Annotated in this window: 55 protein-coding genes and 3 pseudogenes (1 of these 58 cut by a window edge); 15 read left to right on the forward strand and 43 right to left on the reverse strand. The window is 39.7% G+C overall.

All coding sequences use genetic code 11. From position 1 onward, the window contains the following. Positions 1 to 3: the final stretch of a tyrosine-type recombinase/integrase gene (locus tag GWP43_RS09125; RefSeq protein ID WP_162663892.1), read on the forward strand. It extends 900 nt beyond the left edge of the window; 3 of the gene's 903 nt are visible here — the last part of the coding sequence; the start codon falls outside the window, past its left edge; its stop codon occupies positions 1 to 3. A 196-nt stretch (positions 4 to 199) separates the two neighbouring features. After that, a pseudogene (gene uraA / locus GWP43_RS09130) lies at positions 200 to 1454 on the forward strand (uracil permease). A gap of 132 nt (positions 1455 to 1586) precedes the next feature. On the opposite strand, the pseudogene rpsD reads toward uraA, so the two are convergent. After that, positions 1587 to 2202, reverse strand: a pseudogene (gene rpsD, locus GWP43_RS09135) (30S ribosomal protein S4). Positions 2203 to 2579: 377 nt separating this feature from the next. Here rpsD and GWP43_RS15635 point away from each other — a divergent pair. The 5 genes and pseudogenes from GWP43_RS15635 to GWP43_RS09160 all read left to right on the forward strand — a co-directional run. Continuing rightward, positions 2580 to 2648: pseudogene (locus tag GWP43_RS15635) on the forward strand (BrnA antitoxin family protein); the annotation flags it as partial. A 198-nt stretch (positions 2649 to 2846) separates the two neighbouring features. Then, positions 2847 to 6227: a type I restriction-modification system endonuclease gene (gene hsdR, locus GWP43_RS09145; protein WP_230977646.1), complete on the forward strand. Its 3381-nt coding sequence runs from the start codon at positions 2847 to 2849 to the stop codon at positions 6225 to 6227. 15 nt (positions 6228 to 6242) lie between these two features. Then, entirely contained in the window at positions 6243 to 7673 is a 1431-nt protein-coding gene (locus GWP43_RS09150) for a class I SAM-dependent DNA methyltransferase (RefSeq protein WP_162663893.1), read from the forward strand. Continuing rightward, a complete protein-coding gene (locus GWP43_RS09155; protein WP_162663894.1) occupies positions 7670 to 8485 on the forward strand; it encodes a Fic family protein in 816 nt (271 codons plus the stop codon). Before GWP43_RS09150 ends, GWP43_RS09155 begins: the two co-directional genes overlap by 4 nt. Before the next feature lie 27 nt (positions 8486 to 8512). Then, a complete protein-coding gene (locus tag GWP43_RS09160; protein WP_162663895.1) occupies positions 8513 to 10129 on the forward strand; it encodes a restriction endonuclease subunit S in 1617 nt (538 codons plus the stop codon). On the opposite strand, the gene GWP43_RS14945 is transcribed toward GWP43_RS09160, so the two are convergent. The 3 genes from GWP43_RS14945 to GWP43_RS09175 all read right to left on the reverse strand — a co-directional run bounded on the left by GWP43_RS14945 (position 10100) and on the right by GWP43_RS09175 (position 11263). Beyond that, positions 10100 to 10342 (reverse strand): restriction endonuclease subunit S, encoded by a 243-nt coding sequence (locus tag GWP43_RS14945; RefSeq protein ID WP_330997111.1) that lies wholly within the window; start codon positions 10340 to 10342, stop codon positions 10100 to 10102. The genes GWP43_RS09160 and GWP43_RS14945 overlap by 30 nt on opposite strands. Before the next feature lie 277 nt (positions 10343 to 10619). Beyond that, entirely contained in the window at positions 10620 to 11027 is a 408-nt protein-coding gene (locus GWP43_RS09170) for a type II toxin-antitoxin system VapC family toxin (RefSeq protein ID WP_230977647.1), read from the reverse strand. Next, a complete protein-coding gene (locus GWP43_RS09175) occupies positions 11024 to 11263 on the reverse strand; it encodes a DUF2281 domain-containing protein (protein ID WP_162663896.1) in 240 nt (79 codons plus the stop codon). Before GWP43_RS09175 ends, GWP43_RS09170 begins: the two co-directional genes overlap by 4 nt. A gap of 334 nt (positions 11264 to 11597) precedes the next feature. Here GWP43_RS09175 and GWP43_RS09180 point away from each other — a divergent pair, with 334 nt between their 5' ends. Further along, positions 11598 to 12407 carry a tyrosine-type recombinase/integrase gene (locus GWP43_RS09180; RefSeq protein WP_162663897.1) on the forward strand — a complete coding sequence of 270 codons (810 nt, stop codon included), beginning with the start codon at positions 11598 to 11600 and terminating at the stop codon, positions 12405 to 12407. A 125-nt stretch (positions 12408 to 12532) separates the two neighbouring features. On the opposite strand, the gene GWP43_RS09185 is transcribed toward GWP43_RS09180, so the two are convergent. From GWP43_RS09185 to GWP43_RS09200, 4 genes are all read right to left on the reverse strand, one after another. Further along, complete coding sequence (locus tag GWP43_RS09185; RefSeq protein ID WP_162663898.1) at positions 12533 to 13186, reverse strand: hypothetical protein; 654 nt, start codon at positions 13184 to 13186, stop codon at positions 12533 to 12535. A 65-nt stretch (positions 13187 to 13251) separates the two neighbouring features. Further along, entirely contained in the window at positions 13252 to 13512 is a 261-nt protein-coding gene (locus tag GWP43_RS09190) for a hypothetical protein (RefSeq protein ID WP_230977648.1), read from the reverse strand. A gap of 90 nt (positions 13513 to 13602) precedes the next feature. After that, positions 13603 to 13746 (reverse strand): hypothetical protein, encoded by a 144-nt coding sequence (locus tag GWP43_RS09195; RefSeq protein ID WP_162663899.1) that lies wholly within the window; start codon positions 13744 to 13746, stop codon positions 13603 to 13605. A gap of 374 nt (positions 13747 to 14120) precedes the next feature. Further along, entirely contained in the window at positions 14121 to 15428 is a 1308-nt protein-coding gene (locus tag GWP43_RS09200; protein ID WP_162663900.1) for a restriction endonuclease subunit S, read from the reverse strand. 744 nt (positions 15429 to 16172) lie between these two features. Here GWP43_RS09200 and GWP43_RS09205 point away from each other — a divergent pair. From GWP43_RS09205 to GWP43_RS09215, 3 genes are all read left to right on the forward strand, one after another. After that, a complete protein-coding gene (locus GWP43_RS09205) occupies positions 16173 to 17273 on the forward strand; it encodes a slipin family protein (RefSeq protein WP_162663901.1) in 1101 nt (366 codons plus the stop codon). Between the two features lie 10 nt (positions 17274 to 17283). Then, positions 17284 to 19797 carry an ATP-dependent helicase gene (locus GWP43_RS09210; protein ID WP_162663902.1) on the forward strand — a complete coding sequence of 838 codons (2514 nt, stop codon included), beginning with the start codon at positions 17284 to 17286 and terminating at the stop codon, positions 19795 to 19797. A 643-nt stretch (positions 19798 to 20440) separates the two neighbouring features. Continuing rightward, positions 20441 to 20623 (forward strand): MerR family transcriptional regulator, encoded by a 183-nt coding sequence (locus tag GWP43_RS09215; protein WP_162663903.1) that lies wholly within the window; start codon positions 20441 to 20443, stop codon positions 20621 to 20623. A gap of 73 nt (positions 20624 to 20696) precedes the next feature. On the opposite strand, the gene GWP43_RS09220 is transcribed toward GWP43_RS09215, so the two are convergent. From GWP43_RS09220 to nrdD, 17 genes are all read right to left on the reverse strand, one after another. Further along, positions 20697 to 21059, reverse strand: coding sequence for a hypothetical protein (locus tag GWP43_RS09220; RefSeq protein WP_162663904.1), 363 nt, complete (start codon positions 21057 to 21059; stop codon positions 20697 to 20699). Between the two features lie 162 nt (positions 21060 to 21221). Beyond that, positions 21222 to 21518, reverse strand: a complete 297-nt coding sequence (locus GWP43_RS09225) for a hypothetical protein (protein ID WP_162663905.1) — start codon at positions 21516 to 21518, stop codon at positions 21222 to 21224. Between the two features lie 27 nt (positions 21519 to 21545). Next, the gene (locus GWP43_RS09230; protein WP_162663906.1) at positions 21546 to 24752 is read right to left on the reverse strand and encodes a LamG domain-containing protein; all 3207 of its coding nucleotides are present in this window, start codon (positions 24750 to 24752) and stop codon (positions 21546 to 21548) included. 1 nt (position 24753) lies between these two features. Then, the gene (locus GWP43_RS09235; RefSeq protein WP_230977649.1) at positions 24754 to 26688 is read right to left on the reverse strand and encodes a phage tail family protein; all 1935 of its coding nucleotides are present in this window, start codon (positions 26686 to 26688) and stop codon (positions 24754 to 24756) included. 375 nt (positions 26689 to 27063) lie between these two features. After that, complete coding sequence (locus GWP43_RS09240) at positions 27064 to 27216, reverse strand: hypothetical protein (protein WP_162663908.1); 153 nt, start codon at positions 27214 to 27216, stop codon at positions 27064 to 27066. A 92-nt stretch (positions 27217 to 27308) separates the two neighbouring features. Further along, positions 27309 to 27632, reverse strand: a complete 324-nt coding sequence (locus GWP43_RS09245) for a hypothetical protein (RefSeq protein ID WP_162663909.1) — start codon at positions 27630 to 27632, stop codon at positions 27309 to 27311. Between the two features lie 10 nt (positions 27633 to 27642). Continuing rightward, positions 27643 to 28617, reverse strand: a complete 975-nt coding sequence (locus GWP43_RS09250) for a phage tail tube protein (RefSeq protein WP_162663910.1) — start codon at positions 28615 to 28617, stop codon at positions 27643 to 27645. A 29-nt stretch (positions 28618 to 28646) separates the two neighbouring features. Next, the gene (locus GWP43_RS09255; RefSeq protein WP_230977650.1) at positions 28647 to 29084 is read right to left on the reverse strand and encodes a hypothetical protein; all 438 of its coding nucleotides are present in this window, start codon (positions 29082 to 29084) and stop codon (positions 28647 to 28649) included. A 2-nt stretch (positions 29085 to 29086) separates the two neighbouring features. Further along, positions 29087 to 29551: an HK97 gp10 family phage protein gene (locus tag GWP43_RS09260; RefSeq protein WP_162663911.1), complete on the reverse strand. Its 465-nt coding sequence runs from the start codon at positions 29549 to 29551 to the stop codon at positions 29087 to 29089. Between the two features lie 6 nt (positions 29552 to 29557). Further along, entirely contained in the window at positions 29558 to 30067 is a 510-nt protein-coding gene (locus tag GWP43_RS09265) for a hypothetical protein (protein ID WP_162663912.1), read from the reverse strand. A 74-nt stretch (positions 30068 to 30141) separates the two neighbouring features. Then, on the reverse strand, positions 30142 to 31194 hold the full coding sequence (locus GWP43_RS09270; RefSeq protein WP_162663913.1) for a phage major capsid protein: 1053 nt from the start codon (positions 31192 to 31194) through the stop codon (positions 30142 to 30144). Between the two features lie 13 nt (positions 31195 to 31207). After that, the gene (locus tag GWP43_RS09275; protein WP_162663914.1) at positions 31208 to 31969 is read right to left on the reverse strand and encodes an HK97 family phage prohead protease; all 762 of its coding nucleotides are present in this window, start codon (positions 31967 to 31969) and stop codon (positions 31208 to 31210) included. A 73-nt stretch (positions 31970 to 32042) separates the two neighbouring features. After that, complete coding sequence (locus GWP43_RS14950; protein WP_230977651.1) at positions 32043 to 32282, reverse strand: phage portal protein; 240 nt, start codon at positions 32280 to 32282, stop codon at positions 32043 to 32045. Then, positions 32257 to 33210 (reverse strand): phage portal protein, encoded by a 954-nt coding sequence (locus tag GWP43_RS09280; RefSeq protein ID WP_230977652.1) that lies wholly within the window; start codon positions 33208 to 33210, stop codon positions 32257 to 32259. The genes GWP43_RS14950 and GWP43_RS09280 overlap by 26 nt, the downstream gene beginning before the upstream one ends. Positions 33211 to 33240: 30 nt before the next feature. After that, positions 33241 to 34704, reverse strand: coding sequence for a terminase large subunit (locus tag GWP43_RS09285; RefSeq protein WP_162664833.1), 1464 nt, complete (start codon positions 34702 to 34704; stop codon positions 33241 to 33243). A gap of 199 nt (positions 34705 to 34903) precedes the next feature. Then, a complete protein-coding gene (locus tag GWP43_RS09290) occupies positions 34904 to 35407 on the reverse strand; it encodes a P27 family phage terminase small subunit (protein ID WP_162663915.1) in 504 nt (167 codons plus the stop codon). Continuing rightward, positions 35407 to 35586, reverse strand: coding sequence for an anaerobic ribonucleoside-triphosphate reductase (gene nrdD, locus GWP43_RS09295; RefSeq protein WP_162663916.1), 180 nt, complete (start codon positions 35584 to 35586; stop codon positions 35407 to 35409). Before nrdD ends, GWP43_RS09290 begins: the two co-directional genes overlap by 1 nt. Positions 35587 to 36062: 476 nt before the next feature. Here nrdD and GWP43_RS09300 point away from each other — a divergent pair, with 476 nt between their 5' ends. Beyond that, positions 36063 to 36575 carry a hypothetical protein gene (locus GWP43_RS09300; RefSeq protein ID WP_162663917.1) on the forward strand — a complete coding sequence of 171 codons (513 nt, stop codon included), beginning with the start codon at positions 36063 to 36065 and terminating at the stop codon, positions 36573 to 36575. Positions 36576 to 36631: 56 nt separating this feature from the next. Here GWP43_RS09300 and GWP43_RS09305 read toward each other — a convergent pair whose 3' ends face one another. Genes GWP43_RS09305 through GWP43_RS09320 form a run of 4 tightly spaced genes read right to left on the reverse strand, consistent with a single transcriptional unit; the run spans position 36632 to position 38026 of the window. Continuing rightward, complete coding sequence (locus GWP43_RS09305) at positions 36632 to 36838, reverse strand: hypothetical protein (RefSeq protein WP_162663918.1); 207 nt, start codon at positions 36836 to 36838, stop codon at positions 36632 to 36634. Positions 36839 to 36853: 15 nt separating this feature from the next. Next, complete coding sequence (locus tag GWP43_RS09310) at positions 36854 to 37324, reverse strand: Holliday junction resolvase RecU (protein WP_162663919.1); 471 nt, start codon at positions 37322 to 37324, stop codon at positions 36854 to 36856. Next, positions 37321 to 37680, reverse strand: coding sequence for an HNH endonuclease (locus tag GWP43_RS09315; RefSeq protein ID WP_162663920.1), 360 nt, complete (start codon positions 37678 to 37680; stop codon positions 37321 to 37323). The genes GWP43_RS09310 and GWP43_RS09315 overlap by 4 nt, the downstream gene beginning before the upstream one ends. Next, a complete protein-coding gene (locus GWP43_RS09320) occupies positions 37643 to 38026 on the reverse strand; it encodes a hypothetical protein (protein ID WP_162663921.1) in 384 nt (127 codons plus the stop codon). The genes GWP43_RS09315 and GWP43_RS09320 overlap by 38 nt, the downstream gene beginning before the upstream one ends. An 876-nt stretch (positions 38027 to 38902) precedes the next feature. On the opposite strand from GWP43_RS09320, the gene GWP43_RS09325 reads away from it, so the two are divergent. Together GWP43_RS09325 and GWP43_RS09330 are read left to right on the forward strand one after the other, a co-directional pair. After that, entirely contained in the window at positions 38903 to 41311 is a 2409-nt protein-coding gene (locus tag GWP43_RS09325) for a primase-helicase family protein (RefSeq protein ID WP_162663922.1), read from the forward strand. A 29-nt stretch (positions 41312 to 41340) separates the two neighbouring features. Next, on the forward strand, positions 41341 to 41934 hold the full coding sequence (locus GWP43_RS09330) for a hypothetical protein (protein ID WP_162663923.1): 594 nt from the start codon (positions 41341 to 41343) through the stop codon (positions 41932 to 41934). 42 nt (positions 41935 to 41976) lie between these two features. Here GWP43_RS09330 and GWP43_RS09335 read toward each other — a convergent pair whose 3' ends face one another. The 8 genes from GWP43_RS09335 to GWP43_RS09370 all read right to left on the reverse strand — a co-directional run bounded on the left by GWP43_RS09335 (position 41977) and on the right by GWP43_RS09370 (position 51922). Further along, on the reverse strand, positions 41977 to 43770 hold the full coding sequence (locus GWP43_RS09335; protein WP_230977653.1) for a recombinase family protein: 1794 nt from the start codon (positions 43768 to 43770) through the stop codon (positions 41977 to 41979). Between the two features lie 416 nt (positions 43771 to 44186). Then, positions 44187 to 45149 carry a UDP-glucuronic acid decarboxylase family protein gene (locus GWP43_RS09340; RefSeq protein WP_203232400.1) on the reverse strand — a complete coding sequence of 321 codons (963 nt, stop codon included), beginning with the start codon at positions 45147 to 45149 and terminating at the stop codon, positions 44187 to 44189. Then, a complete protein-coding gene (locus tag GWP43_RS09345; protein WP_162663924.1) occupies positions 45124 to 48327 on the reverse strand; it encodes a radical SAM protein in 3204 nt (1067 codons plus the stop codon). Before GWP43_RS09345 ends, GWP43_RS09340 begins: the two co-directional genes overlap by 26 nt. Next, positions 48285 to 49073, reverse strand: coding sequence for a glycosyltransferase (locus GWP43_RS09350; RefSeq protein ID WP_162663925.1), 789 nt, complete (start codon positions 49071 to 49073; stop codon positions 48285 to 48287). Before GWP43_RS09350 ends, GWP43_RS09345 begins: the two co-directional genes overlap by 43 nt. Before the next feature lie 119 nt (positions 49074 to 49192). After that, a complete protein-coding gene (locus tag GWP43_RS09355) occupies positions 49193 to 49915 on the reverse strand; it encodes a glycosyltransferase family 2 protein (RefSeq protein ID WP_162663926.1) in 723 nt (240 codons plus the stop codon). Next, positions 49899 to 50585, reverse strand: coding sequence for a queuosine precursor transporter (locus GWP43_RS09360; protein ID WP_162663927.1), 687 nt, complete (start codon positions 50583 to 50585; stop codon positions 49899 to 49901). The genes GWP43_RS09355 and GWP43_RS09360 overlap by 17 nt, the downstream gene beginning before the upstream one ends. Then, positions 50578 to 51360, reverse strand: a complete 783-nt coding sequence (locus tag GWP43_RS09365; protein ID WP_162663928.1) for a Rossmann-fold NAD(P)-binding domain-containing protein — start codon at positions 51358 to 51360, stop codon at positions 50578 to 50580. Before GWP43_RS09365 ends, GWP43_RS09360 begins: the two co-directional genes overlap by 8 nt. Positions 51361 to 51637: 277 nt before the next feature. Next, positions 51638 to 51922 carry a hypothetical protein gene (locus GWP43_RS09370; RefSeq protein WP_230977654.1) on the reverse strand — a complete coding sequence of 95 codons (285 nt, stop codon included), beginning with the start codon at positions 51920 to 51922 and terminating at the stop codon, positions 51638 to 51640. Between the two features lie 12 nt (positions 51923 to 51934). On the opposite strand from GWP43_RS09370, the gene GWP43_RS09375 reads away from it, so the two are divergent. Beyond that, positions 51935 to 52411, forward strand: coding sequence for a pyridoxamine 5'-phosphate oxidase family protein (locus tag GWP43_RS09375; RefSeq protein WP_162663929.1), 477 nt, complete (start codon positions 51935 to 51937; stop codon positions 52409 to 52411). Positions 52412 to 52544: 133 nt separating this feature from the next. Here GWP43_RS09375 and GWP43_RS09380 read toward each other — a convergent pair whose 3' ends face one another. From GWP43_RS09380 to GWP43_RS09405, 6 genes are all read right to left on the reverse strand, one after another. After that, positions 52545 to 53813 (reverse strand): ABC transporter substrate-binding protein, encoded by a 1269-nt coding sequence (locus GWP43_RS09380; RefSeq protein ID WP_162663930.1) that lies wholly within the window; start codon positions 53811 to 53813, stop codon positions 52545 to 52547. Positions 53814 to 53952: 139 nt separating this feature from the next. Next, positions 53953 to 54537 (reverse strand): hypothetical protein, encoded by a 585-nt coding sequence (locus GWP43_RS09385; RefSeq protein WP_162663931.1) that lies wholly within the window; start codon positions 54535 to 54537, stop codon positions 53953 to 53955. Between the two features lie 180 nt (positions 54538 to 54717). Continuing rightward, positions 54718 to 55254, reverse strand: coding sequence for a GNAT family N-acetyltransferase (locus GWP43_RS09390; RefSeq protein ID WP_162663932.1), 537 nt, complete (start codon positions 55252 to 55254; stop codon positions 54718 to 54720). Between the two features lie 213 nt (positions 55255 to 55467). After that, complete coding sequence (locus GWP43_RS09395) at positions 55468 to 56262, reverse strand: hypothetical protein (protein WP_162663933.1); 795 nt, start codon at positions 56260 to 56262, stop codon at positions 55468 to 55470. A 4-nt stretch (positions 56263 to 56266) separates the two neighbouring features. Then, on the reverse strand, positions 56267 to 57214 hold the full coding sequence (locus GWP43_RS09400; protein ID WP_162663934.1) for a DMT family transporter: 948 nt from the start codon (positions 57212 to 57214) through the stop codon (positions 56267 to 56269). Positions 57215 to 57217: 3 nt separating this feature from the next. Further along, positions 57218 to 57670: a hypothetical protein gene (locus tag GWP43_RS09405; RefSeq protein WP_162663935.1), complete on the reverse strand. Its 453-nt coding sequence runs from the start codon at positions 57668 to 57670 to the stop codon at positions 57218 to 57220. Between the last annotated feature and the right edge of the window lies 1 nt (position 57671).

Below are 57671 nucleotides of genomic sequence, written 5' to 3' on the forward strand. Positions count from 1 at the left end.
TAACCACAAAGCTCAATGCAATTACCCTGTACACCGAAACTATCCTATTGCGCCGAAAGCGGTAAAAATGCTACAGTGTGGAAATTTTGGGCAAGTGCCGACGATCCGCTCGGAACTGCCTGCATTTCAAGGTAACCTGTTCTGAAACTTCCGTTTCAGAACAGGTTACCTTGAAATGCGATGTTAGATGGAGGTCTTGATGAAAAAAATCTATCAGGTAGATGAAAAAGTACCGGCTAGCCTTTTCCTTCCGCTTAGCCTGCAGCACACGTTTGCAATGTTCGGTGCATCGGTTCTGGTTCCCATCATTTTCCAAATTGATCCGGGCATAGTTCTGCTGATGAATGGAGTAGGAACACTGCTTTTCATCCTTATCGGAAAGGGGAAAGGCTCCGGCTTACCTCGGTTCCAGCTTCGCGTTTTTAGGGCCGGCCGGTTTGATTATCTCTAGCATGGGGTTCCAATATGCACTCGGCGCTTTTGTAGTAACGGGATTACTCGGCTGTCTGATTGCGCTGATTATCTATAAATTCGGCTCATCTTGGATCAATATTATTCTTCCTCCTGCGGCAATGGGTTCGGTTGTTGCGCTCATCGGATTTGAGCTGGTAGGCCTTACCGTCCGTGGCGGCAACATCGGCGCTAATATTATGACCGATAACGTTACTACAGCGGATATCACGGTATTTTTTATCACGCTCGGTTTTGCGGTATTCGGATCTGTCCTCTTTAGAGGTTTCTTTTCCACCATTCCGATCCTGATCGCAATTATCGCCGGATACACGGCTTCCGTCTTCTTCGGATTGGTCGATTTTACACCGATTAAAGAAGCAGGCATTTTCACCCTACCCCACTTCCAATTACCCAAATTCGACATCAAAGCAATTTTAACGATGTTGCCGGTACTGCTGGTTATCACAAGCGAGCACATCAGTCATCAGGTCGTTACATCGAATATCATTAAACGAGACCTTATTAAAGATCCCGGATTGCATCGTACCATCTTTGCAGATAATTTCTCCACTGCACTTTCGGGTATGGTTGGCGGCGTTCCCACGACAACATACGGTGAAAATATCGGCGTTATGGCAGTTACCGGCGTATACAGCGTGTACGTTATCGGCGGAGCTGCAGCCATTTCCATCCTGATGGCTTTTATCAGTCCGCTTGCAGCAATTATCCAAACCATACCGGGTGATGTTATCGGCGGTGTAACATTCCTTCTCTATGGTATGATTGGCGCCTCCGGTATCCGACTCTTGGTTGACTCAAAAATCGACTACTCCAAGCCGAAAAACCTTATGCTAACCTCCGTTATCTTCACAACAGGATTAAGCGGTGTATCCATTAGACTGGGGCAAATCGAGTTTAAAGGAATGGTACTTGCGTCCGCCGTCGCGGTGTTGATGAGTTTAATCTTTTATCTCTTTGAAAAAGTAAACGCTTTAGAATAGACCTGTTCGATAACTGCGTTGTCGAACCCACACATTCGGACAAAAAAAGACCGCAAGATTTCTCTCACGGTCTTTTGTTCGGATACTTATACGGATCACTAAAACTTCGGTTTTTAGTGAATCCTTTCTATACTACCGAGAATAGAATTCGACGACGTACTGGATATTTCCAACCGGTTGAATATCGGCGGGAGTAGGAAGTGCCGTTACCGTTGCAGATAAGTTTTCATCATTAACGGAAAGCCACCCTCCCTTTGAACCTTGTACGGTGCTTAAGTTGTGCCGGATAAGATTTTGGAAGCCTTTCTTGTCTTTTGTCGTGATGACATCACCGACTTTAACCCGCATGGACGGGATATTTGCCGGTTTACCATTCAGTAAGAAATAAGCATGAGAAACCATCTGACGCGCCTGTGCACGACTTACCGCAAATCCCATGCGATAAATGGTATTATCCAACCGCTGTTCCATTAAGGAGAGCATATTATCACCGGTAACACCGGACATCTTAAATGCTTTTTGGAACAGATTACTGAACTGACGCTCAGACATACCATACGCAAAGCGGAATTTCTGTTTTTTCTTTTAACTGTTCGCCGTAAACGGAAAGTTTTCCGCGTTGTTTAGCGCCGCGTTCCTTGCCGGGAGCATTCGGTTTTTTATCCAATAACTTACTGTATTTGGGATTTCCAAAAATATTTGATCCGAACCGGCGGACCAATTTACCTTTCGGCTGTCTCGTTGCCATTTTTCACCTCGTAAATCTAATAAGAACACCGCAGCGGTGTTACAGTAGTCTCTTTTATTAGGGAACGATAAAAAAAAGAGCATGGCAAACGCCCAAAACCGCATTTGATTATCAGCGTTTACCGGATCATGCTTACCGTACTTCATCGAGATGAAAGCCGCGTACGGCAGGACATAACGATATAGTCTATCTCAAAAAACCGACTTGTGTCAACGGTTGCTTTAAAGTTTGGTCAAATACAAATCAAAGAAGAATTAGCTCAGTTCCGGCCACTCAAAGAAGCAATCCCTAAGCTTTACGCAAAACTCCATCCTGAATGGTACAAACCAAAAAAGACGGAAATTCATATAAGGGGTGATACCGATGTCTTAGAGTGATACAAATCACAAGGTAAAGGGTACCAGACAAAAATAAATGCCGTATTGCGTGCTCACGCATTCGGCTAATTCAATATTCTTTTACTTCGCTGTCAAAATCTGTAAACCTATGGTATAATACTTGGGGATGTCCCAAAAGTTGGTTACTTTCGGAACATCCCCGACGAGTTTAAAATTAAGTCTTTATACAGCAACGACTTAATTTTAAACATCGCATCTAAATCTAAGGAAGCTGTCCAAAAACTGAAGTTTTTAGACAGCCCCAATATGAATATGGGAAATTTTACTTTTTTACAGACGTATTGGCCGGATTTTGCGAAAACGATGGAATTTGCAGAACATTACGCATATTCCGACCCCGCATCAAGTAAGAATAAATCCGGATTATTTGTAGAACTGATGGTACGCGAAATGATGCGTATCGAACATATTCCGGAGCCGATAGATGTAAAAGAAAATAATCATTTTAACCGTACAAGAATCCTCAAAAATGAGGGGCTTATTCCGTATGATGTAAACCAATGGATTAATCAAGTCCGTATCAAACGGAATACTGCCGCGCATGAAAATGATGCTACCGAGCAAGACGCCTTGTTGGTACTCCGTTTTGCCCATCATATTGCCGTGTGGTTTATGCAGACGTATGGCGATAGCTCATTTACTGCACAGCCGTTTATAAACCCTGAACCGCCGAAACGTAAAATCAACATAATGCCGCTTGTTCGGAATCAGGAAAAGAAAATTGAAGAACAAAAAATCGAACTTGAACACGCGGCGGCAACCATTGCCGAACAAGAAGCGTTGATTGCCGAACGCGAGAAAAGACTGCAAGCGCTCGAAGCGGAAATAGAAAAAGAACGGAACGCCCGTGCGACCGTATCGGCGCTTACCCCGCAAAGCGCTCGATCAAAACAGGAACGGCAAAACACATCCGCTCAAGCACTCGCAAAGACAAAACTGACCGAAGCGGAAACTCGCGCACTTATTGACGAACAGCTGAGAAAAGTCGGCTGGGAAGCGGATACGGAAAACCTCCGTTACGCAAAAGGTGTCCGTCCGCAAAAAGGAAGAAAACTGGCGATTGCGGAATGGCCGGTCGCATCGGGAAAAACAACAACGGCTCATGCAGACTATGCACTTTTTGTCGGCGAACAGCCCATCGGTATTGTAGAAGCAAAACCGTACGCAAAAAACGTGTATGCAATCATCGATAATCAATGCCGTGAATATGCGCAACACATAACGGTCGAAGATGAAAAATGCTGTTTAGGTATGTGGTACGGGTACAAAGTGCCGTTTATCTTTGCAACAAACGGCCGCCCGTATTTAAAGCAAATAGAAACGGAGTCCGGGATTTGGTTTCAGGATTTACGGAATAAAACAAATACGCCGATTGCACTGCACGGATGGTATAGCCCCGAAGACTTACTGGCAAAATTCCGTCAGAATATTGATGAAGCTGATCGCGCACTGGAAAATTTGCCGTACGATTTTTTGCGCGACCCTGACGGCTTGAACCTCCGCCATTATCAGCTTTCGGCAGTTGAAGCGGTAGAACACGCCGTGGTAAACGGACAGCGGCAGATTTTGCTCGCAATGGCGACCGGCACCGGCAAAACCCGTACCGTCTTGGGCATGGTTTACCGGTTCTTAAAAACCGGTCGTTTCCGCCGCATTCTCTTTTTGGTAGACCGCACGGCTTTAGGTGAACAAGCGCAAGATGTTTTTAATGATGTAAAACTTGAGGACTTGCAGCCGCTGAATAAAATTTACACTATCAACACCCTCGATGACATAGACCTTGCGACAGAAACCCGCGTGCAAGTTGCCACCGTGCAGGGAATGATTTCCCGCATCATGAGCGAAGATAAAGACCGCATCCCTTCTTCAGGAGACTTTGACTGTATCATTATCGATGAAGCGCACCGCGGATATACACTTGACCGCGAGCTGAGCGACGCAGAACTGTTGTACCGCGATCAAAATGACTTTATCAGCAAATACAAAAAAGTGATTGAATATTTTGATGCAGTCAGAATAGGGTTGACCGCAACTCCGGCGTTGCACACTACGCAGATTTTTGGAAATGCGGTATTTACCTATTCATATCGCGAAGCGGTGATAGACGGGTATCTGGTAGATTACGATGCGCCTTACAGCATCAAAACGGAACTGAATCAACACGGTATTCATCATCAAAAAGGAGAAAGATTAGCCCGTTACAATCCTGTAACCAAGGAGCTTTTAAATCCGGAAGAGCTTGAAGATGAACTGAATTTTGATGTAGAAGACTTCAACAAAAAGGTTATTACCCCGTCCTTCAATGAGGCGGTTCTTACCGAGCTTGCACAGCGTATAGATCCCGAAGGTGAAGAAAAGACACTCATCTTTGCCGTAAGCGACCGCCATGCGGATGAGATTGTCAAACAGCTACGCGATATATATGCACCGCAAGGCATCACTGCATCGGCAATAGAGAAAATCACGTATGCAATCGGTGACAAAGGACGTGTACAGAATGCGATTAAGCGGTTTAAGAATGAGCACTATCCGACCATTGCCGTAACCGTTGATTTGCTTTCTACCGGAATTGATGTGCCGGGAATTACTAAGATTGTTTTTATGCGCCGCATCAAATCCCGTATTCTGTACGAACAAATGCTGGGGCGTGCAACTCGTCTGTGCCCCCAAATAAATAAAACCCATTTTGAGATTTATGACGCGGTTGATTTATACAGTTACCTGAACGAAGTTTCTTCAATGAAGCCGACGGTATCAAATCCAAGCGTTACGTTTGATGAACTCTTAGAGGGATACAAAGCGGTAACAGATAGCGAACATATTGCATACATAAATGATCAGATTATCGCAAAGCTCCAACGCGCAAAGTTCCGCATGGATCAAAAGCAAATAAACTTTTTTACCGTTACATCGAATTACGACAGTATCGAACATTTTATTGCCGATGTAAAAGAACGGCGAAAGCATAGTGAAGAAGCGTGCCGTGATTTGTTTTTAGAAAAACGAAGAGCATTCAATGCATTCAAGGAACAGCGCTCAACCGGCTACTATCTACCGATAAGCGACAAGTCGGATGAAGTGCACGAAGTAACACGGGGATATGGAAAAGGACAAGAACCGAAAGACTATCTGGAAAGTTTTTCTCAGTATATAAAAACGAACCGCGATAAAATTGAAGCGCTTGACATAATCTGTACTCGTCCTGCCGATCTTACCCTTGCCGGCTTGCGCAGTGTGAGTATGACACTTGATGCAAACGGTTTTAATCGAACGCGACTCAATACCGCTATTACGCAGCTGACAAAAGAAGAATGCACTGCGGATATTATCACGCTTATTCGCAGTTATGCTATCGGCAGTCCTCTTGTGTCGCACGAAGAGCGAATCCGCAACGCCGTTAAAAAACTCTGCAAAGCTCATAATTTTACCGCGAGCGAAAAGAAGTGGATTGACCGCATAGAAAAATATCTCATCAACGAATCCGTTTTAAATGTTCAAACCTTTGATGAATTTACCGCATGGCGTACACAAGGCGGCTTTTCAAAAATAAACAAAATTTTTTCAGGCTCGCTCACTGCAATCGTGCGTGAGTTGAATACCTATCTCTACGAAGACAAAGTGGCATAATACGGAGCATACAGCATGACAAATCAAGAAATCGTTTCAAAACTGTGGAATTTATGCAATATTTTGCGGGATGATGGGATCACCTATCATCAGTATGTTACGGAACTTACCTATATCCTTTTTTTAAAAATGGCAAAGGAGACAAAAACGGAAAACACTTTGCCGGAAAACTACCGCTGGGATACACTTGTTTCTTACAGCGGCATTGCATTAAAGAAGTTCTACAAAGAACTGCTGACATATCTCGGTGAAAACACAAAGGGACGTGTGCGCGAGATTTATCAGGGGGCTAGTTCCAATATCGACGAGCCGAAAAACCTTGAAAAAATTATTAAGTCTATCGATGAACTGGACTGGTATTCCGCAAAAGAGGAAGGTCTCGGCAATCTTTATGAAGGGCTGCTCGAAAAAAATGCGAACGAAAAGAAAAGCGGAGCGGGACAATATTTTACTCCGCGTGTTTTAATTGATATGATGACACGCCTTACCGCGCCGCAAGTAGGAGAACGCTGCAACGACCCTGCGTGCGGAACATTCGGGTTTATGATTAGCGCCGACCGATATGTAAAAAGTCTTACCGACGACTACTGCGACTTGAACGAAAAGGATGCTGCATTCCAAGTAAAAGAAGCGTTTACCGGCGGTGAACTAGTACACGAAACACACCGTTTAGCGTTGATGAACGCCATGCTCCACAATATTGAAGGGAAAATTGTATACGGCGACACATTGAGCGAAAGCGGTAAGGCAATGACCGGCTACGACGTAGTACTGACGAACCCACCGTTTGGAACAAAGAAAGGCGGCGAGCGTGCAACCCGCGATGATTTTACCTATACCACCAGCAACAAGCAGCTGAATTTTTTGCAGCATATTTACCGCTCGCTCAAGACAACCGGCACCGCCCGCGCTGCCGTTGTATTGCCGGACAATGTACTTTTTGAAGACAATACCGGTCAGAAAATTCGCCGGGATTTAATGAATAAATGTAATCTTCATACAATTCTTCGGTTGCCGACCGGTATTTTTTATGCGCAGGGCGTAAAGACGAATATACTCTTTTTTACACGCGGAAAAAGTAATGAAGATAACACAAAAGCCGTATGGGTGTATGATTTACGCAGCAATATGCGTTCATTCGGAAAAACAAATCCGTTAAAAAAAGAAGACTTTGCCGAATTTGAAGCGCTCTACTGTGCAGGACATTTTGAAGACCGTAAAGAAACATGGTCGCCCGAAAATCCGAATGGAAGATGGCGTAAGTTTCCAATCGAAGAAATCTTGAAAGATGAAAAGACCAGCCTCGATTTAAAATGGATTAAAGACGACACCGGTGCCGTAGACTGTTCGCTTGCAGAACTGATGCAAACCATTCAAGAGAAAAGCGCAAATATTGCCGCAGCTGTTACCGAACTTTCCAAACTGATTGAAGGTATTGAAGAATGATGCATAAAAGCGGACAGCAGAACTTCAGTCAACTTTCGGAAGTTATCGATGAGTACAATAGACTGCACATTGCTCAACAGCTTGATTACGATAAGTTCTATTTATATTCGATTATCACGCATTCAACGGCAATAGAAGGTTCTACCGTCACGGAAATTGAAAATCAGCTTCTCTTTGACGAAGGGATAAGTGCAAATAAACCGATTCATGAACAGCTTATGAACCTTGACTTAAAAGCCGCGTATGAAAGAAGTTTTGAATTTGCAAAAGAGCACACCCAAATGACACCGGAAATCCTCTGTGAACTTTCGTCTCTCGTAATGAAAAACACCGGCACTGTGTACAATACAATCGGAGGAACATTTTCTTCTGCAAAAGGAGAACTGAGACTTTTAAATGTCAGTGCGGGACGGGGCGGAAAGAGTTATATGGCATGGCAGAAGATTCCGCAAAAACTGGAAGAATTTTGTGCTTGGTTCAATTCGGAAAGAAAAAATATTGCGCAAAAACGAATAGAAGAACAATACGCTTTTAGTTTTCTCTCACATTATAAACTTGTTTATATGCATCCTTGGGCGGATGGAAATGGCCGGATGAGTCGGCTTTTAATGAATTTTATCCAATATGAGGCGGGAATAGTACCTGCAATAATTAAAAAAGAAAACAGGGCGGAATATATTCAAAGTCTTGCTTCTTCGCAAGAAAAAGATGATGCGTCAGATTTCTTACAGTTTATGTTTTCACACCATATATGGAATTTGAACGAACAAATAGAAGAATATAAAACCTCTCTCGAAATGAGCGGAAACTGATAAAGGCTGTTATTGGGAGACCATAAAGTGAACACAAATGCATTACGTCAAAAAATATTAGACCTCGCTATCCACGGAAAGCTGGTGAAGCAAGACCCCGCAGACGAACCTGCATCCGTGATGCTGGAAAAACTCCGCGCGGAAAAAGAAGCAAAGATTGCCGCCGGAGAGATAAAACGCAACAAGAATGATTCGTATATCTTTAAATATACCGGCACATCTGGTAAAAGCAAAACTGATGACAATCCTGAGGGATTGGAACATAACAGGCACTATGAGAAGTTCGCAGACGGCAGGGTGAAGGATATCGAGGATGAAATCCCGTTTGCCGTGCCGGAGGGTTGGGCGTGGTGTAGACTGGGGGAGATTGGTGTTTGGCGCGCAGGAAGTACGCCAAATCGGAAAAACATTGCTTTTTATAAAAATGGGACTATTCCATGGCTATTAACAGGTGATTTAAATGATGGGATTATTACAGATATCCCTAATAAAATTACAGAAGAAGCGTATTGTCAAACCTCGTTAAAACTAAATCCAACAAATTCTATTTGTATTGCTATGTACGGAGCAACAATCGGAAAACTTGGAATATTATCAACTCCGACTACGACAAATCAAGCTTGTTGTGTTTGCAGTGATTTTAAGGGGATATCAAATAAATATTTATTTTATTTCTTACTACAACACAGGGAAAAATTTGTACTACTTGGTTTTGGTGGAGCACAACCAAATATCTCTAAAGAAAAAATTATAGCTACTTTTATCCCTCTTCCACCTTTATCGGAGCAGCACCGCATCGTTACAGCAATCGAAGCAATCTTTGCACAGATAGATATCCTGGAACAAAACAAAGCCGATCTGCAAACAGCTGTCAAACAGGCAAAAAGTAAAATCCTCGACTTAGCTATTCACGGGAAGCTTGTTCCGCAAGACCCTGCCGATGAACCTGCAAGCGTGATGCTGGAAAGACTGCGTGCGGAAAAAGAGGCTAAAATCGCAGCCGGAGAAATGAAACGCGGCAAGAATGATTCGTATATCTATAGGAAGCCTACTGATAATTGTTATTATGAGAAGTTTGACGGGAAAAGTGATGTTTGTATTGATAATGAGATTCCTTTTGAACTACCGGCAAACTGGCAATGGCAAAGGGGTAAAGAGATATTCTGTCCCATGACTACTAAAATTCCGTCTGGACATAATTTTAGATATATTGATATTGATGCTATTGATAATAAGACTCATCGAATTAGATGTTCTAAGCTTATAGAGGTGTCAAAAGCTCCCAGTCGTGCCTCAAGAGAAGTTCAAAACGGAGATATATTGTTCTCTTTAGTTCGCCCCTATTTAAAAAATATTGCACTTGTACTAGAAAATTATTCAGATTGTATTGCATCGACAGGATTTTATGTTTGCCGTCCAAATAAGACGTTGATATCAAAGTACGCTTTTTATATGATGACATCTCAATATGTAGTAAACGGTCTGAATAAATTTATGAAAGGTGATAATTCACCTTCAATTACTGGAGATAATATTATAAAATGGCTTTATCCTCTTCCTCCAATTTCAGAGCAAAAAAGAATTGTTACTAGAATTGGAGAAATATTTAATGTTTTAGACGATATTCAAAGAGATCTCATCTAATTTTTTCATTAATGTATTGATAGTTCTACATATTTTGACCTGTTCATTTAACGGTGGAATTGGAATAAGAGTTTCTGCAATAAATTCTTTTCCAATTCTCTGTTTTCCTACAGCACCGGTAAAATTATTGATTCCTTCCTTTATGAAAATATCTGTTTTTATAAACCAAAATACATATTCATTGAAAATATATTTATTGTTTGTTCGTAATATATGTAATTCTGTTGTTCAAGCCCCATATTTATTCTTTCGGCATATTTTTAATAATAACAAGAACTCACACTGCAAGTATACTTTCCATATAAGCGAGAAATCGCAAATCTTGTTTGTTTGGAGGTCGCTATGGAAATTAACAAGTATTTACGTTTATTCACAAAGAGCAGCTACAGGAGTTCGTGTCAGCAAATTTATTCAGATAAAAGTTGATACGGTCACTGTGTAACGAGATCAACAAAATATAATAAGTATGTCATAATTTTTACTGGTCTTTTTACACAGCAACAATGCATGGCTCATTGTAATCCGGAATGAGTGAATCATGTGTAATAAAGGTCAATTTGTCAATTTTTGCTTGTGAAAGTAGAAGTTTATCAAACGGATCATGATGTTCCGGCGTATGTATAGGACGCTGCAGCGTATCGACTGCAAGAATATGCCTCCGTTCTATTGGATATTCTACAAATCCCTGACTTTCACACAATTCTATAAATCTTTTAGGTGACAGGCTCATCTGTTCCGGCTTGCGTGAATGTTTTATACTGATTTCCCATACAGACACAAGAGAAAAATAAATTTCATTTTCCTCGTTTTCTATAATGGCACGTGCTTTTACTGAAAGCTGATCATCTCCTGTTAAAAACCAAATCAAAATGTGTGTATCGCAAAGAATTTTCATCATACAGCTCCAAAAAGTTTTGCAATCTCGCCATTATCTTCATCAAAATTCCTCGGATACGAAAATTCACCTTTTGCAATACCAAAACAGCGTTTTACTGTTTTAATCTGCGAATGAACAGGTTCAACAACCTTTGTATTTTTTAAATTATCTGCAATCATAAAAAGAAGTTGAATTTTCTGTTCATAAGGCATTTCTAAAACCTGAGTTTCTATTTGCGCATACTGTTCATAGGACATTTGCAAACCTCCGCTTAATTCATTATAACATAAGTATTTATTTTTATGCTAGCTTATTGTTTACTCGTAAAGATGGTCACTAGCTGATGCTTTACTCCGCTCTGCACCGGAACAAAGGAAATTAAAGCTCGCTTCTAATCACCTTATAAGTGCTGCAATATCCGATTTGTCAAGAGAAAATTATTCTGTTAGTACAGCTTTGATGAAATCAAGCTGAGTAAATAGTTCTTCAACATGACCATCAGTATATTTTTGATAATAACAAGAACTCACACTGCAAGTATACTTTCCATATAAGCGATAAATCGCAAATCTTGTTTATTTGGAGGTCGTTATGGAAAACGGCGAAACTTTTGAAGCGTATCTGAAGAAAAGCAATCTTTCTCAGAATACTCTTACATCCTATGTATGGACAGTTAAATACTACACAGAACATTATGATTCTGTCAGCAAAGAAAATCTGCTTGCATACAAAGGCTATCTGATTGAGTTCTTTAAACCGAAGACGGTGAATTTAAGGATTCAGGGAATTAACAAGTATTTACAATTTATCCACAAAGAACAGTTGCAGTTAAAGTTTGTAAAAGTTCAGCAGAAAAACTTTCTTGAAAATGTTATCAGCAATGCGGACTACCAGTTTTTAAAATCGAGTCTTAAAAAAGACGGAAATCGTGAATGGTATTTTGTTGTATGGTTCCTCGCAGCTACAGGAGCTCGTGTCAGCGAACTTATTCAAATAAAAGTTGAGCATGTAAAATTAGGATATTTTGATCTATATTCAAAGGGAGGAAAACTGAGGCGTCTTTATATTCCAAAAATTTTGAAGGAAGAAGCCTTACAATGGCTGGAATCCGTCGGGCGACAATCCGGCTATCTGTTTTTAAATCGCTTTGAAAAGCATATTACCACTCGTGGTATTGCACAGCAGCTAAAAAGTTATGCCAGAAAATACGGAATAAATGAAAAAGTTGTCTATCCGCATTCATTCAGGCATCGTTATGCAAAGAATTTCCTTGAAAAGTTCAATGATATTTCCCTTCTTGCCGATTTGATGGGGCATGAAAGTATCGAAACAACACGCATTTATTTACGCCGTACTGCAAGCGAACAGCGGGAACTGGTTGATAGCATTGTAACGTGGTAAAAATTGAAACTGTCCAGAAACTGTTACGCAATCCGCTTTGGCGGATATGATAAATCATTGCCTTACAGAAAAAGCCGATAGGCTTTCAGTTTTTGGACAGGGCTTACTAAACATAGAGGATTTTTTTACATATTTCTAAAAGATGTTTTTTTATTAAAACCGTGATTTACTATCTTTTCACAATCGGTTAAACCTGTTGATTCACAGTTTCGATCATTTTTAAGTGAAAATAAATATGTTCCCATACTATAATAAATTTGTTCAGGAGGAATCATAGCAGGGATACCTATATTCTTTAAGATATAAAAATCGTCTTGTAAACCGAAATTTCTTATAGTCAGTTCCGAAAGTTTGATATTTTTAAGTTTCTTTTTAGTGAGTGCATGCATATGATGTCTTTCGCATTCTATCGAAACTATATCCAAAACTTTTCCCCGATAGTCAAAGTCTTCAAAAGTTTTTATAAGCTCCATTGTATAAGATTTTAAAATGCAATTACGGAAATCAGTTTCATCAATTTCCAATTTAAGACCAATAAGAAATAATGCAACTCCGGCACGAATAGCAAACAATTTATTATATTCAGAATACTCCTTTGGAGAAAACCAATATAGATGCTGATGATAGTTATGTTCTTTAACATGCTTACTTAAAATATTGAAGAAATCTTCATGCCGTAAAGGGATAGAACCGCGTCTATCAAATGTTACACCGTCATCACTATCTACCTGATGAGCCAAGTAATCATAATAATCTTTATTCTTGTCTATTATTCTCAATGTACAACCCCTAATTAAAAACGATACATATCAAACTCTTCCCGGTTGTCGGCCTGAATCGACTGTTATTCATCGCTAATCTCTTTCAGTTTTTTAATAGTATCTTGACCTTTTCTCCATACATCCATCGAACCAAAACAATATGTTACGGCCTCATCTTCATCGCCAAATCCATAATAGTCCGGTAAATATTCAGGCAATTCACTTTTATGCAGTAAATACTTCACTATATACGGATTTGCCTTTTTGGCTTTTATGTATTTTTTTAAGATTTTTGCGTCGCTTTCTTGCTTTTTTATAGAAAGTAATAGGTCGCTAAACAACATGAATGCAGTTTCTTCCTGATATTGTTTTAGTAATTCGGTTCCTTAAAATGCAACAGTCGAACAAAATATCAATTTTGAAGACTGTTGCATTCATGCGCGATAGCGCGCATACAATCTGCGATGTTTGTGATAAGCAAACTCGACATTTATTTTCAGCCACGCTATTTTAGCGGTTGAAAATAAACCTTCACTCAAAATGTCTCCCATTGTCGGAGTTTCAATATAATCAACCATACTATTTTCCTAGTAGTGTCTACAATATCTACATTTTTCTTGATGCTACTTTATGAATTATATTCGGAAGCCATTTTGAAAACTTCTGTTTATAAACACGCTCGGTTTCTTTGTCCATAAAACTCTTTATTCGTGCGGAGGGGTTAATACCTCGACGCTTGCGCCGAGGTTGTTGATTACACTGGTACTATAACCGTATTATGTGTATATGTCAAACAGATTTTTATACTGAATCCATAAACAGGAATCTCAAAAAAGACTACTTTACGATATGGAAAATCTATAAACAGGGAAATACCTCATGTAATAGGTCACAGATATTACGTCCAATACAAAAATTGAACTATAGTTATCTTAACCTGATCACAACCAAACTAATCTGCCAGTGCAGCTATAATAGAATCAAGCTGAGCAAATAGCTTTTCAATTTTAGTCACAATTCTTTGTTGTTCAGCAAGCGGGGGGAGAGGGATGAGAAAATCATTTATTTGAGCAAGAATAATACGTTTTAATGCAGAACCTTTTGCCTCTTTTTTCATTTTATTCTGTAATAAATCAGATATTAAAATATATGCTAGAAACCAAGATAAAATTTCATTTGAAGGTTTGATAAGAGCAATACTTGATAACATACTAAAAGGATAATTTAAATTATTAACAGCAACTTCTCCAATAGTTCCGTCTTTAGTTAATAAGATATCATTCAACTCAGGTGAACATCTACTATAAATAGACTCATGTATTTCTTTAGAAATATACGTTGCATCATCTAAGCAAATGGCTAGATTTTTTATATTCTTTGCTGTGATATAAAGAAAGTCTCCTGAGGCGCTATTCGATGGTGAATTATGCGTACCATCAGTAATTGGCTTTCTGCATACTTCGGGCAGTCTACACCACGTCCACCCCTCCGGTACATCAAACGGGATTTCGTCAGAAATATTTTCCTCGCAGCCATCGGCATATTTTTGATAATAAGAATTATCAGTAGGCTTCCTATAGATATACGAATCATTCTTGCCGCGTTTTATCTCTCCGGCTGCGATTTTAGCCTCCTTTTCAGCACGCAGTCTTTCCAGCATCACGCTTGCAGGTTCGTCGGCAGGGTCTTGCTTCACCAGTTTTCCATGAATTGCAAGGTCAAGAATTTTTGACTTTACCTGTTTGACAGCTGTTTGCAGGTCTGCTTTGTTTTGTTCCATCAGGTCGATTTGTGTAAAGATTGCTTCGATTGCTGTAACGATGCGGTGCTGCTCAGTGAGTGGGGGAAGAGCTAAGAAAATTGGATAAATAGATTTACCAGAAATAACAGGTTGTGCTGTTGAATTAGAATAGTTACTTAAATTTAAAAATTGCAATGCAAATGATAAAAATGTTAAATCACAATATGCGGTATTAAATGTTGTAATAAATGCATTATCAGTTATCCATGCTTTTCCTTTTGTAATATGAATGGTTCCACAATTAAAACCTACACGCCCAATTATCATTGTAGGAATATCTATATTAAATTCTGAATAATAACCAGTAATACCATTTCCACCATAAATAGGATATTTACCCGATTGATTTTCTCGAACTTTTATTGCATCTCCAGATTTTATATTTATAATCTCCCCCAATCTGCACCACGCCCAGCCCTCCGGTACAGCAAACGGAATTTCATCTTCAATATCCTTCACCCTGCCGTCTGCGAACTTCTCATAGTGCCTGTTATACAATCATAGGCATCTGCAAAAAACTCAGGTATAATTTCTAGAAATGCTCGCAAAAAGAAGGCAAGTACACTCACCATATTTTAAGTATTTGCCCTGAGCTTTCACTTTCCCCTAGTCAAGGCCTCGATAAACTCATACAATAAGACGTCTGTTTTTTTCACGCGGTGTTTCATTCAGAGCACAGCAGCGCCGGAACAGTAGTCTCCTGCGTTCTGCCGTGAAAAAATATGAGATAACCCGGTGCTGATTTGGAGCAAAGCTCTCTCGCCCGGACTGGACTAATTGGGTTCGATTCCCAACTGCACTTCACGCAGCGTATGGTAACATCAGCTTCTGAAAAGAAGCACCACAACACATACGGAATACTTGCCCTCGCTGTCTGCGGCAAAGGCGCTGATGTCTCGGCGCTTTTGCATACTGTTTCTATCTGATGCCGTGCCGTCCCGAGGACTTGTGCGGGGTCAGGTGAGGAGCTTGCAGACGGCAACCGGCGGATAACTTAGCATTGCAGCAGATACCGGAATGTAGAGCGCAGCTGCCGAAACTCAGGCTGCTACGGTTCTCTTTTTAGAAAGAGCTCCTAACCGTACCGAGCATAGAAGCATTGCAGCATTCCTAAAGCCGCGATCCGTTCTTCGACGGCAGGACAGGTCTTCCGTATTCTTTTTAATCTCAGGGCAATTGCCTCAGCTATTACAGGGAGTAAGTATGTATATTAGGTTTGATCAAAAGGTATTGCTATTTAAGCACGGAAAGTTTATCAAAATCCTAAAGCCTGGATTTTTTTTGAATTGGAAAAGCTATACGCTTGAATATCATTCGGTTTTTGAAGAACTGCATACCGCAGGCGATCCGGCTGAACTGCTTGCCGACGAGACATTCCGCAATCAAACGGAAACCGTTACGGTGAGCGCCGGTCATATTGCTCTCTATTTTGAGGATGGACTTTTAAAAGATGTGTTGACACCGGGACAGCATATTTTTTGGAATAATAGCCGCGTTAAAACATTTCAGCAGATTGATTTGAACAATCCTGAAATCAGCGCGGATATTGATCGGAATATCCTCACTGCCGATGTATTGAAACCCTACGTTATCAGCTATGGAGTTGAAGCATACGAGAAGGGGCTTCTCTACTTTGATAAACAATTCATCAAAATAGTGGAACCGGGAAATTATTTTTTCTGGAAAGGTGTTCAGTCCGTCAATGTGATGAAAGCCGATATGCGCGCACGGCAGCTTGAAATTTCGGGGCAGGAAATATTGACGAAAGATAAAGTCCTGCTCCGGCTTAATTTTATGTGCCGGTACAAAATAAACGATCCGGTAACGGCGCTGGTTTCAAATGCCGATTATGAAAATCAGCTGTACGTGTGCTTCCAGCTCGCGTTGCGCGAGTATGTCGGTACGCTCCTTTTTGATGAGCTGCTGCAGAAAAAACAGGAAATCAATACTTTCGTCATGGAGACCTTAAAACCCTATCAAGCACAATTCGGTATCGAAGTGCTTTCATGCGGACTGAAAGATATTATTTTGCCGGGAGAGATTCGGGATATTGTCAATCAAGTGTTGATTGCCGAAAAGAAAGCGCAGGCGAATATCATCACCCGCCGCGAAGAAACCGCTTCGACGCGGAGCCTCCTCAATACCGCTAAATTGATGGAGGAAAATCCCTTGCTGCTAAAGCTCAAGGAACTTGAATATGTCGATAAGATGAGTGAAAAGATCAGCCAAATTTCCATCACCGGCGGTGGGCAGATTTTAGATCAACTTAAAGAATTACTGACGGGAAATCTTAGCCAAAAGTAACATGAGAACGATGGAAGAAACGTGCGGATATTTATCGGTTTTAAATCCTGAACAACTTGAAGCGGTGTGTCATACCGGCTCGCCGCTTTTGATTTTGGCAGGCGCCGGCTCGGGGAAGACGCGGGTTATTACAACAAAAATTGCATGGCTCATTGCTGAACAGGGTGTGCGCCCTGAATCGATTTTGGCAGTTACCTTTACCAACAAGGCTGCTCGAGAAATGGCGGAACGGGCACAGGCACTGGATGAACGCGCAGCCAGGTCGAGTATCCGCACCTTTCACTCTTTCGGTGCGTGGATGCTGCGCCGGTATGCAGAATGGGCGGGACTTTCTCCCAATTTTACGATTTACGATGATGATGATTCGGTAACACTGCTGATGAAGGCGCTGCCTCAGCTGAATAAGCAGGAGGCGCAGCGCTTTATACGGAAAATCTCCCGCGCGAAAGATTATTGCCTGTTGCCCGATAGCCCGCAGCTTACGATGATCGACCCCGCGCCTGAGTTCGCTGTAATCTACCGTGCCTATCAACAGCGGCTCCGCGAAACGGGGAATGCCGACTTCGGAGATTTGATTATGCTGCCGGTTCAGCTGCTGCAAGGGCATACCGCTATTGCGCAACAGCTGCATAGACGCTTCAAAGTAATCCTCGTGGATGAGTATCAAGATTCAAACAGCGCTCAGTTTCAGCTATTGCGGGAATTGACCGGCGAAGACACGTATGTCTGTGTTGTCGGTGATGACGATCAGTCTATTTACCGCTTCCGCGGCGCTGAAGTACAGAATATCCTCACCTTTGACCGTCAGTTTCCGCACACAAAGATTATCCGGCTGGTGCGGAACTACCGCTCGTATGAACCGATTTTACGCGTCGCCGACTCGGTTGTGTCCCGCAATGAGGGACGGCTCGGTAAAACGCTGATTGCAGCACGCGGAACCGGCGGACAAAAGCCCTGCCTTTATTACCTACCATCTCAAGATGCGGAGGCAGAGCTGTGTGTGCAGCTCATCAAAAAGGCGGTGCGGGCGGGAGGCGCCTATTCGGATTGGGCAATTTTGTACCGCACCAATGCACAGTCGCTCAACTTTGAAACAACTTTCCTGCACGAAAAAATTCCGCACAAGGTAGTCGGTACGCTCAAGTTCTACGAACGCGAGGAAATTAAGGATGCGCTGGCTCTTTTGGCGCTCATCGCAAACGGACGGGATGAAATTGCCTTCCGCCGTATGGTAAATAAACCCGCGCGGGGAATCGGCGAAACCACACAGAATAAACTGATCGCGTATGCCCGCGCAGCATTTGCAAGTTTATCTGCAAATACAGATTCATCTGAAAATGCGGGAGAAGCGGCAGAGGCAGGTTCATCGGCATTCGACACTTCACCGGAACAAGACAGCAGAAGCGCTCAACAGGAGTTCACTCAACTGCAACACAACTCCGTACACTCGCAGCAGCCGGAGCTGTCCCAACTGCAAGAACCCGCTGCCCTACCCTTGCGACAACAGACAGAAGATACACCGCAACAGCAGCCGCAACAAGGAGCCGACTATATTACTGTACTGCTCGGCGCAGGAGCAAAACTCCCGATACCCAAGAAAGCAGGTACCGCGCTGCAGGAGTTTTTAAATACATTGTATTCGCTCCGCAGCCTCCTTGCCGAATACGATTCCGCAAATACCGCCGGCGCTGCGGCGTTTGATACGGCAGTGGAAGCCGATGCACAAGCCGACGACCTGTGGTCTGATGCCCCAATCGGCAGTACCATAGACACCGGCGCCTCTGAACAGGCAGTTACGCAGAAACACGGGCAGCAGGGCGAGCGGCTCGCTGCCTTTGTATTGGCAGTTATCGAGCAAACAGGTTTGGGTGTTTTTCACCGGAATCAAGATGAAGTGATGGGCACTCAGAAAACAGCGAACTTGCAGGAACTTGCCAATACCGCTTCACTGTACCCCTGCTCGGCTGCCGGGCTGACTTCCTTTTTAGAGCATATCGAACTAGACCGCAGTCTTGCGGAAACCGATGCAGGAGCCGATGCCGTACAGCTTATCACTATGCACAACACAAAAGGCCTTGAGTTCCGCAATGTGATTATCACCGGTCTTGAAAACGGTATTTTTCCGCGCAATGACGAAAGCGCCGAAGATATGGAAGAAGAGCGGCGGTTGATGTATGTCGCCTGTACCCGTGCACAAGACGCGCTGTATATGACCAGCTGCGCGGCACGGCGGATGTACGGGAAGCTATCGTATATGGAACCGAGTCGCTTTTTAGCGGAAATTGACAGCGGTCTTGTCGACGTAATAGGACAATCCATAACAAGCTTTGCCTCTCCCGCCGATGAAGAAGCTGCATTATGGAAGTGCGGGCAGCGTCTCTTTCACGACGACTACGGCTACGGCTATGTCGTACAGTCAAGGCAAAGCGGCAGCGAGTTGGTGATTACCGTGCAGTTTGAAAACGGCAGCCAAAAACGCTTTTTCCCTGTGTATCAGAAGAGTCAACTTTTTCGTGTCGACTAGTCTTTTGCAAATATACGGCGCATCTACTGCGTTGCTGCGCAAAAATAAATGCTCAACGTACAGCAAGTACGTCTCCGCTTTATTTTTGCTCGCGCCTTGTATCTGCACCGTCTCTTTGCAAAAGCGCTGGAGGTGTGTATCTACTTCGTTGCTGCGAACAAATTAGTCTTCGACGTATCAGAACCGCCATGTGTCCACGTGCTTAGTTTATAATATTTAGAGGAATATTGTCAAGTGAATAAGAAGTAAAAAATTTATAAGTTATTTTACAAAAGTACTTTACAAATAGTATCGAGTATGATATAATATAATCATCTTAAAGAAAAGGAGGTCAAGAAAATGCGTAAGCATAAAAAAAGACCGCCCGAAAGGACGGTCTTGGTTCTAGCGATTATTGGTTCTATCTTGGCAATAGTCAATAGCTTGCTAGAGTTAATCAAAAACCTGCTTAATCGTTAGCCGCGGTTAAACAGAGTGGAAGCCCTTCGGGGCTTCCTTTAAAACTATATCTACTTTTAAGGGGTTAGTCAATGAGTAATACAAAACTAGTCAAAGTCTTAAACGTCGTCTTAGTCGTATTTATCGTAGTTACGGCTATAAGTATCGTCGTTAAAGTTATCAATTTCTTTTAAGGGAGTCCGCCATGCTGTATTCAGTTACGCAGGCAGCCGAACTGAAAAACGTTTCTCCCGTCTATTTACGAAAATGGGCAAGAGAAAATGGCTGTCAGAAAGTCGGCTGGTCTTTCTTACTTTCCGATGAGGACTTGAAAAAGTTTGACGAAAGGAACCGGCAGGTAGGGAAGCCTAAAAAGATAACCAATTAAAAATGGAAGGGGGGCGGGTATTACTCGCCTCTACTTTTTTACAATTAGGTATATTGTTCCACCAATAATAACGCTAGTTAAGATTACAATTACCCCCGTCTGGATTTTCGAGGATATTTGAGATTTCTTGTATTGTTGTGATAAGGTCTTGTAAGATTGCTCTACTGTCTCTAATGATTGTTTCTGCCTCGTCAGTTTCTGCTCTGCCTCTTGTAATAATTTCTCTGACTTTACTAAGCTGGTCTGTAAGTTGCTGATTTTCATTTCTAGCAAGCTCAAGTTCTTGTCGAGCTGCCTGCAATATTCCATTGCTTTTGTAAGTTGAAAATTGACGTCCTGCGAATAAACCGGCGACGAAAATAAGAAGAATAAAAACGATATAGAAAATATTATTTTTCTGTCCATTGATAACCCTCAATAAATTTTTGAACAACATTGCCTCCAATATAAATAAGAGAAACTCTTCCGAAAAAGAGTAGAATCAACTCTTGAGTGCTAGAAGCGACTTGAGTTGATAAAAACGAAAAAATGACTAAACCCAGCCAGACGAAAAATACAAAAAACTTTCTTGACTGAATTTTACGCGTTATATTTTTTATCATTTTGGAATTCCTATTTTTGTTAAGAAATAACATACCGTCCCCGTGATAAAGAGTTTAAAAGTCGTATCCACGATAAATAGCCACCTATTCGATTTTTCTTGTAACGGTTGGAGTTCTAACGTTTTTATTCTTTTATCGTGAGAGTTGATAGCTTTCAAAAATTCCTCTTCTTTATTTTTTAAGTCGTCTATATCCTTTTGTTGAAGCGCCGTTTTTAAGACTACGTTTTTTAATTCCATCAAAGTTTGTTCTATAACACTTAAACGATATTCAATAGCTGAAACATTTTCCATAAGATTCTACCTTTATATAAATAGTCTTTAGCTTATTTTAATAAACCCGTTTTCATCCCGATATAAAACATTTTGCTCCGGCGGTTTGCTAAAAGAAATATTAGGAATAATTACTTTCTGTGAAGGATTATATGTATTAAAGGTTGCATTCTGCTGAGACGGCCACCATTTCGCAGAGCCATATCCGTCTTCATCAAGATTGGTTATATAACGGTTATACTGAATACTTTTTGCGCCACTTATTTTTTCAATAATATCCCCATTATTGCTATAAAGAGTAACTCTAACATTTATTGAGTCATTACCACCCCATTGCTCACATTTAATATATCTAATAGTAGTAGTTCCATAGATTCCATCAACTGAATGACCAGATGTTAAAGGAGTATCAATAAAATACTTATTATCCCATAGGAATCGAATCTCTTTCAAGGTAGTTATTTTTGGAAAAATATCAAAAGGATTATCCCCTTTATTCCATGAATATAAAAACTGTGGTGCAGGGGCTGGTCTGTTCAATACCTGAAACCCTTGACAATTTATTTCCCCTGAAAAAGTTGCGTTTCCATCGGGGCTAACCTCAAATATTTTCTTTCCTTTATTCTTTGCCAAAATACCAACATCTTTATTGATATTCAGTTCAAAATCATTGGGATTACTACTATCGTTATCAATTTTTAATTTTTTTACTTCAAGGAAATTACCGAACGCATTATTGAACGCCAGAAACTGACAAAATAAAGCCCCAAACATTTGAGGTTCGCTTGAATACATATCGCCGCATTTTTCAAAATGGTCTTTAAGACAAGCCGTATACTCTTTTTGATATTGACTCTGCGGGTCTAGCTTTAACCATTCACTCCCAGTCCAACGATAACACCAACCTTTCTTATAGCTATCGGCATTGGAGGTCATTAAAATCCAGTCTCCAATATTCGCTGTATTATTTCCGGTTTTACCACCATTGGTAATAAAAACTTGTTTACCATCTGGCGCGATATTAGAAGTACCAAGATATTTAGGGGTTTGAATCGCAATGGCGTTATTAGGATTATCCGAATCAATCATCCAATCGGCTTCGGTGTAATTCTTTACCGGATACCGCGGGTTTAAGTAGAGATATAAAACCTCCCGCTCGGTTAAAAGGCGGTTAAAGAAGATGAGGTTTGCAAGGGAGCCTACTGTAGATTCTGGTGGATTAAACTTTCCTTTTGCCATATCACAATGGCTATCATTCGATACCCAGTTGCTAAAATCGTTATCTTTTTTTACCTCCCCCATTTTAATACAATCGAGATATAGTATTTTTTTACAATACGTTTCTTGTAAATCCGTCATCACAACGAGGTGATGCCATCGATTATCAAAAATTTTTCCTTTTGGAATTTTTACGCTGAGGTTTACATTTGAGTCTTTATATATTGAAACCAAGAGGAATTGGTCAACCTTCCCATCTTTTGTTCCAAACCAGCTATAATCGTAGTCTCCATAATGCCACGGTCTATGAATTGAAGTTTGTTCTTGTACTTCATTCATTTTTATCCATCTGGAATGGCTCCATTGTTTTCCGACACCAATAAAGTTTTGTTTCGGCCTTGATAAGTATCCCTTATTAAAAGCAATTGTAGTACCTATGATATTATCTTTTATTCTTTCAAAGGTATCGCTTAAAAATCCATGTTGTTTATTTCCAGAACCGTCAACAACTGTTGTCCTATCTGCATCCGTGGATACATCCGCCATATCATAATACGCAACCGGATTAAGCGGCATTACTGCGTTTAATAGTACCCATTTTTCTCCCGTCCAGCGGTATAGTTGCCCTTGGAAGGTACCTATCTGATTTTCATAGTCGCCGGTAGTTTCAAGCGATGGAAGTAATTTTGTAGAACCGTCTTTGCCAGGGGTTCCTTGTAATCCGCTTATTTTGCTTGAATTTCGATAAGAATGAGATTTTACTTCAGCGGGAGTATATTCTGAAACTGCTTCCAGCTCATAAATATAGGCTGCGTTCAAAAATGTTTGTTTTTTTATAATTCGTGCGTTTAAGCTTCCCATGCCGCTTTCAGAAACTTTGACAAAAGACCCGACCGGATAATTTTGCTTTGATTTTAATTTTATTGCGTAGTCCGCGTATGAATAATAGTTACTGATATTCTTTACAAATTCTTTGATATCATTTTCATTATCAAGATACCGTATTTCATATTCTTTGGTTTTGTTTCCTCTAGTCGCCTTGGTAATATTATCCGCTTTTTTAATATAGGCATTGCCATAGACGTCGAATTGCTTAATATATTTTTTAGTATTAGTAGTATTTTTTGCTTTCAATAATCCTTGCTTTCCGCAATTCTCTATAGTCAAAGTTATTCCTGTATCTTTTTTTATATCTTGTTTTATAATTTCAGTTACGAGTAATATATTTCCTTCCGTACTATCATACTTTATATAATTCTCTTCTTTACCAAAAATAAAGCTATTCGGTTCAATTTCAATAGTGCATTTATCTTTATTATTACCCTTTTGCGTATCGGAGAAGATGAGCGTATTTTCAAGATAAATTATTTCTTTCCATTTTCCTTCAACATTATTACACTCTTCCTCTTTTTTTGTTACGGTAATATTATCCAAAATGTTGCTTCCATTAAACTCTTGAGTTATTTTTCCAGCGGGAGGAATTTCAAACAATGGGTTGATAATAAAAAATCCATTATTATCAAAATCAAAAGCGTATCCCAATTCAAAACAAAGTTGTTGAAGGACGTCCTGTATTTTATCTTTTTCTTCGAGTACGCAAAGAGTAATCGTTCTACTGTATAATTGATGTATCGGTTTATATGCCAATCCTGCTCTTGTCAAAAGGTATTGTATAATCTCCGCCGCTGGTTTTTTAATGAACGTTTTTTGTTCGCCAACCTCATTATTAAGTAATATTGATGGGGATACAATCTCTAAAGATATTGGTTGATTTCGCTGCGTCTTTTGAAAATTAAAATCTTTACGCAAGAAACCGGTAAATATTTTTTTGCTTCCCTCTATAATTTCTGCCCTTATGTTTATATCCCCATAGATTTTTAAGTTATTCGCAATATCCGTATCAAAGGGTATTGTCAACCGTGCGGAATTCGTCGCCATTTGTAAATTGTTATGGTATATTTCCGTTAATTCAAAGTTATCGATAATAATATCACTTTGTTTTGTTTTTGTACTTGAAAAATAAAATATTACTTTCATATTATCTCCCTAACCTTTCTGCGTTTTTAATTTCGTCTCTAATCTGTAGCGCAATCTCTCTTGCGTCTCCGTTCACATAGGAATGGTTATAATAAATATTGACGTAAATATCTTTGGCCGCCGTATAGCTTGCCCCCCGTGAAGAACTCTCTTTTTTTTCTTCTGATGATTTAGTTTTACCGTCTTCTAAGTCGCCAAGCCTATTAAAATGAATTTCTGTGGCTTCTTGTAACCCTCTAAAGGGACGCCAACCGAAAATATTGATACTTTTTAATACTTGTACAATTTTGTTCCATATCCGAATGAAAAAATTACCTACCGATTCGACCATCGTCATAAGAAAATTAACGACCGGCTTAATAATGTAGGTGTATAGAAATTTTAATATATTTGCAAAAAGTTCTAGTGCAACTTGGAAGATTTTTATAACGGGAGTCAGCTTCAAGAATACGCTAACGAGTTGCGACACTACGGTAATTATCGGGGTGATAATATCAAACAGAATGACTAATACATCTAAGAATGGGGTTAAGATTTCATTTATAACGGAAAAAACCGGAAGTAATACCGCCCCGACAATTTCGCCGATTGAATGGAGAATAGAAACTAAAGGACTAAATATTTCACTTACCAGAGGGGCGACTATTGTCGCCGCGACTGTCATAATTTCAGTAATACCATTGATAAACTTTTCAAATTCAGGACACGCTTTAGTCAAGGCGGCGATAAACTTACCGACTAACATAACGATTAAGCCAATCGGGTTACTCTCTAAGATGAGGGAGACAATTTCTCCCACTTCGCCAAGCGCTTTCAAAATTCCGGTAAATTTCGTTAATGCGGACGAACTTTTATTTGTTTGTTGTATAATTTCTCCTGTTGAGGAAGCAGAGGAAGAGCCTGTGTCGCTACTACTTTCTTTGTGAACCGGCCGGTTCATAATATCGTTGACGGTATTTTTAAACTCGCCGATTTCTTTATTAAATTGTTTCCCTAAATCTTCCGTAGTCTTTTTATATGCGCCTACTGTTTCTTCCACACCATCTACTATACCGGTTCCAACATTTTTCCAACTATCTACAATTTTTTGAGTATCTACTTTCTCTGGTTTTTCAGACTTTACAAGTAGTTCTATTTGTGGAGCTTTTTCAATCTTTATAAGTTTTTCTTTCCCTAAAAATTCATTAACGGTATTGATTTTTTCAATAGCCCAGTTTATTTTATCCGTGAACCAACCGACAACATTATTGATGCCTTGAATAAAGAAATTGATTACCGCATTAAACGCCGCTTTGATTTCGTAACCAATCCACTCGAAACCGGTCTTCAACGGTTCCCAAATGGTAGTACCAACCGCTTGTACAACGTTCCATAAGACCAACATCATATTTTTAAATATCGTTATGCTTAATTTCCCGACCGTTTTGAAGAAATTAACAAAACCTTCAATCGTGAAAAGACGCTTTAGTATTCCTTTTACTAAAGTAAATGAAGCAGTCGCAACTTCGGGTAGATTTAAAAAAAGATTAGTTATTTTATCTGCGTTCGCTTCAAGAAAAGTATTGATATTTTCAAGTATGGGGAGCATTCCTTTCATACCTTCAAATTTTAATGCGCCCGCTATACCGCCTAATTTTTCTTTAATGTCTCCGACAAGATTTCCGAATTGAGCTGTAACTCCCTTTAGTGTATTTTGTGAAAGACTTTCAGCGAACCCGTTATACTTACTCGCAACAATATCGAGAGCTTCGCCATTCTTTAGTTGCTCTTCCGTTAAGTTCTTCATTTCGGGAATAAGTTCTCCTAGTTTTCCTTTTTGTCCCGATAAGGTTTTTGTTAAATTTTTAACATTGCTGTCTAAATCGCCAACACCTGCGCTGCTTAATTCAACCGCAGCTTTTAATACTTTTTTGATTTCTTTTTCTTCATAACCCAACGAGGCGATATAGGCGGCTTGCCCTTGTAATATTTCGTCTCCATATATCGATTTCCCTTGTAATTTTCCGGTATAATCAACAATGGATTTAAAACTTGCTTGGGTAAGTTTATTATTATTCCGTACTGCTTGAGATAACCGGTTAAGCGCTTCTTCTTGTACGCCATAGGCTTGCGTACATTCATTTGAAAAATTGATAATTTTTTTAACGGCAAGGGCAGCTGTAACGGCAACGAACGCCCCTTTAAGTTTTCCGGCAATATCAGATAGTGAGGATAAACCGTTCTGTGCTTGTGAAATTGCTTGCCCGTTATAGGTGCCGCCAATTCGATACGTAATACTCGCCATTCTTATTTTTCCTTTTCCTAACTATTTTTAAATTTGAGGCTGCTCATTCAGCTTTTCAAAAAAAACATTCTGAATCGCCATCAACGCACTCATTGTCTTTACCGGCTGCTCTGCGCTTCCGCCTGAAAAAGGTAAATGCAAAAACGAACCGGTTCGCCTGTCAACCGAAAATAAAAACATATCAAAAAAGATACGCCATTTAATAAAGAGGGCTTTTGTCTCTGGTTGTTCTAATGGGTCGCAGCCCCAGAATAATAACTTTGCAACTTGTCTTATTTCTGTTTCTTCCCAAGCCTCGATTGAAAAGGGATAGAATCAATCCAAACTTTTAAAATTTCCGTAAATAACGACGATGATTTTTTTAAGAATTGGTAAAGCGTTTTTCCATCAACTTCATTATCTTCGTCATCGGTAAAGGAAGAAGCTATAACGCAAGAGGGGAATATTTTTTCCATAAGGTCAAAATTCTTTTTATCGTCATTTCCAAAACTACTAATCTCTTGCGTATTTGGTTCCCGTAATTCGATAAAATCCCCGTCCTCTAATTCGATTTTCGTTGTAAATATATATTTCTTTTCAGCTTCCGATATTCTCATTTGTTCTCCTTTAATATTTTTGTTGATATGAATTTACTAATTCAACGGTAATAAGTTCGTCTACTCCATTCTCTAGGGCGGAAAAACTCATAGTCTGCTTTATAGAGCCTGCGTCTCCAAAGTTTGCGTTACTCTCGGTAACTTGGTTACACGGGATAGTAAATTTCAAACTATACGGCGTATCATCTTCAATAATTTCGTCCGAAGTAAAGACTAATTCAATTTTTGCCGTATCGTCGGTTTTATAAAATTTCTCTCGTAACGTTTCGGTATCTCTGGTATACAACATTTCAACGTCCGCTTTAATTTCTCTCGTCCCCGCTTGCGGTTCTAAGAAATATAAACCCGTACCGGTCGTTTGTAATGCCCCGTCTAATCCGTTGTTGTAGTCCAACTTTATTGAAGTAACGTCGGCTATTTCACTTCCTTGAACGTAGACTTTTCCATGACGAAACTTGAAAGCTTTTAAGGGAGAGGTTTGTAATGTCGTAACTTGCGAAGTACTTCCTTCATCTTTCCCTTGTAGCGTTATATCGAGTTTTAGATAATCTTCGGGACTTGCGGAAAAACTCATACTCGCTATTTTAACGCCGTTATAGGTAAAGTTTTTCGTTTTCCGGTTAATAAAAAAACAGAGACTTGGGAGTATATCTGTTTCTTCGTTTCCGATAGCCGTAAATGTATGTTTATAAACATTTTCTTTTCCGGCAACCTTTTCTACTTCCCCCTCATTTCCTAATCCGGCAAGTAAAAATAAACCGACATCATCGGGACGGGCAAGCGTTGAGATACTCCCTTCCGTTTTTAAGCTCATTGTTTCCTTTCTTCCGGTCGCTTTTCCGCCGGTTAAAAGTCCTTCGTCCTTTTTATTATAGGTCGGTTTAATACTTTCATTGGCTACCTTTATCTGCCGCGCCGGTTGAGGTACTTCGCCGTATTGCGTTTCCTTTCCAATCTGTACAATTAAACTGTTTCCATTTATCATTTTATTTTTCCTTTTCTAGTAATATAGTCTTAACGTTCCGTCTCGACTTTTATTGTTAGCTCACATAATTTGATGTGTACGTTTGCTTCCGTTGCGTTATAGAACGCTACCGATTCAATAATACCAAAATCCGATATACCAAAGTTTCCGCCAGAACGCTCCACCATTTCATAGAAAGCCGCGGCGTATTTCAGCATAGTTTCTTTCAACTCGCTTGCTTTTCCGTTACGAAAGGTAAGGTATATTGTAAATTCAAGCGTTTCCTTATTACTTTCGTTGCTTAAACTAGTGAACGTGTACTTTCCAAAGTCATAAAATAATTGTTTTGACTTTGTATACCGGTCAAAATCAAGATAATCATCAACGTAAGCGTCAACATCAGAGAGCCGCAATTCTTTCAGTACCGCTTTATAATTATCCTGAATATATTTTTTTATTTTCTCTTGCTGGTCTAAAAAATCTATCATTCTTAATCCCTAAATAGTTTATCGAGTTCTTTTTGAAAAGCGGTATCCATTATTGCGTCAGCTTTGCCGGTATTCCAGTAATACCGAATCGCCGGTTCCAAAAAGGGCTTTGCCGGAAGCGTTACCGATTTTACTTTTACGAATTTCTCATTCACTTTGAAAGTGAGATAGCCATTACGGGCGGTTATCCGTGCGCCTTTTTCGACAAAACGTGCATAGAACGCTTTTTTCTTTATCCCTATTTTTGCCGTAAAATCGGTATTAGCGTATGAAAAAAGATTTTTATAAATGCCCTCTTCTTTTTGTTTATTAAAGCCTCGTTGTCTCATAGTCCTGCGGGCTTCTTTTTTTACTTGGGCATTCACCTTCCCAACGAGACGGCGGGCAATTTTCGGCATCTTATCTTTGCAATCTTTAAGCTGCCTTTCATACTCTTTATAATCAATTTCAACTTGTACTTGAACCATTGTATTTTATATCCTATAGTCTGCGATTTGTAATAAATACTTATCAAAGTTGGTAGTATTGATAAAAGTTCGCGTTCCACTATCTTGGAAACTTTTTGAATTGATTCCAATATTATTATTGCTTTCCGTTTGGAGAATACCGGCAATCCGCAAGGCGGTCAGTTTTATAATTGCGGGGATTTCTTTATAACCGGCGGTGAGAATAACTTTTATATTTCGCTTCCCTTTCGGAAAAGGAATTGATGAAAAAATACAGTTTCTATCAAAAAAACAGCCCTCTTGAATAACGCCGTCAACTTCGATACGTTTTATTTCAGTTATTGGTTGGGCGGGCACTTGTATTTCTTTTTCTCCCGTTCCGTCGATAAAAAATGTATACGCTTTTTCTTCCGGTTCATAATGAAGATAGTTTGCGATAATATTACAAGCCGATTCCACAAATAAGCCTTGTTGACTATTAGTATCTTCGGGATACACATTCGTAAATTTTTGTAAATCTTCAATCGTTATTATCATACTAGTATAGTCTTAAAATAAAAAAGGGAAGCAAGCTATAAACTCACTTCCCTTAGTTTCATTTTTTAATTTCTTTATTTAACTTGTAAGACGGTAAAGTTCTTATCCAGAGCAGGTTTTCCGGCAAGATACATATCGACATCAAATGTCGTTACTAAACTACCGGCGGTCTTTTTCGGTTCAATATTCAATTCACCGGCAACCGCAACAGCGTAGTTTTGGAAGTCTCCCGCTACAGCGATTTTTGAACCTGTTGTCATTTCTTTCGGCATATAAGAAGTAACAATTACCGGTACATTTTCAATCATCTTGTTTCTGATTAAATCTTCACGGTATACCTTATGCGCATCGGTAACGTCAGCAATAAATGCCGTATATACTGCCGGATGTAAGAAGATACAAGCCGTATCCGTTTTATCCGAAACGGTAAGGGCAAAATGGGCAAGGTCGGACAGTTTCACTTGTACGGCGGCGGTTTTCATTGTCTCGGCGGTACTGGAAAGAACGGAAGAAAAATGTCCGCCGGTTCCCGTTCCATTAAAGATTTCATACGCCATACAATCAGCGAACGTATCGGCAATAATGCCTTGCAGTTCACTTTCAAAAGCGGCCGCCGATAACTTCAAGGTTTCATTCGAGACGGGGATACTTATACCAAAGGCTTTAGCGGTCAAGGTTGTATTTCCTAAATTCGCTGTATTTTCTTTTGCCAGCGTTCCATCATCCGCAACCGGCGCAGGGCGCGTTAAAGCTGTTCCCCAAATTGGGATAACCGTACTTGCGTTCTCTCCGTAGAAGTAGCGCACTTTTTCAAGAACCGCTTTCTTGCTTCCCATAAGCTGGACGATTTCACGTATCGTATTAACGACGCCAGTTCCGGAAAGGGTAATGCTCCGCTTTTCTTGCATCGCTTTTGCAATGTCGGCAAATACGCCCTCTGGCTTTTTCTCCCGTTGCTGGGGAGCGGTCTGCTGCGCCATCCGCTTTTCAATATCATGTTTTTTTGTCCGTAAGGCTTCAAATTCTGCCTTAGCGTCGGCGGACTTTATACTTCCTTCCTTTACCTTTTCCGAGAGAGAGCGCAGCTCTACTTCAATCAATCTTTTCTCTTCAATAAGTTTTTCCATAGTTTTTCCTTTATTAGTTTTCAAGTTCCATTTCACAAAGAAGGGCTAGTTTTTCAAGTTCCTCCTGTTCAGTGCCGTTTTCTTTGGGAGTGCCGTCCGGCTGTTCCCTTTTATCGGGCTGCTGATTATCGAGATTCTCTTCTTTCTCTTCCTCTTTAATAATAGTCTGTAATTTTTCAATAACGGATTTCAGTTCTTTCTTTTCCTCTTCCGTTACTGTTTCATCACCCCCTATTATTTGATTCAATCTTTCTAATTCCATAGTCTTTAATAAACTCCTTATCGACGTGAATGACGTTGTTTTTTCATAGGCGGGATACGCTACGCAGAATGAAACTTCCTCTAGCTTCACGGATTGTAAATACGTTACGTTCCCCCTTCTTTCTTGTTTATATGGGATAAAGCCGAATGACATCGTAGTTACGTCTCCACGACTAATAACCTCAAAAGCATCGTTACCCCACGTAGTATTGGGAACTTTACAACGACAAATTAAGCCCTCACTCGATTGCTCAAGCTGTAATGTTTCCGATTTCGTACTTCCTAATACTTTGTTTGCGTCGTGAGCAAATAAAGCCCGCACTTCCGCTTTATCCGCTAATGTTTTTTTGAACGCTGATTCTTCTATCACTTCAAAACATGGGTCATTCTCATCCCAAAAGTTTAAGTTTTCACTTCTTGAATTATAGGGAATTAAACCAATTATCCATCTCTCGCCGTTTTCTTCCCGCGCGGTAAAATTTGTTTTTAAGTTCCGTACAATCTTTTCCTTCATATTATTATAGTCCTTTTATTGTTTATCCGAACCCTTACCTATTGTCGTTCCGGCAAGGGCAGCATTCTCTATCTCAATTTTTTGATTTTGCCATATAAGCGGTAATATTTTCTTCCGTCAGCGGCATAAGGTTTGCTGGAATAAACGCCGTATCTCCCGCTTCAAGGGAGGGGAGGTTCTCTTTCCGTCTAATTTCATTAGGCGTTAAAATCCCATTCATTACTTGCTTGGTATAAGCGTCAATTTTTGCCGTTAAAGAAGTCTTGAGTACCGAATTATAATTAAATTCAATCGTATACCGCTCTTTTTTCACTAGGAGGGAATAACGTATGAAGCGCTTCTTCAAAAGCGCTTACTAGCGGTTGAATCGCTTGCGTCATAAAAAGTGTCGTTACCGTTTCTATATCCCCTACGTCTTTACCGGTAAGATAGCAAAGCGGAACGTTAAAAATATGCGCTATTGTTTCAAGTTGGAAAAGCCGATTTTCCGTTAATTGGTTTGCGCGGTTATCGCTTACGCCGGTATCTATTGTTGAAAACTCAATATTGCCGGTCTTTACAATCGGCTTTCCAGCGTTCTCGGTTCCCCCATACGTTTTTATATAGCGGTCTCTGATTTTCCGCTGTTCATCTTCACTTGCGTTCGGATATGCTTTTGTTAAATCAATGACTAATCGCTTACCCATCGAATTATCAAAGGTGTTTATCGTATAATCATCTAAATTATGGGAAGCCTCGAAAGTTTTGCGACAGACTTCAAAAATAGATTGTCCTTTTTTTCCATCATAGCCGAACCGAGAGGGAATATGTAAAACTTTCTCACTATCATACCGCTTCCCGTAATAGGTATAGATTTTTTGATTAAATTCGTTTCGGCTTACGATTACCGCGCTGGGGTTTAAGCGGAATAACGAAATAACGCGCCCTTCTTCATTGGTATATTTATAAAGATAGACGTTCCCAGCGTAATAATCTTTAATGAGGGAATAGAAAAAAAGAAAGTGAGTTTCGTCAAGGTTCGGTTCCTCTAATACGTCATATATTGGATGGTTTATTTTCTGTTTCGTCCTTTTATCGTACACCCCATACGAAAGAGAAGCGAACGCACTGGCTATCTTATCAATACAGGAAAAGGCCGCTTCCTCGTACGTTTCATACGCGCTAATAATACTCGTATAATCATAAAGCGCTTTCGGTTTCGTCTTTGCGTTTTTATTTCTAAAGAATTGGAATAATTTCATAATTCGTTTTTATACCTTATATATATAGTCTTAGAAGGAATGAAGTATTGTATCGAATGAAACGGCGGGGGCTGCTTTGTGAGCGGCTTCGCATCTATCCCGCGCCATAATTGAAGTAATGATACCGTCTATCCGTTTTGTTGAAGATTTATATTCTTTCAGCGGTTTATAGTTATTGTTGACATCGGGCTTTATCATAACGTTTTGTAATTGCCAAAGAATAACAGGATTCGGGTCAATGATTTTTTCTTCCAGCGCAAGACGTTCATACGCTTTTGTCGGAGAGGCAAAATTCTTTAATGACTGGTCATAATCGATATACGTTATTTCCGGTAAGGAACTATTTAATTTTTCAATTAAAAAGTTTGCTTGCCATCGGTCATACGCTATTTCCTCGATACGGTACCGCCTCGCATCTTTTACAATATCGCTATAAATTTCTTCATAGTTTATAGTACTTCCTGCGGTGGTCTTCACGTAACCTTTTTCTATCCATTCGAGGAAGTTGATATTTTCTTTTCGATAGCGTTCTTGTACGGTTTCTTCCGGTATATAAAATAGATGTTTAAAATAATACTTCCCGTTTAAGTACCAGCAAAGAGAGTAAGCGGTCATATCGTTGACACTTGATAAGTCTAACGCACCGTAACAAGGAAGCGTTTCAAGCGTTTCATAGTTTATTGCTTCGTACTGTTTCCATTTATTTAACGGTATCCAGCTGCTTTTTTCGTTTACCCAGAAACCGCACGTCTTTGATTTAAAATCCCCTTGGTGGCTTGGCGTTATCAACGCATCGTTTAAGTCGGATTCTAATACGTCCGGCTTGAGTATACAGCCAAGTGAGGGATTCGCTTTTATAAAGTTTTTACAATCTTTCCAGTCATCTTTTTCGTCATACGCATAAATAATACCAAAGTAGCTCTCATCCGTAAGCGTATTATTAAGGATTGATTTACACTTTTTATTTTCCGCGTAACAGGGATTACTTATATCGAGTCCCGCCGACGTTATGATAGCGACTAATCCATTTAGTCGGGCGCGGGAACCGTAACGAAACGCCGTTACTATCTTATCATTATCATAGCAGTGGAATTCATCGATAATTGATAGGGAATTTCTATAGCCATCTATCGCGGTACTCTCCGAGGAAAAAAACGCTATTCGACTATTCTGATATAAAACGCTATTCGTAAAACACTCACTCACTTTCGTAAGGTCTGAATCCGCTTTAATAATTGCCTTTAATTCTCGGAAAGATTTTTCCGCTTGGGCGGTATCTTTTGAAACAAGATAGCTTTCGGCGGCGTCGGTAACGAGAAAATCATAGAGAATTTGAGGAAATAATAAGCCGGTCGTTTTTCCGTTCTTTCTCGCCACTTCTATATAGGCTTGACGGAAGCGACGGCGTTCAAGATTATCCTTATAGTAAAATCCATAGAGGTTTGCGTAGATAAATAATTGCCACGGTAATAATTCCAGAGGCTTTTTTAGTATCGGGAATAATTAAACTTTCGGCAAAAGAGCAGAATTCGCTAAAGCGTTCACTATTAAACGTGAAGGGGAAGCCCGCTTCCTTTTCTTTTTTCCTATCTGATAAATATCTTTCTATCGCTTTCTTAGTATATCGCCCCGCTGGTATCTTTCCGCTTTTTTATATCTTTACAATAGGCGGCTACTAGTTCCTCGTACGCTTTCATTGGTTCCTCTTATCCAGTAGCTTCGCTATTGCCGACTTCGTTTCAATACTCTTATGTTGTAATTCAAGCTGGTCAAGTTGGAGCTTCGTTCTTGCAGAGGGGCTAATATAGTACTTATTGGCTAACTTGTTACATTGATTACTTACTGATACTTGTAGCTTGGTCAACCGTTCGTAAGCGTCAAAATCTTTAACTATATCCGTCTTTTTTAAGGCGCGTTGAATATCCCGTAATTGTTGAATCAGATTATATAAAATCTCCAGTTCGGGAAGGTCTACCGGATTGAGAATTTTAAGATTGATTAAAAGAGAAGTATGGTATTCGTAATACTCTTTCAAATACTTTTCCGTAATGGAAGTAGGCGCAATAAGCTTTGTTTCTTCGGTGAACACAGAGAGAGCGGTTATAGCGTTCTCCGCCTCTTCTCGCTTTCCGTGGCGGTCTTTTCTGAAAGTCCCTTCTTTCTTTAATTGCGCAACCGTTTTTCTTTGTCGAGGCATTAAATGATGTACTCTTTTCTTTCCCGATACTCTTGAGCTTTTCCCTCGCACCAATCCCGAACCGGTCTAAAATATCCGGAAACTCTCGTATAGGTGGAGGCTGTTCCTTTGCATAAATCGGGGCTATTCATCGCCGCTTTAATGGACGCTATTTCCTTATCTAGTGGTTTTTCATTCATACTCATATAGTCTACCGGCAGGTCTGGAATTGACATATCTTTTTTGAAACGGGGGCTGGTGATTTTGCTTATTTTTACTCATTTTTTGACAGTATATATGGGGTTTTTGCTCATTTTTGCTTGAAAAAGAGCGTTTTTATTAAAAATACTATCCCAATATTACATATTTAGCTAAATATTCTTATAAATTAGAGCGATTCAGCTCCTCTTAAAAGTGTTCCATATAATAGAAGAAACCCATTAGCGCTACTTTCTCACGGTTAAACTATATAATTATGAAACAACTTTTATTTACAGAAAGGGGATTGCTTTTAAGCGTTGCCCCGAACACGAAAAACAAAATAGCATTGGATAACCCGCTTCATACTACGTTTCTTTTTTGTAGGGCGGCAGAATTACACAATATTCCATTGCCGATAAAAAGCGGCCGCCCTGAACATGATTACCTCGCCTTTCTCGATTCCAGTAAAGAAGTTATGGCTCACTATGAAAAGATAAATCCAGATTTTTATCTTGACTTAGCATTAGGGATGCCGGATAAAACGATACCGGACTGCATGCTTCATGCAGATGCTTTCTGTTTCAACTTGTGGCTAGGCTGCCCCGACGATATACCGGTAGTATCCTTCAAGGCTAACTTTTCTTTATCGGAAATTATTAGCCATTTATATGAAGGGTATCCCGTTCTTATGCTTAAAACAGAAACGCCAGAGATGGGTTTGAACCGAAATGGAGAACACCACCTTTCTTTACTAACCGGTCTTATCTATAAACATGAAGCTATTAAGAATTTAGACTTAACCGGTCGGGCGGGGCAAAATACATTAAAGAGAATGAGGCCGAACTATTTTGTCTTTGATGATTTACAAGGGAAAGAATCCATAGTCCCTTATTATGGTTTCTTAAACAGTTATTTCAATCTTAATTCTGAAAAAAAGTTTACGTATTTTTTTAATCCGTTAGCCTCTTTATATCTACCGAGGCGATAAACAAAAAGAAAGGACTAACTCCACTTCATAGTATGGGGCTAGTCCTTTTACAACTTCTAATCAGCTCTCAAGCCTATTCCAACCGAAACGAAAAATAAACATAATCCCATTCCGATTACTATTGATTGTTCATACGTCAATAGAAAGGGAAGACGTAAAACAAGGCGTACCATATTCGTCCCCGCCATAACGAGAAACGATACAACGACTACCGCCCCTACCATCGTTAGAATACTAACCACCGCAAGGTTTATCTTATCCATTATCTTCATAATGATTTAGTTATTTCTTTTATAAGTATTCTCAAGAATTTCGGTAGTAATAATAGTATTCCAAGAAAAACGTTTCTTTTGAATTGGGTTATAGGGAAGAAGAGAAAGGTATTTTTTATGAATTGAGAAACTTTTATAAAGGGGGCAAAGGCTTTTCCAATCAAAGATATACGCCCGAATATCGCCTCTATTTACCGATATACCGAGAATAATGAAGCAGTAAGCTCCCTCTATCTTGCTCCACTGGGTTAAAAAATCCGCTTGGTGAGGCTCTATCCGATTAAGGTTGAACGCTCGCAACGTATTCATATATTTTGCTTCTATAAAAGCCGGATAGTATTTCCCGTTAAATTCAAGCCCGCCGATTATATCGCAAGGTCGCTTAATCGTTCTATTATATAATCCGGTGGGGTCGGGTATCTTATAAAGTAACGTTCCCGATTTCACAATAATTGTACATAATTCCGCTTCATTCATTTTAACCGCGCCCGTATCTCTTGAGCGGTCTTTACTCGATGGCATTCACGGCAGAGCGTTTGAAGATTATCGACATTGAAGAATAACGCTTCACTTCCTCGCGGGGGGATAATATGGTCTACCGTTAATGATTCATTAGTCCCGCACCGAACACAACAGGGTTGTTGTTGTATATGAGCTTTTCTTAAAGCCCGCCACGTAGAAGTTTGATACAGGTCTTCATTGCTTCTTTTTGCTTTCTGGAACGGGATTATCTCTCGATTATGTTTTTCACAATAGCAAGAACGTTCTAAAGCGAACTCATTACAACCGGCTTCCCTACATAACTTTTTCAGCAAGGTGAATTTCTCCCCCATTCTCAATAAGACTTTCTAAGCTAATCGTTGGAACTTCTTTCTTAAACATCGCCTTCTGAAAGCCAAAGTACGCATACGCAGAAAGCCGGTCTATTTTGAAGTCCTCTTTATAAAGATACTTATCAATAACGTATAACGTCGCATCTTCAATCTTATCCTCAAGCTCTTCCGGTCTAAAGGTGAGATTCTTTTTTCGGCAATAATCAAGAATATAATTTCTTTGGAGTTCCCGACATATCAGGTACATTCTAGCTAGGAGCGCATACTCTTTTGCGCTATTAGAACCTTTTACTTGAAGGTACTCGGCTTGTAGCTTTTCATAGATTTCATTGTGGTTTACTTTCATAACAAGTTAGTTATAAAAGGATGGGGACAGTACGCCTGAACTAAAACGCACAGTCCCCAAAATGAAAATAGATTGCTCGATAAGGATGAACTACTTCCTTATCTCTTATATAGTCTATAATAACCCCGAAATGAAAAAGATAGCCCGTATTAAAAACCGGCGGGTTAGATAAGCTCTTTTAGTTTAGGTTGGCCGAGTTTAATTAAGGCAGATTAGAAGATAAGACTTGCCTTGAAAGCGTAATAATAGCTATGGGATGGGAAAGCGTTACAAGGAGCGTTACTACGTGAGTCTTTAATACATATAGGCTTAATAAATTAAATAAACGTTGTAACACTTGTAACAGTGATTCTCAACTCATTATACTCTTTTATACTCTTTTATTTTTCAACTTAAAAATGCCGTTACAAGTGTTACAATCGTTACAAAAATAAGCAAGTCGTTATTATATATAGACTTATACAATCAATAAACTGTAACACCTCTGTAACACTTGTAACACTTTGACGCTAGAAAAACAGTTTTTCTCTCTCAAATAATCCCATTAAACCTATCTTTTAACGTTTCCGTAACACTTTTTACGTTTTTGTAACGCTTTTTGTAACACCTTTTAACGTTTTTGTAACGATAAAAACTCTCTAAAAAATTAAAGTTTTTCAAGATTTCTGTAGCAAAAACTTTTCAGCGAAAACTCTAGGGAAAAACTCCCAGTTATTATATAGGAGAAAGAATCACGGGTTAATTTATAAAAAAGAGAAATTCCATTTTTAGCCCCTCTTGAACTAAATATTTAAAGATTTTTTCTAAAAACGGGCACTTTTGCCTTTTTCGTACAACTAAATAATTATGGGCAAACAATGCCCGAAAGGAGAATAAATGAAAATAGATTTAAGCGAATTCCTTAAACTCGGAGGCGGTTTTTATATCCCGCAAGCGGAGTTTACTGATTCAATAAAAGGAGCTACCAACCAAATGGCGCAAGAACTAGCCAAAAAGGATGAGCTAACGCTTGAAACGCTTCATAAGCAAATGCGCTTATTTATAGAAGAAAATAATACAACGCTTTGGGGAAACCGCCTCTTAGAAAAAGAATTTGAGACAAAGCAGGAAGACGGAACCATAATTAAGGGGATTAAAAAAGTTCCGGCGGGAAAAACGGGGCAAGACTTGTACGAAGTCCATAAAGAAGAAATCGAATCCCATATAGCGGCGCTCGTTATTGATAATACTACTCACAAAATCCCGTATAAACGAAGCGTCCGAACTTTTATCGAAGCAATGAAGTACCTTTCTCCGAATTGGGAAGCCGCTTCACTTGCGACATCCTATACGGCGATACGAAAGTTATTCGAGAATATTTATAATGAACTCGGTTATGAAGGCGCTCGCAAACAAGACGTATGCGTTATTTTTGAACAGCTAAAGCGTGGGGGCGGCGGTAAAAGCGTATTTTTGAAGGGGCTAGCGTCCGTTCTTAAAAAATACGGGCTTCAATCAACCGATGACGATTTGCCCCGTCAACGGTTTAACTCCCCCCAAGCGGCTAATAATCATCTCGTTATTCATAACGATATTGGGCGAACCGAATGGCGCAATCGGGCGGTTGGTATTTTTAATAATCAGATTGATAGGAACGAGTATATATATGAACCAAAGGGAAAGGCGACGATAGCGTTAAGGGCACGGGCAACGCATATTATTTCAACTAACGTCCATCTTGAGGACGAGGATAATAACCGCCGATACGCCTATATTCCTCTCACCAATCGAGTATTATTCGCAACGGACGGGGCAATAAGCGATAAAAACGTTATCCCGCAAGAGGACTTAAAAAAATACTTTTCTTGTTATCCTTACTCCGGTAATGAGGATGCGTTTACTGAACGGCTGGAATATTGGATTGAAAAAGCCTTTTTATCTTGCCCGTTTGGTTATACTTTTTCATTGGGGGACGTAGTAAAATCTAAAACGCCCAAGCTGCCCCGTAAGTTCTTTTTGCTTATTCACGAACTGGAAAATTTTGTAGAGTTTGAAGGAAAAGAATATCTCGGTAACCTAAAGCTGGGGCAGTTCATACGGGAAACCGCTTTCAATGAACGCAAGCCGGAAGAAAATGATAGATACTTTCGAGACTTAAAAGATACGCTCAATACTTATTTTGGGGAAAAGATTAGAACGGGCGGAAAACCCTTTAGGACGTGGAGTTTCGCCTGGAATAAAATCCTTGAAATTGGACTAGCCGAAAATGAAAGTCCCGATGCTTTTGAAGATATAGAAGATATACAGGAAAAGTGGTTAAAAGCCCATAGAGCCATCATCAATGCCGCCATTGAGGATATTGAACCGCTTGAAGAAACTTTAACGAATGAAACCGCCGAAACAAAAGACGTTCGTTATAATCGACAACCGGTAGACGCAAACCTGACGGAAGAAGAAAAAGAAGTACAAGAATTTATCGACGCTTTCCATCTTCACGTATGTAAGGATAAATATACAAAGCCGGAAACCGCCTTACAACACGGGACTAATTATGAATTTATGGTAAACGGAAGCTGTACCGCCGACGATAGAAAAGCGGAACACGTTATCCCGAAAATGTTTGTTTATGAGATTGACTACCTCGAAGATGAAGGACAAGAAACCGATTTGGGTAAACAACTTAAAAAACAGTGGGATATTATTAAAAAGAGTATCGATACTACGAATCATATTGCTTCCGTTACTTTGAGCGGAAACAAGTCCATCCATGTTCTGGTTCCCCATACGGATGGTGAGTTAATAAAAGAAGATTATAAATTCTACTGGGAAGAAACGGCAAAACGGCTCTTCGGTGAGGATTCTCGTTTTTTTGATACGGCTTGTGCATCGGTTGGACGGCTAACCCGTTGCTTCAATATGAAACGGGGCAATATAGAGCAAAAGTTGTTATATAAGAATTTAAAAGCAACTCCTATTGACGTAAAGCCTCTTATGGAAGCCCGCCAAAAGGAAAAAGCCCAAAAAGTGATACTCGCAAACTTGAAAGTATACGCCCATAATGGGCAAACCGATTACCGCAAGAAGCTAGAGAATTGCGCCCGAAAGTATCCGGTAAATGAAAACTATCAAAAGGCGTTGGATATTATAAATGGGAGCGTAGATAAAGGGCTTAATCCCGTTGCGATAATCCAGTCTTTGAAGTCGAGCGATTTCAACGAATCTTGGGTTAAAAGCTATATCTACGAACCAATGAATCGGGAACACCCCAGCTGTACCGGTCAAGCGTTTGAATATTATTGGAGATAGAGTTTAAGAACTGCCGGAACTAATTACTTATGAACAATGAGATAATTAGTTCTGCCGCAAGAAACGGCGTTAAAAGGTTCTTAAAAGATACTTATGGATGTGAATTTTCCGAAACCCATTATAATGGCTTGGATAACAAAAAATTCGGAGATTATTGCTATGAATCGGGAAACTTAAAAATCAACGTGGATTATAAGTATTCAGAAGACCCGAATTTAAGCAAAGTTATATCTTTGGAGCTGACGGATTATAAAGATGAGACGTGGCTTATCAATGATAATATTAACCTTCTTGTTTTTGAAACAACGAGCCAGATAGTGATTCTCAGCCATGAAAAAATGAAGCGGTTAGCGAAAACTTGTTTGATAGCTGATTATGGTAATGGAAAAGGCTTTTTTGATACCTCTACGCATATTGGGCGAAACAAACATTTTATAGTTCTATCAAAAGCTCATTTTGAAAACGTTGAACCGCTTCAGCTCTCATGTGAAACTATGAACTCTATTCGAGACTTTGTAGAATGTCATAGTCCCCGTGGAGCCTGCGTCGCAAGCGTCAAGATTGCGCTTCTTGAGCGGGAGAATCTCATTGAAGGAAGATACGCTAAAAGGAGAAAAGTATAAGCAATAGTGAAGTAAGCCCCCCTTTTAGCGGGGCTTCTTCTCTTAAAATACTATTCGTTTGCTTATCATATCAAAGCTGGATAAACCGTTTACTATCCCACTCAATAAAATACGACGCATTGTAGCGATGTACATTTCCTCATCGGTCAGCTCTTCTTTATGATGGCTTATGAGATAGTCAATATTCTTCCCGCCCTTTTCCAGTAATTCCTGATACATACTTTGTGGAAATTGATAGTGTTTAGTCGTATTAAAAATATAGGTAACCCCTCCCGATATAATCGTCAATTTCGTACCGTTTAAAGTTGCGCTGTCTACTACCCGTAATAAATGATTACGCTGTTCTTCAATATTCCATTTTTCAAAAAATTGTATTAGCAAATCTTTAGCGGAATAATATAATAGCTGGGCTTGAGTTTTCTCCATATCGGCGTTCTTATTTTCAAGGTCAATTTCAGCGTCAATAATATTTTTATCCGCTTCGCTGATAGCCCCTTCCGCGTTATCAATTTGCTTCGCTAGGACAGTAATAGTACCAACGTCCTCGGCAGCTTCGAGGGCTTTTTTCAACTTGTTTTTTTGTATCTCCAGTTTTTTGCGATTAGCTTTCAAGGTTTTGAGCTTTTCTTTTATAGCTTTCTTTTCAATTTCTTCTTGGAATAATTGTTCCTTTAAGAATTTTGTCTCCCCATCGGAAGCAAGGATATTATAGAGGACAAATGTTTTGAGTATCGTGTCTATCTTATGCTGTACTATTGATTTGGGTTTTTGGCTACAGGCTCCGGCTATCGTTTTATGGTGGAAATAGTATAAGTAGTGCTGTTCTTTCCCGTTCCGTTTCTGTATTTGTATTTGATGGAAGTACTTGGAACCGCACAAAGCGCATTGTATTATTCCCGTCCCAAGGGCTTTTTCAGCTTTACGATTTTTGGCTTCTTTTCGCTTCCCGCGGTGTACTCTTAGCCGCTCCTTATTCTCTATCCATTCCTCACGGGTAAATATTTCTATCGGGTAGGCGCTGGACTTAACCCAATAATCGGGATTGCGGAGCATTTGAAGTGAATCAATTTCAAAGTTATCAAATTTTTTAAGATAGTCTAATCCCTTAGTATTGAGAGTATATCCGGTATAATCAAAATGCTGCATATAGCGGGATAACTGGCTAGTCCTTGTCAATTTATAGCGGGTAGTATCTTTAAAATCCGCTTCGCTTACGATAATACTGCGTAAAGATTCCCCATTTTTGAACCGCTTAAACCAATTCTTTAGCTGGTCAATTTCAGCCGGTACCGCTTCCCATAAGTAATTTCCTTTTTCATTCTTGACGGTTTTACGGTAGCCAAAAAATGACGTATAGCTCCGCTTACCGCTATCAATAGCGTTATAAAGTCCCCGCGTCGTCCTCCGTACAATCAACTGTCTTTCATATTGCGCAACCGCATCCAACATACTTCTTAATAATTGAACGTTCGGGTCGTATAAATCATATTCTTTATCTTTTTCGTATAATCGGATTTTATGCTTCAAAAAGAGATTAAAGATAACGGCGGAAGCGTATTGATTTCTTGAGAGCCTCGAATGTTCCCAGACCCATACGGCGTTGATGGTACCGAGTTTTATTGCTTCAATCATTTCTGAAAAAGCTGGTCGGTTAGCGAAAGGGTCTTTATCCTCGCTATCGTCAATTTTGTATCCAGAGAAACCTTTGTCTTGAAATACTTTGTACTTCATGTTATTATGATTAGCGAAATCAATTCCAGCTTTAACTTGCTGGTCTATTGTAGAAAACTCACCGCTATCCCTGCTTGTCCTTGCGTAAACACCGAGCACTTCCATATCCTCCAGTATAACATACTTTTGTATAAAGTAAAGTTTTATGGACATGGACGGCGGTGGTTCTACGCAGCAGCGTGTTTGCGCAGCAAACACGTAGGTAAAAAATGTACAGGACGTACATTTTTTACCGTGCCTGCGGGTGTTTTTTGTACGCTCCTAGCATCTATACCGTCTCTTTGCAAAAGCGCTGGATGTGTGTATCTACTTCGTTGCTCGTTCAGCGAAGTACATCCGTGTACTTCGCTGAACACAAGTTTGACCGGTGTCAAACTTGTTTCTACTTAATACACGCGGCATCCGTGCCAATGTTTAAGCGGCATTGCCGCTTAAACTTGCAAGTTTTGCCAAAGGCAAAACATTGCTACTGAAAATACTCAACATAGCAGAACCGCCCACGTGTCCATATCTGAGAGTATCTATATTGCAAGCAAGTCTTTAAAATACGCTATTGTTTTTTCTAATCCCTTGTCGAGCTTTATAACAGGCTGCCACTGCAATACTTTTTTTGCCAGTGATATATCAGGTTGTCTCTGTTTTGGATCATCCGTAGGTAATGCCATATATTTACAGGTTACATTAGTTTCACAAAGTTTGAGTATGTGCATAGCAAGCTCATTAATTGTTATTTCTTCAGATGTTCCAAGATTAATAGGGACTGTTATCTTTACCGGAGTTTCCATTAATGCAAGCAAACCGCGTACTAAATCATCTATATAGCAAAAACTTCGAGTTTGTGCTCCCGTACCGTATATGGTAATATCTTTATGCTGTAGCGCCTGTACGATAAAATTACATATAGCGCGTCCGTCATCCATTTGCATTCCCGGCCCGTAGCAATTAAATATTCTGGCTATTTTAACTTTCGTTTTGTATTGTCTATAATAATCCACACAAAGGCTTTCTGCTGCCCGTTTTCCTTCATCATAACAGCTCCGGATGCCGACAGGATTAACATTTCCCCAGTAATCCTCTTGCTGTGGATGCTGAAGTGCATCACCGTAAACTTCAGATGTCGAAGCTTGCAATATCTTTGCATGATGTTGCGTTGCAAGTTCAAGTATATTCAAGACACCGATAACATTTGTTTTCATTGTATAGATAGGATCTTTTTGGTAGTATTTCGGTGATGCCGGACAAGCAAAATTGTATATCTCATCTACATAAAATGAAAACGGTTGTGTTATATCATGTTCAATAAATTCAAAATCAGGATTATGGCTAAAGCATTGTATATTTTTTAATGTGCTGCAAAATAAGTTATCCATACATATTACATGACAGTTCCGATTTAATAGTGCCGAACATACATTTGATCCTATAAATCCCGCGCCACCCGTTATCAATACTACTTTTTTATTTTTCAACATTGTAATTTCCATATACTTTCTCCCAAAACGGAGAAATAATATTTCTGAAAGGAGCTTTTTCGCAGCGGGGTAAAAAATCACCGTCGCTTTCTGCATAGTGTTTAAAATTTCCGCAATATCGGCAATACTTTTTTAATTGTCCGACTAATGTTTCCTCCGTAGCATCCTTTAAGTAAGGTATACCGCCACCGTCTTTTAGTACTCTGCTGATTGCTCCGCAAACGGAACAGGCAAAATAACCGTTTTTATTGAGTCCTATACCGCAATATGAAGTTACCCAACAACCTTTACTGAAATCCGCACTATTAAAATCAGGGTCGTCAACCGGAGCATCGGCAAAGGGAGTAAAGTAGTCAACGGTATTTTTAGTTTTAAATGATTCATAATCTATACGCACGTTTTGAAATTGTTCCGCTTCTTTACATAATCTTCTGGAATTCTCCGTAAATCCGTTTGAGACAACTTGAATAATCACATCGTTATTATAAACATCAGCATACTCTGTTTGCAACATTTTAAGAATAGCAATAAAATCGGGATGTAAAGTAGGTTCTCCGCCTAAAACATTAATGAGCCTCCAGCGTCGATGTAGTTTTTTACTTTCGGTGATAAACGCGCCAATATCTTCGATTGCCATATAATCTTTTGATGGGGCAAGTCCGCAAGAACGATTACATCCTTCACACCTCAGATTGCAATCAAAAGTAATATCTATTTCAATTTTATTTTGGTTCGGCTTGAATATCTTTCTATTTTTATACAACGTAGCGGCCGTCAATGGTCTTTTACTAAGAATTTCTTTAATACATTGTTCTTTTAAAGCCCTATCCGCATTTCGCTTCTCATAATCGCGTTCATAATAATAATTGATAAAATCCATTTGGAAAGGAGATGAACTCATTTCAACCATAGAAATCATCATGGCATAATCATCGCACTTTTCAAACCATTTTTGTTGCGAATATTTTAATTCTACATTATTATATTTAAAATATGACATCGGAATTGAATCAAAAAGATATTTTCGAAATGTTTTAAGATGCTGCCAGACATTACCGCCATTTTTTCTTGGTTCCATAAAATTTACCGGATAGCGATAATGTGGTTGCAACCGATAGGTTTGATGAACCCGTCCACAAGTCATATCAACACCCCACATTTCATATTTTTTATATACATCGTATAATGCTTCACGTCCTATCAATGCATCATCGGTATCAATGCAAACAATAATAGAATCAGGATTATTACAATACTTGTGAATCGCAATGTATTCGCATTGTAATTTAGGTAAATGAGTTCGCCCTTTTATGAAAGTAATACGATTCTGGTACGGTTTAATTATTTGTTCAATAAAAAGCGACATACCATTATCGGAGCAGTCATCGTAAAACAAAATACCGAAATCTTGAAAACTTTGACTTATTAAGGAACACCACATCCGAAGAAATTTATCGACAGTAATATTTTTAAAACAAGAAAGTACAACCATTGTCTCATTGCGTTTCGGAGTACACCAATCGTAAAATGAACCTTCGCAGTCAAAATGATCGTATTGAATATCCGGAATGATACTCTGTTCTACTCTATCAAGAATATTCATCCAACTATACGCGCTACTCTTCCGATAGTTTTGAGGATGAACATAAAAAGTTCGGTTATCCCCCCCTCGAATAGAACAGTATCCTGTTTCTTTTTGTAATTTTTCAAGCGAGCGATACCATGTTAACTGTAATCTACCGTCACAATCTAATGTATTCGGAAATGGACGAAGCCTAAACATTCTTTGCTTGTCAAAAAGCCCCATTCTGACTTCCGGCACGTATCCGCCGTTCTCAAATCCGAAGTAAGCCTTACTCTGTGAATTACAAATATTAAATCCAACGGAAATCACTTTTTCATTTTTCTTAAGTTCAGCAAGCATATCCTGCATATACGAATGATCAATATCCCTTCGACCAATCATCACATCGCTATCCATTTGAAAAATATAGTCGCCGCTGCACTGCTCAAAAGCGTACAGCTGGGAACTTATCGGTACATTTGAAGACGAATGAGTGTGATTCGTTGACAAACCGAACCAATCCCAATTAATACGCTCTGTGTAATCGGGATTGAATATAAAATATCTATCGATAACGCCTTCTTTCTTTAAAGTATCAACTATGTTAATAACTTTCTCAAAATCGGCATTTTCGGTAAATTGACGAATAAAATTATCTTTTTTTGAGTCGATAGAGACAATGACTTCATGGAATATATTTGGGCATGAAAGCTGCCTGACAATATGTTTTATATTCTGTTCAATTATTTCAACATCCTGTGCGCAGGTTTTAATCAATAGAGAAACCTTGTCTTGCAGCGGTTGCAGTTTTTTATACCCGACAATGATGGCCTCCGGTACAAACGTATTATTGTCGGAAAGTCGTATATCCTTTATCTGAATATCACATAGATATAAATGCTGTTTGATTTTATTAAAAAACAATTGTTCAAGATTATCTATTTGCTGTATTGAATAACTCTCATAAATAAGATCTTTTCTCTTAACAACCTCGAATGAATTAATGACTGTCTTTGATTCCTCATACATAATATTTGCAAATATCTTATTTATAAAAGTACGACAATCTTTTAATTCAGGAAGATCAAAATTATTAATTGCACTTCGTTGTAGTTTTTTTAAATCAGGGTTATCATTTTCATGAAGAAAGATATACATTCGTACACAAGCATTTAAGAACAGGCTATCATTATAATATTGACATCCGTCTAAATCTATTAGTTTTATAATACCGTTGACGCGAATAAAATTTTCTTTTTTACAATCTCGAATGACAATCTTTTTTTGCCAACACTCGGTTAAGAAATTAATCACATCATCTTCTGTAAATGCTGTGACCGGCTTTGATGGTTCATATGGGTATTTCTCTATAACCAATCCTTCAAATTCAATCACTTCTTCCAGTTGATAAAAGGACTTATATGTTTCTTTTTCGAAAAAGAATGTAAGATGTTGATATGTGTACCATTTATTTCCACCCGTGAACCATGGTAGAACAACTTTATACACATGCTGTCCGTTGTGAAACACAACACCTTCAAAACCTTGTCCAAGATACGTAAGATTTTTCAAGCCATATCGTGCTAATATGTTTTGAGCTCTTTCTTTTCGTTCAGTATTTTCCATAAACGTATCCCTTCTTGATAAAGTTTTTCTCTGGCTTGTTTATAATCATCTTTTTTTTTATTATTCGCAGTCATATTTCCATCTAAATTATAGATCGTCAATAATACACCTTCGGCGAAAGCAATATTGTATTGTTTATGACTGAGTAATATTCTTACTGATAAAAAATGATCCTCTGCACTGGGAATATCAGGATATTCTTCAAGACTCTTTAATGTAAGAAAGATATTACAAGACGGTAATTCGGAATCGGCGAATCCTTCTGCCATACTTTTTAATCGTTGTAAAAGATACTGTGGATTTTTTAGCCTCTTGCTCGCTTTATTAATACGATCAATAACCATATTATTCTGCCGCAGATAATTACCTGCAAAAATAACATCTGCATCGGTTTGCCGTTTTAAATTTTCAATGTGTGAAAGAACAAATTGATCGGCATATTCATCATCACAATCCAATCGTCCTATTAAATTTACGGCACCAAAATACTTTGCAATATACTTATTAAGATGATTCCGTGTTTTTGATACGTTCTGATATTGTACTTTTGTGATGATAATCTGCGGATTTATCAACAAATCTTCTACAGTTTCTTCCCAACAATCGGTCGAGTTATCGTCAGCGATTAAAATCCATATCTGTGCATTGATATTTTTTTGTTCAAGAATTGAAGTTAGGCATCGTCTTATCGTATTTCGACCGTTATGAATCGCAACACCGATAACAATTTTTTTCAGTACCGGCATTATTCCGGATAAGATTAAACAACTTCAAAATATTCGTTCGATTAGTATATGAAAATAAGCTTTCGGCACGATCCAAAGCCTTGCGTAATACTTCTTCCGAATAAAGCAGTATATGTTTTTCAAAAAACAAAGTAAGCCCTTGTTCTTTCTTCTTTTTTGTTATATGTTATGGAACCATTCCAAGCATAGTGATTAACAAGTACTTCGGGTATTATTTTAATATTTTCTTTTGATACGCATCTAAGTATCCTGATCATCAAGTCTCTATCCGTGCAGCTTGGAAGGCTTTCATCAAATCCTCCTATACAATTCAGTATTCCAAGACGAATAAACATATTACTGCCTTGTATTCCCGGATTGCCGCATAGAAAAGAGTTAACGACCAAATCTTCATAACTAAAGATATTCGCCGTTTTGCAGTCGCTTCGCTTCAGATATGCTGCCAATAAATCAGGGGCATATGAACCAACACTAATGGCATTTTTGCATTTTTCCAAATACCGTATATCCCAACTGTCATCATCATCCAGAATAGCAATATAGTCGGTATCTAAAAATCGAGCATTATACCATTCAATTCCGGAATTCCATGCTCCGGTACCGCTCATTCCTGATGTTTTAGTATTCTTGATGTAATGAATATTGGCATCATTACGCATACTGATACGATGTTGCACTTCAGCACTTACCGTTTCGTCGGTATTGTCATCAACAATTAAAACACAGTCAGCTTTTTTCGTCTGGCACAAAACTGAAGGAAGCGCACGCGAGAACAGTAGCTCGTTTCTCCCCATCGATGTTGCAATAAGCACTCCGACTTTATAATTATTTGTCATCGGCATTTTTAATCGATAAATCCATATTGACCATCTTGTTTCTTCCTAAATTTTGGCAGAAACATTGATACCGCTGTTTCGATCTTCTTGTCAGTAGATAAAAAAAAGGAGTATCACAGAGTGCAAGAATTACTTTTGCAAAGAAAACACCATACAGCAAATCAGCTACTCTCGGTACAATACCATAAAATGCAATAAAACTGAAAACCGCAGTATCAATAAATTGGCTAATAATAGTGCTTATATTATTTCGAAGAAACTTATATTTTTCAGAATAAGATTTTATCTTATGGAAAATAAACACATCAACACTCTGACTTATTAAATATCCCGATAAACTTGCAATAATAATTCTGGTAGTAGAATTAAAAATTTGATTAAATGCGGAAGTATCATTATCTGACGGAAGTATTAATGCTAAACGGATCAGTAAGAAGCTTATTATAAGACAGATGAAACCTATCTTCACAAGTCGATCAGCCGCTTTTTTTCCGTATAACTCTCCGACGACATCCGTCATTAAGTATGTAACGGCATAGGCTATAGTTGCAGAAGGCATCCGTAATCCGTAAATCGTTACTATTTTTGACCCTAGTACATTAGAGATAAGGAGACCGGTAATAAATATGCTGTAATAAACCGGTAAAATGTTATTTATGTCATCAGTCTTATTCATGGCTGACCCCATCGGCTCTATTCAATACAGCATTCTTCATATCCGTATTAATTCTTTCTACGGCACACATCAACGGTAAATTGAACTGTGCGTTAAACGCCGGGATATCTTTATTAAAACAGTGAGAATCATAATAAGGCGTTTCTTCGTATACAAATGTATGGCTGGCATTAATCCGTGAATCTTTGATAAAAATATTTCTTACATCTTCATATTCCACCCCCTCTTTTTTACAAGCAAGGGCAATTTCATTACAAAAGGTGACTTTCAGAGCAAGAAAACAATTTTCCATATATTTTGCAATAATGGCAGTCTTTATATCCGTATATATAATTTCAAAATCCGCACTATGAATTAATGTGTAAAGATATGCTACTTTGTTGCATAAACCACGTGAACCGCCCAGTACTACATAATTGTGTAAACCTGAATGAGGCGTAGTACCGGTAAACTCGGGAGAGAAAATAGCATTCTGAGGCAAAAAGCGAATAATATCTACCGGTATTGTTGATTTTATAATAATCACATCCGCATCGATTCGGCTACAAAGATCAACAACGATAGAAATATCTGCGGAGCCGCTATCCATTTTATCGGTTGGAACACAGACAAAAGCAAAATTGTAATGCTCATGTAAATCATTAACTTTGTATGGGCAATTTGGACTGTAAGGATCGTACACTGAAAGTGCCGCTTTTGAAGCCGTGGCCATCTTTTGGAAGTCTTGAAATAAAACTTGCCCAATATGACCATATCCGCATTGTAAGATTTTCATATTGTCTCCTAATGAAACCTTACCCCTTTACTTGCAGTAGGAAGTTCTGCATAGTGCAATTATCTTTATGATAACCGTTTATATAATACCGAGCGGTATTATATAAGTCTTACTAAGGTTTCACTGTGACCGAATATACTGAAACTTAACGATACTGTCAAGGACAGGATAAGAAGTCAAGATTTTTAAAAACTCACAAATCTATAACCGAATATTTTTTGTAACTTTGCGATTCGCAGCGCCAGGTTCGTCTTTTCCGGATTTTCAGTTATTGTTATTACTGATATGAAATATTCAGCTTATCGGTTATTTCGCTTTGTGTTTTTTCGCCTCGCTTTTTAGGCAGCATAAGAGCAAATTCAATATGTAATTCAGCTTCCACAGCATATTCCAACTGAAATTCGGGCAGCGGTATCGATATTCCCCGTACGATCTCGCTTTCCAAAATTCCATTTCCTGCTTTCGTCGCCATCTCCAAGGTTGTTTTTTTCAGTATTCTCAAAAGTAAGAACGTGTGGTAAGTCTTGGTAATAGACAGTTTATGGTATATAGTATGTGCCAAGGAGTCTTACCTATGAGAAGATCTGACAGAGAAGTAACCGACTATCAACAAATAAAGTTGATTATTGAACAGGCAAAAGTAGTACATATCGGGATGATCGATAACGGCCGTCCGTATGTAGTACCAATGCAGTACGGTTTTGTATTTACCGGCGGTAAGTTAACTCTCTATGTGCATTGCGCAAAAGAAGGCCGGAAACTCGATATCATCAAAAAGAACCCGTGTGTTTTTATTGAACTTGAAACGAATGTTGCAATTGTTTCCGGCGGCGATGTTCCGTGTAAATACGGTTCGGAATATGCAAGCATTATGGGAGACGGAATAGTAGTTATTGTTGAAGATATTTCAGAAAAGATTTTCGGATTGCAGCTTATGATGAAAACGCAAAGCGGCAGAGATTTTGAAATAACCGAACAGATGGCGGCATCGGTTACAGTGTTGCGTATCGATGTTCCGTGTGTAACAGCAAAGAGTAGGGTTAAAGCCTAAGCTTATCATAGAAGAGACTTTCCTGATTGAACAACTGCACAAAGTGTCACCTTTGGAAGTTGTTCAATTTGTAGCGTACTTACAAGCTACAGTGTCTGTTTACCTTAAACTCATCACTGCGTATAACCACAGGTTAGGGTTTATACCACTGTGCAAGCCCTTCCGCTAAAGCATTGGCAGCTTGCTGGGGAGTTTTTTCTCCTTTCATAACGGCAACTACACCATCATTCAGCAAAGTATAGCCGGAAGGCGTTCCGTTCATCAACCTTGGCCATACAAAGCGAACATCCTGCCCTCGCCCGGTAAGAAGTGCATAAATTTCGGCACCTTGAGAACTTTCGATAGGAATACTCCCATTGAACATAGAATAAAAACCGCTCGGCAAATATTTTGCGACAACGGTGGCTCCTTCGGCTGTACAAAGCCACGACAAGAAATCCCAAGCCTCTTTTTGATGCGTTCCGTTCGCATTCATCGCTATTCCTACATCAACATGGAAGCAAATTTCAGGCTGTTTTCCGGCCGGAGGTGGAAATGCGAAATTTCCCCACTGAAACGGTAACTCTTTAAAGCTGTCGAGTGTCCAGGAACCGTCAGCATACATAGCCGCTTTACCCGTTGCGAAAAGCATATTTGAATCAGCATACGTTAATGATTCAAAATTTTCGAAACAATAGGGGGCAATATCCTTCATTGCAGAAAAGGCTGCAACCATATCACCATCGTTAAAAGGACGCAAGCCGTTTTCATATTCATGCCTGCCTTTTTCGCCGCCGATAAAGTTCGGTAATAATCCCATCATAAAACATTCATTGATATCCCATCCATCGGCAAGTCCGTTTGCAAATGGGGTATATCCGGCATCTTTTAAATCTTTGCAGGCAAGCAAAAGTTCTTCCCATGTGGTGGGAATAGCGAGATCTACTCTTCCAAAAATATCTTTATTATAATAAATACTCTGCACCACGGCAGCAACAGGAACTGCGAAAGATTTACCGTCAGAGCCTCGCCATGCATCTTTACTGCTTTCGGAAAAATGTTCTTCTAAATATGGTAAATTGCTTATATCTACCAAAAAACCCTTCTCATACAATTCCATACCGATTGCATAAGAGCGAGCAAACATTAAATCCGGATCGGATCCACTATCCAACTGCATACGAAGCTCTGTATTGTAATTGGGTGGGTTGATCGGCTTAAATTGAATAGATACGCCGCTTACTTTTTCATATTCGGCAAGTAAGCGAGTCCATGCTCCCAAATCATCTGTACGCCATGATCCCAGTGTTAAAACAGTTTTTTCTGCATTTTTTCTTGTACTTTTTACACATCCCAAACAAACCGTAGTGGCACAAAATATCATAAAAAGCAGCATTAGGATTGCGATAAATCTTCTCTGCATATTTTCTCCTCCGCAATTATGACGAGTAAAATGGACTCTCCCCAAATCTTCTGCGAAAATATCCGTAACATACACCGGTAATTGGTCTCTGTCAATCTGTTAAAATGAGCGTGTCAATGGAATAAGGATGGAATACAACTTAAAAATTAGCAAGAAAATAAATACCAAGAAAGATAGCTAAGCGGGCTTTCTCTGCCGGAAGCCTAGGTTGCACCGTTAGACATTCAAGATAATACCAAAAAAGTCCGAAATCGGGATCTATACGAATGGCGTACTCTAAAAAACCTTCACTGTCGATTTGCCGACCGAAAAGCAATAATACCACATCATGCAAAACGCCGAGGCATTCAGGCAGCAAGTCCGCGTAAGCAGCCGGATTTTCTGCCTGCTGCATGGATTCACAAAAACAGCGGAGGCGATATAGAATATCCTCTTTTACATCTTCGTCGGCTTTTTCAACCCACATCTTATCGACAAGCAGCTGTACATTTTTTTCAAAGCTACGGATAAGGTTGATTTGATAGTGCCGAGTAATCGGCTCGGTACCTGTAAATACCTGTTCGAAGGACCCGCTCGCATCAAAAGCCCTCGCAATAAGCAATGCTTGTACGGCAGACACTTCAGCCTCCTCCGCTGCAAGAAAGGCGGGAAGATATTCAACCGCCGCCTTCCGTATCTGTTCCGGCAGCTGCATACCCACATCGTTAAAGATAGATTTAAGCATGCCTAAAAATGGTCTTTAATTTATTTTTTGTCAAGTAGTTTCCCCTTTATGTTCCAGTTTAAGATCATGGTGAATGAACAGAGGGCATTTTAGGGAAAACCTCTAAAAACGGCAAACCTACCGGTTCGTCCTACAAGGACATGATTTATCACATTCGCTCTAGGGGGAATTAGAGTCTTTTTATATCGTTTTTTCGTAGATAAAAGCCCTCTTGTCCCCGAACCATGCAAACCGGTCTAAAATTTGTGTGCGGATAAAGCCTTGTTTTTCATAAATCCTGATTGCTTTATGCCAATCTTCATGCACAAGCAAGACGACCTGTTCCACCTGCGGAAAAACGACGGCGATGCGTTCTATAGCAGAAGCAAAAAATTTTTCGGCAATGCTTTGTCCGCGTACTTCCGGCAACAATGCAAAAGAAGATATATACAACACCGTTCCTGCAGGCTGATGACGTTCTCGTACCGAATGTCCGAGTGCAAACGCGCCGACGTCCATCTGTAAGGCATCCCATAGTTCAGCCGTAAAATAACCGCACACCGATTGCGTATCAGCTTTAACAAGAACATAATTGCAACCGGAAGTATATGCGATGCGATCGGCAAATACACTTTCGTCCTCAACGATGTTTTCTTCAAAGCTTTGCCGTTCCACCTGCATAACCGCAGCCAAATCTCTCGGTTCCGCCTTTCTTACGCTATACCCTTTTGCTACCATTATCACTACCCCAAGGCAACCACATCAGATACACGAATCGAATACCGCAGAATAGATAGGCTGTAAGACCATTTGAGACGCAACACGGCGAAACTCTGGTTGAACAGCCTATCTATTCTGCGGGCTGTTATTCGTGCGGAGAGCTTAATACCCCGACGCTTGCGTCGGGGTTGTTGATTAAAAGAATCTGCTGTATTTGCCCCGAGCTCCTCATCACCACCCCAAGATCGCTTTACGATGCAGTAAGCCTATTATGCGAAGATTTTCTTCCGCAGATTTATGCTGATCACCCAGTTTTTTAAAATCGATAGCAAAGCAGTTCATCGAAAAATGCTGAAATACATAGACCGGCGCATCGGATTTTCCGCCGTATTGCCGTTGCAGCTCATCCGCATAAGCGGTAAAAAGAGATTTTTTTCTTAATTCGCCGTACCCCACCAGCCAAAGCGGACAACCGAGTGCTTTCTGCAGGGCAGCGGTATGGGAAGCGAGCCATTGTTGCGTTTCTTCAAAAAGGCTGCGGAATTGTTCACCGCCATTTTTGAGTAAGTAATTAAGCTCCTTCGTTTTTGCCGTATGAATAGGAGTTTTGTTGAGGATGATAGCCTCTCGCCTAAAATCGATGTTGAGTTCGGGATTGCGGCGAAAAAAGCCTTCCGCGACCTTCCCCGCCTGACCTACCAAATAGCGCTGATTTTTATGCAGCTGTTCGTTTTTTCCCGGATTATCACTAACGATAATCAGTTTTATTTGATCGGAGCCTTGTAGTTCGTCCAAACTATGGTTGTAGACAATGGGGGTTTCCTGCGGGTAGGCAGGGGTTTTGTTCTCCGCCGCTGCTGCTTGCTGTAACAAATGCAGCACACCTCGCCCAGCCGATTTTTCTACGGATGACACTGCTTCATTAGGGGCTGAATATTCATAGCCACAGCGGGTAAGCCATTGCCGACATGACGTTTTAAAATCGGTTCTAAAGGCGGAAAAAGCCTGCCACTCTCTTTCGGTCATCGGATTACTTAACTTTTATCTGAGAAAAAATTTTTCTGAATACATTACTGCTCAATTTTTTCTTGAGGAATCCCAGCTTGGTTTCGGAAATTACGATAGCGATAAAAATAAAAGCACACCCGATTAAAAGCGAAGCCGTTACCTCTTCATGCCAGAATGCGATGGCAAGGATAATACCGAATACCGACTCAAGAGAGAATATGAGCGCAGCTGTCGATGCGATAACCTCCCGTTGACCGATTGCCTGCAGTATATTAGTCAGCGACATACAAATAATACCTAAATAAAGAGCGGCAAAAACGGACTGCCCGTTCCAGACGATTTTAGCACTGTCTTCAAAAAAATAGGTATATAAACCTGCATAGATGGCTCCGAAAAACAAATTTCCGATCGTGAGCAAAATCGGATCCATGGTGTCGACATATCGTCCGAGATATACAAGGTAGGCGCCGAAAACCACGCTGCCTATCAGAGCGAGGAAATCACCGAGATTTAAACCGACATCGGAAGTTTTTAAAAGGTTCGGCATCGAAATGAAGCTGATACCGACTAGACAGACAACAGCAGCGATAACGTGATAAATATTCGGCTTTCTTTTCCATACGAACCATGCAATAAACGGAGTGATAACGCAATAGGTCGCGACCAAAAAACCGCAGCGCCCCGGCGGGCATCCTGCAGCAATGGAAAGATTTTGCATCAAATACCCAATGGTCATCAGAAAGCCGAGAAAAGCGCAAACGGTAACGTATGATCGGGACAAGTTTTTTAACCGTTTGATAAAAACCAGCATCAACACCCCGCCTCCGATGGCGCACCGCAAAAAGACCAAAAAGGCAGGAGGGAAATAGCTGCTTGTACTGCTGATAGCGACAAAGGTAGTCCCCCAAAATATTGCCGCAACCAAGAGCGCAACATGCGCACCGATTTCTTTTTTTGTAAGTTTACTCATAGGTTAATCCAACCAATATATTTTATCGGGAGCTTGTTCTCGTAAAAAAATTTTTCGATATCGCTGTGAGTGCTGTACCCGCACATCATCGGGAAAATACACATTATGCAAAAACCATACGGCATCCAAAAGATCGCCAAAGGAATCAGAGCACGAGTATCGGTAGTACAGTGGGGATTCTTCAAGCAGCGCACGCATTGCGAGGTCATGCGTATGGTACGGATCGATCGCTTGCCGCAAATTACTCCGCAAGCCTCCATACCACGCATGCGTGATCGCCAGTAAATTGAGCCGCTTATGTGTATCCATATAATACAACTCGTACATACCGGCTATCGCGGGAACGGAAGTCGTAACTTTATACTTGTCGGCACGTGTCAAAGCTGTCCATGTCAGAGTATAATAGGCATCGTTTTTATCTTCTTCTTTTATGATAATAGGTTTTAGTTCAAGCATA

Source organism: Treponema vincentii, assembly GCF_010365865.1.
In the GTDB taxonomy this organism is placed as follows: domain Bacteria; phylum Spirochaetota; class Spirochaetia; order Treponematales; family Treponemataceae; genus Treponema.

Bases quoted from the DNA above. Each gene is read 5' to 3' on its own strand.
- hsdR (WP_230977646.1), top strand. From the start codon at position 2,847: ATGAATATGGGAAATTTTACTTTTTTACAGACGTATTGGCCGGATTTT.
- GWP43_RS09150 (WP_162663893.1), top strand. From the start codon at position 6,243: ATGACAAATCAAGAAATCGTTTCAAAACTGTGGAATTTATGCAATATT.
- GWP43_RS09155 (WP_162663894.1), top strand. From the start codon at position 7,670: ATGATGCATAAAAGCGGACAGCAGAACTTCAGTCAACTTTCGGAAGTT.
- GWP43_RS09170 (WP_230977647.1), bottom strand. From the start codon at position 11,027: ATGATGAAAATTCTTTGCGATACACACATTTTGATTTGGTTTTTAACA.
- GWP43_RS09175 (WP_162663896.1), bottom strand. From the start codon at position 11,263: ATGTCCTATGAACAGTATGCGCAAATAGAAACTCAGGTTTTAGAAATG.
- GWP43_RS09180 (WP_162663897.1), top strand. From the start codon at position 11,598: ATGGAAAACGGCGAAACTTTTGAAGCGTATCTGAAGAAAAGCAATCTT.
- GWP43_RS09190 (WP_230977648.1), bottom strand. From the start codon at position 13,512: ATGTTGTTTAGCGACCTATTACTTTCTATAAAAAAGCAAGAAAGCGAC.
- GWP43_RS09195 (WP_162663899.1), bottom strand. From the start codon at position 13,746: ATGGTTGATTATATTGAAACTCCGACAATGGGAGACATTTTGAGTGAA.
- GWP43_RS09205 (WP_162663901.1), top strand. From the start codon at position 16,173: ATGTATATTAGGTTTGATCAAAAGGTATTGCTATTTAAGCACGGAAAG.
- GWP43_RS09210 (WP_162663902.1), top strand. From the start codon at position 17,284: ATGGAAGAAACGTGCGGATATTTATCGGTTTTAAATCCTGAACAACTT.
- GWP43_RS09215 (WP_162663903.1), top strand. From the start codon at position 20,441: ATGCTGTATTCAGTTACGCAGGCAGCCGAACTGAAAAACGTTTCTCCC.
- GWP43_RS09220 (WP_162663904.1), bottom strand. From the start codon at position 21,059: ATGTTGTTCAAAAATTTATTGAGGGTTATCAATGGACAGAAAAATAAT.
- GWP43_RS09225 (WP_162663905.1), bottom strand. From the start codon at position 21,518: ATGGAAAATGTTTCAGCTATTGAATATCGTTTAAGTGTTATAGAACAA.
- GWP43_RS09230 (WP_162663906.1), bottom strand. From the start codon at position 24,752: ATGAAAGTAATATTTTATTTTTCAAGTACAAAAACAAAACAAAGTGAT.
- GWP43_RS09240 (WP_162663908.1), bottom strand. From the start codon at position 27,216: ATGTTTTTATTTTCGGTTGACAGGCGAACCGGTTCGTTTTTGCATTTA.
- GWP43_RS09245 (WP_162663909.1), bottom strand. From the start codon at position 27,632: ATGAGAATATCGGAAGCTGAAAAGAAATATATATTTACAACGAAAATC.
- GWP43_RS09250 (WP_162663910.1), bottom strand. From the start codon at position 28,617: ATGATAAATGGAAACAGTTTAATTGTACAGATTGGAAAGGAAACGCAA.
- GWP43_RS09255 (WP_230977650.1), bottom strand. From the start codon at position 29,084: ATGATAGATTTTTTAGACCAGCAAGAGAAAATAAAAAAATATATTCAG.
- GWP43_RS09260 (WP_162663911.1), bottom strand. From the start codon at position 29,551: ATGGTTCAAGTACAAGTTGAAATTGATTATAAAGAGTATGAAAGGCAG.
- GWP43_RS09265 (WP_162663912.1), bottom strand. From the start codon at position 30,067: ATGATAATAACGATTGAAGATTTACAAAAATTTACGAATGTGTATCCC.
- GWP43_RS09270 (WP_162663913.1), bottom strand. From the start codon at position 31,194: ATGGAAAAACTTATTGAAGAGAAAAGATTGATTGAAGTAGAGCTGCGC.
- GWP43_RS09275 (WP_162663914.1), bottom strand. From the start codon at position 31,969: ATGAAGGAAAAGATTGTACGGAACTTAAAAACAAATTTTACCGCGCGG.
- GWP43_RS09280 (WP_230977652.1), bottom strand. From the start codon at position 33,210: ATGAAATTATTCCAATTCTTTAGAAATAAAAACGCAAAGACGAAACCG.
- GWP43_RS09290 (WP_162663915.1), bottom strand. From the start codon at position 35,407: ATGCCTCGACAAAGAAAAACGGTTGCGCAATTAAAGAAAGAAGGGACT.
- nrdD (WP_162663916.1), bottom strand. From the start codon at position 35,586: ATGAATGAAAAACCACTAGATAAGGAAATAGCGTCCATTAAAGCGGCG.
- GWP43_RS09300 (WP_162663917.1), top strand. From the start codon at position 36,063: ATGGCTCACTATGAAAAGATAAATCCAGATTTTTATCTTGACTTAGCA.
- GWP43_RS09305 (WP_162663918.1), bottom strand. From the start codon at position 36,838: ATGGATAAGATAAACCTTGCGGTGGTTAGTATTCTAACGATGGTAGGG.
- GWP43_RS09310 (WP_162663919.1), bottom strand. From the start codon at position 37,324: ATGAATGAAGCGGAATTATGTACAATTATTGTGAAATCGGGAACGTTA.
- GWP43_RS09315 (WP_162663920.1), bottom strand. From the start codon at position 37,680: ATGGGGGAGAAATTCACCTTGCTGAAAAAGTTATGTAGGGAAGCCGGT.
- GWP43_RS09320 (WP_162663921.1), bottom strand. From the start codon at position 38,026: ATGAAAGTAAACCACAATGAAATCTATGAAAAGCTACAAGCCGAGTAC.
- GWP43_RS09325 (WP_162663922.1), top strand. From the start codon at position 38,903: ATGAAAATAGATTTAAGCGAATTCCTTAAACTCGGAGGCGGTTTTTAT.
- GWP43_RS09330 (WP_162663923.1), top strand. From the start codon at position 41,341: ATGAACAATGAGATAATTAGTTCTGCCGCAAGAAACGGCGTTAAAAGG.
- GWP43_RS09335 (WP_230977653.1), bottom strand. From the start codon at position 43,770: ATGGAAGTGCTCGGTGTTTACGCAAGGACAAGCAGGGATAGCGGTGAG.
- GWP43_RS09340 (WP_203232400.1), bottom strand. From the start codon at position 45,149: ATGGAAATTACAATGTTGAAAAATAAAAAAGTAGTATTGATAACGGGT.
- GWP43_RS09345 (WP_162663924.1), bottom strand. From the start codon at position 48,327: ATGGAAAATACTGAACGAAAAGAAAGAGCTCAAAACATATTAGCACGA.
- GWP43_RS09350 (WP_162663925.1), bottom strand. From the start codon at position 49,073: ATGCCGGTACTGAAAAAAATTGTTATCGGTGTTGCGATTCATAACGGT.
- GWP43_RS09355 (WP_162663926.1), bottom strand. From the start codon at position 49,915: ATGCCGATGACAAATAATTATAAAGTCGGAGTGCTTATTGCAACATCG.
- GWP43_RS09360 (WP_162663927.1), bottom strand. From the start codon at position 50,585: ATGAATAAGACTGATGACATAAATAACATTTTACCGGTTTATTACAGC.
- GWP43_RS09365 (WP_162663928.1), bottom strand. From the start codon at position 51,360: ATGAAAATCTTACAATGCGGATATGGTCATATTGGGCAAGTTTTATTT.
- GWP43_RS09375 (WP_162663929.1), top strand. From the start codon at position 51,935: ATGAGAAGATCTGACAGAGAAGTAACCGACTATCAACAAATAAAGTTG.
- GWP43_RS09380 (WP_162663930.1), bottom strand. From the start codon at position 53,813: ATGCAGAGAAGATTTATCGCAATCCTAATGCTGCTTTTTATGATATTT.
- GWP43_RS09385 (WP_162663931.1), bottom strand. From the start codon at position 54,537: ATGCTTAAATCTATCTTTAACGATGTGGGTATGCAGCTGCCGGAACAG.
- GWP43_RS09390 (WP_162663932.1), bottom strand. From the start codon at position 55,254: ATGGTAGCAAAAGGGTATAGCGTAAGAAAGGCGGAACCGAGAGATTTG.
- GWP43_RS09395 (WP_162663933.1), bottom strand. From the start codon at position 56,262: ATGACCGAAAGAGAGTGGCAGGCTTTTTCCGCCTTTAGAACCGATTTT.
- GWP43_RS09400 (WP_162663934.1), bottom strand. From the start codon at position 57,214: ATGAGTAAACTTACAAAAAAAGAAATCGGTGCGCATGTTGCGCTCTTG.
- GWP43_RS09405 (WP_162663935.1), bottom strand. From the start codon at position 57,670: ATGCTTGAACTAAAACCTATTATCATAAAAGAAGAAGATAAAAACGAT.